At 62.8% G+C, this 55387-nt stretch carries 56 protein-coding genes and 1 tRNA gene (2 of these 57 cut by a window edge); 23 read left to right on the forward strand and 34 right to left on the reverse strand.

Annotated elements, in window-relative coordinates:
* From mmsB to araD, 4 genes are all read left to right on the forward strand, one after another.
* Positions 1–616 carry the 3' portion of a multiple monosaccharide ABC transporter permease gene (gene mmsB / locus ACODR6_RS16445; RefSeq protein ID WP_112719490.1) on the forward strand. Its footprint begins 590 nt before the window's first position, so only the last 616 of its 1206 coding nucleotides appear in the window; its start codon lies off the left edge, out of view; its stop codon occupies positions 614–616.
* 119 nt (positions 617–735) lie between these two features.
* On the forward strand, positions 736–1731 hold the full coding sequence (araD1, locus tag ACODR6_RS16450; protein ID WP_489023039.1) for an AraD1 family protein: 996 nt from the start codon (positions 736–738) through the stop codon (positions 1729–1731).
* Between the two features lie 70 nt (positions 1732–1801).
* Complete coding sequence (locus ACODR6_RS16455; protein WP_199627439.1) at positions 1802–3235, forward strand: aldehyde dehydrogenase family protein; 1434 nt, start codon at positions 1802–1804, stop codon at positions 3233–3235.
* A gap of 63 nt (positions 3236–3298) precedes the next feature.
* Positions 3299–5038, forward strand: coding sequence for an L-arabinonate dehydratase (gene araD, locus ACODR6_RS16460; protein WP_199627441.1), 1740 nt, complete (start codon positions 3299–3301; stop codon positions 5036–5038).
* Between the two features lie 66 nt (positions 5039–5104).
* Here the strand turns inward: araD and ACODR6_RS16465 are convergent, their stop codons facing one another.
* The 7 genes from ACODR6_RS16465 to ACODR6_RS16495 all read right to left on the reverse strand — a co-directional run bounded on the left by ACODR6_RS16465 (position 5105) and on the right by ACODR6_RS16495 (position 13463).
* On the reverse strand, positions 5105–5839 hold the full coding sequence (locus ACODR6_RS16465; RefSeq protein WP_489023042.1) for a TIGR02594 family protein: 735 nt from the start codon (positions 5837–5839) through the stop codon (positions 5105–5107).
* Between the two features lie 65 nt (positions 5840–5904).
* Complete coding sequence (locus ACODR6_RS16470) at positions 5905–8667, reverse strand: adenylate/guanylate cyclase domain-containing protein (RefSeq protein ID WP_199627445.1); 2763 nt, start codon at positions 8665–8667, stop codon at positions 5905–5907.
* Positions 8668–8684: 17 nt separating this feature from the next.
* Positions 8685–9884: a reprolysin-like metallopeptidase gene (locus ACODR6_RS16475; RefSeq protein ID WP_203428338.1), complete on the reverse strand. Its 1200-nt coding sequence runs from the start codon at positions 9882–9884 to the stop codon at positions 8685–8687.
* Between the two features lie 108 nt (positions 9885–9992).
* The gene (locus ACODR6_RS16480) at positions 9993–10151 is read right to left on the reverse strand and encodes a hypothetical protein (RefSeq protein WP_413710009.1); all 159 of its coding nucleotides are present in this window, start codon (positions 10149–10151) and stop codon (positions 9993–9995) included.
* Positions 10152–10269: 118 nt separating this feature from the next.
* The gene (locus ACODR6_RS16485) at positions 10270–11094 is read right to left on the reverse strand and encodes a transglutaminase family protein (protein WP_489023045.1); all 825 of its coding nucleotides are present in this window, start codon (positions 11092–11094) and stop codon (positions 10270–10272) included.
* A 15-nt stretch (positions 11095–11109) separates the two neighbouring features.
* Positions 11110–12054: an alpha-E domain-containing protein gene (locus ACODR6_RS16490; RefSeq protein ID WP_489023046.1), complete on the reverse strand. Its 945-nt coding sequence runs from the start codon at positions 12052–12054 to the stop codon at positions 11110–11112.
* The gene (locus tag ACODR6_RS16495; RefSeq protein ID WP_413710011.1) at positions 12054–13463 is read right to left on the reverse strand and encodes a circularly permuted type 2 ATP-grasp protein; all 1410 of its coding nucleotides are present in this window, start codon (positions 13461–13463) and stop codon (positions 12054–12056) included. Before ACODR6_RS16495 ends, ACODR6_RS16490 begins: the two co-directional genes overlap by 1 nt.
* 287 nt (positions 13464–13750) lie before the next feature.
* Here ACODR6_RS16495 and ACODR6_RS16500 point away from each other — a divergent pair, with 287 nt between their 5' ends.
* A complete protein-coding gene (locus ACODR6_RS16500; protein WP_489023048.1) occupies positions 13751–14491 on the forward strand; it encodes a phosphotransferase family protein in 741 nt (246 codons plus the stop codon).
* Here the strand turns inward: ACODR6_RS16500 and ACODR6_RS16505 are convergent.
* Positions 14488–15723, reverse strand: a complete 1236-nt coding sequence (locus ACODR6_RS16505) for an ROK family transcriptional regulator (RefSeq protein WP_112719500.1) — start codon at positions 15721–15723, stop codon at positions 14488–14490. The two genes, ACODR6_RS16500 and ACODR6_RS16505, sit on opposite strands and share 4 nt — an antisense overlap.
* A 224-nt stretch (positions 15724–15947) precedes the next feature.
* Here ACODR6_RS16505 and xylF point away from each other — a divergent pair, with 224 nt between their 5' ends.
* The 8 genes from xylF (at position 15948) to ACODR6_RS16545 (ending at position 24555) form a co-directional block, all read left to right on the forward strand.
* Positions 15948–16988, forward strand: a complete 1041-nt coding sequence (xylF, locus tag ACODR6_RS16510; RefSeq protein WP_112719501.1) for a D-xylose ABC transporter substrate-binding protein — start codon at positions 15948–15950, stop codon at positions 16986–16988.
* Between the two features lie 248 nt (positions 16989–17236).
* Positions 17237–18547 carry a sugar ABC transporter permease gene (locus ACODR6_RS16515; RefSeq protein WP_112719502.1) on the forward strand — a complete coding sequence of 437 codons (1311 nt, stop codon included), beginning with the start codon at positions 17237–17239 and terminating at the stop codon, positions 18545–18547.
* 14 nt (positions 18548–18561) lie between these two features.
* A complete protein-coding gene (locus ACODR6_RS16520; RefSeq protein ID WP_112719503.1) occupies positions 18562–19344 on the forward strand; it encodes an ATP-binding cassette domain-containing protein in 783 nt (260 codons plus the stop codon).
* Positions 19345–19515: 171 nt separating this feature from the next.
* Positions 19516–19592, forward strand: a tRNA-Arg gene (locus tag ACODR6_RS16525).
* Positions 19593–19709: 117 nt separating this feature from the next.
* Positions 19710–20444 carry a helix-turn-helix transcriptional regulator gene (locus tag ACODR6_RS16530; RefSeq protein ID WP_203428262.1) on the forward strand — a complete coding sequence of 245 codons (735 nt, stop codon included), beginning with the start codon at positions 19710–19712 and terminating at the stop codon, positions 20442–20444.
* A gap of 347 nt (positions 20445–20791) precedes the next feature.
* Positions 20792–21292, forward strand: coding sequence for a putative pterin-binding protein (locus tag ACODR6_RS16535; protein ID WP_203428261.1), 501 nt, complete (start codon positions 20792–20794; stop codon positions 21290–21292).
* A complete protein-coding gene (locus ACODR6_RS16540) occupies positions 21292–23487 on the forward strand; it encodes an ATP-binding protein (protein WP_489023052.1) in 2196 nt (731 codons plus the stop codon). Before ACODR6_RS16535 ends, ACODR6_RS16540 begins: the two co-directional genes overlap by 1 nt.
* A 9-nt stretch (positions 23488–23496) precedes the next feature.
* A complete protein-coding gene (locus ACODR6_RS16545; protein ID WP_489023053.1) occupies positions 23497–24555 on the forward strand; it encodes an HD domain-containing phosphohydrolase in 1059 nt (352 codons plus the stop codon).
* Between the two features lie 88 nt (positions 24556–24643).
* On the opposite strand, the gene ACODR6_RS16550 is transcribed toward ACODR6_RS16545, so the two are convergent.
* Both ACODR6_RS16550 and ACODR6_RS16555 read right to left on the reverse strand, forming a co-directional pair.
* Positions 24644–25336: a hypothetical protein gene (locus tag ACODR6_RS16550; RefSeq protein ID WP_489023055.1), complete on the reverse strand. Its 693-nt coding sequence runs from the start codon at positions 25334–25336 to the stop codon at positions 24644–24646.
* 74 nt (positions 25337–25410) lie between these two features.
* Positions 25411–25626 (reverse strand): DUF6719 family protein, encoded by a 216-nt coding sequence (locus ACODR6_RS16555; RefSeq protein ID WP_112719081.1) that lies wholly within the window; start codon positions 25624–25626, stop codon positions 25411–25413.
* A gap of 259 nt (positions 25627–25885) precedes the next feature.
* On the opposite strand from ACODR6_RS16555, the gene ACODR6_RS16560 reads away from it, so the two are divergent.
* On the forward strand, positions 25886–26995 hold the full coding sequence (locus tag ACODR6_RS16560) for a helix-turn-helix transcriptional regulator (protein ID WP_489023057.1): 1110 nt from the start codon (positions 25886–25888) through the stop codon (positions 26993–26995).
* 23 nt (positions 26996–27018) lie between these two features.
* Here ACODR6_RS16560 and ACODR6_RS16565 read toward each other — a convergent pair whose 3' ends face one another.
* The 3 genes from ACODR6_RS16565 to ACODR6_RS16575 all read right to left on the reverse strand — a co-directional run bounded on the left by ACODR6_RS16565 (position 27019) and on the right by ACODR6_RS16575 (position 28650).
* Positions 27019–27768 (reverse strand): hypothetical protein, encoded by a 750-nt coding sequence (locus ACODR6_RS16565; RefSeq protein WP_489023059.1) that lies wholly within the window; start codon positions 27766–27768, stop codon positions 27019–27021.
* 196 nt (positions 27769–27964) lie between these two features.
* Entirely contained in the window at positions 27965–28153 is a 189-nt protein-coding gene (locus ACODR6_RS16570; protein WP_112719079.1) for a hypothetical protein, read from the reverse strand.
* 104 nt (positions 28154–28257) lie between these two features.
* Positions 28258–28650, reverse strand: a complete 393-nt coding sequence (locus ACODR6_RS16575) for a FliM/FliN family flagellar motor switch protein (protein ID WP_203428256.1) — start codon at positions 28648–28650, stop codon at positions 28258–28260.
* 387 nt (positions 28651–29037) lie between these two features.
* Between ACODR6_RS16575 and ACODR6_RS16580 the strand changes: the two genes are divergently transcribed.
* Complete coding sequence (locus ACODR6_RS16580; RefSeq protein ID WP_112719077.1) at positions 29038–29472, forward strand: hypothetical protein; 435 nt, start codon at positions 29038–29040, stop codon at positions 29470–29472.
* A gap of 34 nt (positions 29473–29506) precedes the next feature.
* Here the strand turns inward: ACODR6_RS16580 and ACODR6_RS16585 are convergent, their stop codons facing one another.
* The 9 genes from ACODR6_RS16585 to ACODR6_RS16625 all read right to left on the reverse strand — a co-directional run bounded on the left by ACODR6_RS16585 (position 29507) and on the right by ACODR6_RS16625 (position 34660).
* Positions 29507–29713: a hypothetical protein gene (locus ACODR6_RS16585; RefSeq protein WP_413710019.1), complete on the reverse strand. Its 207-nt coding sequence runs from the start codon at positions 29711–29713 to the stop codon at positions 29507–29509.
* 47 nt (positions 29714–29760) lie between these two features.
* Positions 29761–30003 (reverse strand): 30S ribosomal protein S21, encoded by a 243-nt coding sequence (gene rpsU / locus ACODR6_RS16590; RefSeq protein WP_489023062.1) that lies wholly within the window; start codon positions 30001–30003, stop codon positions 29761–29763.
* Positions 30004–30031: 28 nt separating this feature from the next.
* Positions 30032–30322: a cold-shock protein gene (locus tag ACODR6_RS16595; protein WP_489023064.1), complete on the reverse strand. Its 291-nt coding sequence runs from the start codon at positions 30320–30322 to the stop codon at positions 30032–30034.
* 110 nt (positions 30323–30432) lie between these two features.
* Entirely contained in the window at positions 30433–30642 is a 210-nt protein-coding gene (locus tag ACODR6_RS16600) for a cold-shock protein (protein ID WP_112719073.1), read from the reverse strand.
* 310 nt (positions 30643–30952) lie between these two features.
* Entirely contained in the window at positions 30953–31627 is a 675-nt protein-coding gene (locus tag ACODR6_RS16605) for a cupin domain-containing protein (protein WP_489023066.1), read from the reverse strand.
* A gap of 2 nt (positions 31628–31629) precedes the next feature.
* On the reverse strand, positions 31630–32373 hold the full coding sequence (locus tag ACODR6_RS16610) for a glucose 1-dehydrogenase (protein ID WP_489023068.1): 744 nt from the start codon (positions 32371–32373) through the stop codon (positions 31630–31632).
* A gap of 2 nt (positions 32374–32375) precedes the next feature.
* Entirely contained in the window at positions 32376–33488 is a 1113-nt protein-coding gene (locus ACODR6_RS16615; protein ID WP_489023070.1) for a flavin monoamine oxidase family protein, read from the reverse strand.
* 51 nt (positions 33489–33539) lie between these two features.
* Positions 33540–33881, reverse strand: coding sequence for a carboxymuconolactone decarboxylase family protein (locus tag ACODR6_RS16620; protein ID WP_130277686.1), 342 nt, complete (start codon positions 33879–33881; stop codon positions 33540–33542).
* An 11-nt stretch (positions 33882–33892) separates the two neighbouring features.
* Positions 33893–34660 (reverse strand): SDR family NAD(P)-dependent oxidoreductase, encoded by a 768-nt coding sequence (locus ACODR6_RS16625; protein ID WP_489023073.1) that lies wholly within the window; start codon positions 34658–34660, stop codon positions 33893–33895.
* A 102-nt stretch (positions 34661–34762) separates the two neighbouring features.
* Here ACODR6_RS16625 and ACODR6_RS16630 point away from each other — a divergent pair, with 102 nt between their 5' ends.
* The gene (locus ACODR6_RS16630; protein ID WP_489023074.1) at positions 34763–35266 is read left to right on the forward strand and encodes a TetR/AcrR family transcriptional regulator; all 504 of its coding nucleotides are present in this window, start codon (positions 34763–34765) and stop codon (positions 35264–35266) included.
* A 4-nt stretch (positions 35267–35270) separates the two neighbouring features.
* Here the strand turns inward: ACODR6_RS16630 and ACODR6_RS16635 are convergent, their stop codons facing one another.
* Positions 35271–36047 (reverse strand): class I SAM-dependent methyltransferase, encoded by a 777-nt coding sequence (locus ACODR6_RS16635; RefSeq protein WP_489023076.1) that lies wholly within the window; start codon positions 36045–36047, stop codon positions 35271–35273.
* Between the two features lie 183 nt (positions 36048–36230).
* Here ACODR6_RS16635 and ACODR6_RS16640 point away from each other — a divergent pair, with 183 nt between their 5' ends.
* Positions 36231–37115: a LysR family transcriptional regulator gene (locus ACODR6_RS16640; RefSeq protein ID WP_489023078.1), complete on the forward strand. Its 885-nt coding sequence runs from the start codon at positions 36231–36233 to the stop codon at positions 37113–37115.
* A gap of 111 nt (positions 37116–37226) precedes the next feature.
* Entirely contained in the window at positions 37227–38207 is a 981-nt protein-coding gene (locus ACODR6_RS16645) for a flagellin N-terminal helical domain-containing protein (protein ID WP_112719065.1), read from the forward strand.
* Between the two features lie 12 nt (positions 38208–38219).
* On the opposite strand, the gene ACODR6_RS16650 is transcribed toward ACODR6_RS16645, so the two are convergent.
* The 10 genes from ACODR6_RS16650 to ACODR6_RS16695 form a co-directional block, all read right to left on the reverse strand.
* Positions 38220–39722 carry an ethanolamine ammonia-lyase reactivating factor EutA gene (locus ACODR6_RS16650; protein ID WP_489023080.1) on the reverse strand — a complete coding sequence of 501 codons (1503 nt, stop codon included), beginning with the start codon at positions 39720–39722 and terminating at the stop codon, positions 38220–38222.
* Positions 39723–39724: 2 nt separating this feature from the next.
* Complete coding sequence (locus tag ACODR6_RS16655; protein WP_489023082.1) at positions 39725–40963, reverse strand: cupin domain-containing protein; 1239 nt, start codon at positions 40961–40963, stop codon at positions 39725–39727.
* Positions 40964–41067: 104 nt separating this feature from the next.
* Positions 41068–42573: an ethanolamine ammonia-lyase reactivating factor EutA gene (locus ACODR6_RS16660; RefSeq protein WP_489023083.1), complete on the reverse strand. Its 1506-nt coding sequence runs from the start codon at positions 42571–42573 to the stop codon at positions 41068–41070.
* Positions 42574–42639: 66 nt separating this feature from the next.
* The gene (locus ACODR6_RS16665) at positions 42640–43860 is read right to left on the reverse strand and encodes a cupin domain-containing protein (RefSeq protein WP_489023085.1); all 1221 of its coding nucleotides are present in this window, start codon (positions 43858–43860) and stop codon (positions 42640–42642) included.
* A 118-nt stretch (positions 43861–43978) separates the two neighbouring features.
* Positions 43979–44836 carry an NAD(P)-dependent oxidoreductase gene (locus ACODR6_RS16670; RefSeq protein WP_489023086.1) on the reverse strand — a complete coding sequence of 286 codons (858 nt, stop codon included), beginning with the start codon at positions 44834–44836 and terminating at the stop codon, positions 43979–43981.
* Between the two features lie 34 nt (positions 44837–44870).
* Positions 44871–46652, reverse strand: coding sequence for a thiamine pyrophosphate-binding protein (locus ACODR6_RS16675; protein ID WP_489023088.1), 1782 nt, complete (start codon positions 46650–46652; stop codon positions 44871–44873).
* 86 nt (positions 46653–46738) lie between these two features.
* Positions 46739–47737, reverse strand: a complete 999-nt coding sequence (locus tag ACODR6_RS16680; RefSeq protein ID WP_489023090.1) for a Bug family tripartite tricarboxylate transporter substrate binding protein — start codon at positions 47735–47737, stop codon at positions 46739–46741.
* Positions 47652–48782 (reverse strand): Bug family tripartite tricarboxylate transporter substrate binding protein, encoded by a 1131-nt coding sequence (locus ACODR6_RS16685; protein WP_489023092.1) that lies wholly within the window; start codon positions 48780–48782, stop codon positions 47652–47654. The genes ACODR6_RS16680 and ACODR6_RS16685 overlap by 86 nt, the downstream gene beginning before the upstream one ends.
* 62 nt (positions 48783–48844) lie before the next feature.
* The gene (locus ACODR6_RS16690) at positions 48845–49399 is read right to left on the reverse strand and encodes a tripartite tricarboxylate transporter TctB family protein (RefSeq protein WP_489023094.1); all 555 of its coding nucleotides are present in this window, start codon (positions 49397–49399) and stop codon (positions 48845–48847) included.
* Positions 49396–50907 carry a tripartite tricarboxylate transporter permease gene (locus ACODR6_RS16695; RefSeq protein ID WP_148195401.1) on the reverse strand — a complete coding sequence of 504 codons (1512 nt, stop codon included), beginning with the start codon at positions 50905–50907 and terminating at the stop codon, positions 49396–49398. Before ACODR6_RS16695 ends, ACODR6_RS16690 begins: the two co-directional genes overlap by 4 nt.
* 544 nt (positions 50908–51451) lie before the next feature.
* Here ACODR6_RS16695 and ACODR6_RS16700 point away from each other — a divergent pair.
* The 4 genes from ACODR6_RS16700 to ACODR6_RS16715 all read left to right on the forward strand — a co-directional run bounded on the left by ACODR6_RS16700 (position 51452) and on the right by ACODR6_RS16715 (position 54639).
* Entirely contained in the window at positions 51452–52033 is a 582-nt protein-coding gene (locus tag ACODR6_RS16700) for a chromate transporter (RefSeq protein WP_489023096.1), read from the forward strand.
* Complete coding sequence (locus ACODR6_RS16705; protein ID WP_489023098.1) at positions 52026–52565, forward strand: chromate transporter; 540 nt, start codon at positions 52026–52028, stop codon at positions 52563–52565. Before ACODR6_RS16700 ends, ACODR6_RS16705 begins: the two co-directional genes overlap by 8 nt.
* 116 nt (positions 52566–52681) lie before the next feature.
* Positions 52682–53551, forward strand: a complete 870-nt coding sequence (locus ACODR6_RS16710) for a substrate-binding domain-containing protein (RefSeq protein ID WP_489023100.1) — start codon at positions 52682–52684, stop codon at positions 53549–53551.
* A gap of 47 nt (positions 53552–53598) precedes the next feature.
* The gene (locus ACODR6_RS16715; RefSeq protein WP_489023102.1) at positions 53599–54639 is read left to right on the forward strand and encodes an amidohydrolase family protein; all 1041 of its coding nucleotides are present in this window, start codon (positions 53599–53601) and stop codon (positions 54637–54639) included.
* 11 nt (positions 54640–54650) lie between these two features.
* On the opposite strand, the gene ACODR6_RS16720 is transcribed toward ACODR6_RS16715, so the two are convergent.
* The gene (locus tag ACODR6_RS16720) at positions 54651–54947 is read right to left on the reverse strand and encodes a hypothetical protein (RefSeq protein ID WP_489023104.1); all 297 of its coding nucleotides are present in this window, start codon (positions 54945–54947) and stop codon (positions 54651–54653) included.
* A gap of 155 nt (positions 54948–55102) precedes the next feature.
* Between ACODR6_RS16720 and ACODR6_RS16725 the strand changes: the two genes are divergently transcribed.
* Positions 55103–55387: the 5' portion of a zinc-dependent alcohol dehydrogenase gene (locus tag ACODR6_RS16725; protein WP_112540626.1), read on the forward strand. 825 nt of this gene lie beyond the right edge of the window; only the first 285 of its 1110 coding nucleotides appear in the window; its start codon is at positions 55103–55105; its stop codon lies beyond the right edge, outside the window.

Raw genomic sequence — 55387 nt, forward strand, 5'->3', positions numbered from 1 at the left:
CCCGGCCGTTCTCTTCTACCTCGCCTGGCGCCGCCGCAAGGTCAATGAAAGCCACGGCATCGATGTCGAGCCCTTCGGCTTCTTCATCGCCCAGAACGCCATCATCACGCTCGCGATCCTCGCGCTCGGCTGGCAGCTGTCGACCTATCGCGGTCTGCCGAACGTTCTCGTCGTCATGCTGGTGCTGATCGCGATCTACACCTTCGTCACCCGCCGCACGACCATCGGCCGCCGCGTTTACGCCATGGGCGGCAACGAGAAGGCCACGAAGCTCTCCGGTATCAACACCGAACGCCTGAGCTTCTACACCTTCGTCAACATGGGTGCGCTTGCAGGTCTCGCCGGCATCATCGTCGCGCTGCGCCTCAACTCGGCAACCCCGAAGGCCGGTGTCGGCTTCGAACTGGACGTTATCGCCGCCTGCTTCATCGGCGGTGCATCGGCTTCCGGCGGCGTCGGCAAGATCACCGGCGCGGTCATCGGCGCCTTCATCATGGGCGTCATGAACAACGGCATGTCGATCATCGGCCTCGGCATCGACTACCAGCAGATGGTCAAGGGCGCAGTCCTTTTGGCCGCCGTCTTCTTCGACGTCTATAACAAGAACAAGGGCTGAGCGCTTCGGCGCCAGCTCCATGCATTCGCATTCGCAGTCATGAAAACGAATAATTCCGGCTCCCTCTGGAGCCGGAGAGGCGGAGCATTATCCGCAGCTACCCAAAGAGGATGAAGACCGTGCTTATTTCGCAGATCAAGGGTTCGAACGGAGAGATCATCGTCGCCGTGCGCGAGCCGGGCGGTACAGCGAAGGCCGTGAAGAATGCAGGCAGCGTCTATGCGCTTGCCATGGAAGCCGCAAACAAGGGCAAGTCCCTCGTCTCGGTCATCGAGGCGCACGGCTACGGCGACGCCGTCGATCTCGAAAAGGCATATGCGGATGGCAGCTTCCTGCCGCCGATCACTCATCCCGATGCAGCCCACCTGCACCTGACCGGCACCGGCCTGACGCATCTCGGCTCTGCCGCCACCCGCGACAGCATGCACAAGAAGACCACCGAAGCCGCCGAGGAAACCCTCACGGACTCGATGAAGATGTTCAAGATGGGCCTTGAGAACGGCAAGCCGAAGGCCGGCGAAAAGGGCGTCCAGCCCGAGTGGTTCTACAAGGGCAACGGTTACGGTGCGGCAGCTCCCGGCGCCCCCCTCGTCTCCCCCTCCTTCGCGCTCGACGGCGGTGAAGAACCCGAGATGGCCGGCATCTATGTCATCGCCGAAGACGGTTCGCCGTTCCGCATCGGCTTTGCACTGTCGAACGAATTCTCCGATCACGTCACCGAGCGGATCAACTATCTCTACCTCGCCCATTCCAAGCTGCGCCCTGCAAGCTTCGGCCCGGAAATCCGCATCGGCGCAGCACCCGAGGACATCCGCGGCACCTCGCGCATCAAGCGCGGCGGCAAGGTGATCTTCGAAAAGCCCTTCCTGTCGGGTGAAGCGAACATGTCGCACACCTTCGCCAATCTCGAATACCACCATTTCAAGTACGGCCTGTTCCGCGTGCCCGGCGACGTCCATGTCCACATGTTCGGCACCGCGACACTGTCCTTCGCCGATGGCATCAAGACCGAGGAAGGCGACGTCTTCGAAATCGAAGTCGCGGACTTCGGCCTGGCGCTGCGCAATCCGCTGAAGATCGACGCCGAAGAAGAAATCATCGTCAAGCAGCTCTAATTTCGCTTCATCCGGCCGCCAGACGGCCGGAGCAAAAAATTTGTAAAAGGTAGAGGAGGCTTCCAGGCCCATGACCATTTATCAGAACCTGATCGCCGGCGAATGGGTCGGCACCAATGCGACGAAGAACATCAACCCGTCGGATACCAACGAAGTCGTTGGCCTCTATGCCGACGGTTCGGCCGAAGACACCAAGAACGCCATCGCTGCCGCCAAGGCCGCCTTCCCGGCCTGGTCGCGCTCCGGCATCTGGGAACGCCACGTCATCCTGAAGAAGGCTGGCGACGAGATCATGGCCCGCAAGGACGAGCTCGGCGCTCTGCTGGCACGCGAAGAAGGCAAGACGCTTCCGGAAGCCATCGGCGAAACCATCCGCGCCTCGCAGATCTTCGAATTCTTCGCAGGCGAAGCGCTCCGTCTCGCCGGTGAGACGATGCCGTCGGTCCGCCCGAATATCGGCGTCGAAATCACCCGTGACCCGCTCGGCGTCATCGGCATCATCACCCCCTGGAACTTCCCGATCGCCATCCCGGCCTGGAAGATCGCCCCGGCTCTCTGCTACGGCAACACCATCGTCTTCAAGCCGGCCGAACTCGTTCCCGCCTGCTCCTGGGCGATCGTCGACATCCTGCACCGCGCGGGCCTGCCGAAGGGCGTTCTGAACCTCGTCATGGGCAAGGGCTCGGTCGTCGGTCAGGCCATGCTCGACAGCCCGGATATCGCCGGCATCACCTTCACCGGCTCCACCGGCACCGGCAAACGCGTCGCCACCTCCTCCATCGAGCATAACCGCAAGTTCCAGCTGGAAATGGGCGGCAAGAACCCGATGGTCGTCCTCGATGACGCCGACCTCACCGTTGCCGTCGAAGCAGCCGCAAACTCCGGCTTCTTCTCCACCGGCCAGCGCTGCACGGCATCGTCGCGCCTGATCGTCACCGAAGGCATCCACGACAAGTTCGTCGCGGCACTGACCGAAAAGCTGAAGACCGTCGTTGTCGACAACGCAATGAAGGCTGGCACTCATATCGGCCCGGTCGTCGACGAGCGCCAGTTGAAGACCGACACCGACTATATCGAGATCGGCAAGAAGGAAGGCGCCAAGCTCGCCTTCGGCGGCGAGCTCTTGACCCGCGACACCCCCGGCTTCTACCTGCAGCCGACGCTCTTCACCGAGGCCACCAACCAGATGCGCATCTCGCGCGAAGAGATCTTCGGCCCGGTCGTCTCGGTCATCCGCGTCAAGGATTATGAAGAAGCGCTGGCGACCGCCAACGACACGCCCTTCGGCCTGTCCTCCGGCATCGCCACCACCAGCCTCAAGCACGCGACGCATTTCAAGCGCAATGCAGAAGCCGGCATGGTGATGGTCAACCTGCCGACCGCCGGCGTCGACTTCCACGTTCCCTTCGGCGGCCGCAAGGGCTCGTCCTACGGCCCGCGCGAGCAGGGCAAGTACGCCGCCGAATTCTACACAACGGTCAAGACCAGCTACACGCTGGCTTGACGACCAACTGGTGATCCGGGCCGTCGCGAGGGCGGCTCGGCATTCCTCAAAAGGCAAGAGACAATGTTCAAGAAAGCGGAATGGCCCCGCAAGCTGCGGTCGCAGGAATGGTACGGCGGCACCAGCCGTGACGTGATCTATCACCGCGGCTGGATGAAGAACCAGGGACATCCCCACGACCTGTTCGACGGACGCCCTGTCATCGGCATCCTCAACACCTGGTCCGACATGACGCCGTGCAACGGCCATCTGCGCGAACTCGCCGAAAAGGTGAAGGCCGGCGTCTGGGAAGCCGGCGGTTTCCCGATGGAAGTGCCCGTCTTCTCGGCCTCGGAAAACACCTTCCGCCCGACGGCGATGATGTACCGCAACCTCGCGGCACTCGCCGTCGAAGAAGCGATCCGCGGTCAGCCGATGGATGGCTGCGTGCTGCTCGTCGGCTGTGACAAGACCACGCCCTCGCTGATCATGGGCGCCGCTTCCGTCGACCTCCCCTCGATCGTCGTCACCGGCGGCCCGATGCTGAACGGCTATTTCCGCGGCGAGCGCGTCGGCTCAGGCACGCATCTCTGGAAGTTCTCCGAAATGGTGAAGGCCGGCGAGATGACGCAGGCCGAATTCCTCGAGGCCGAAGCCTCGATGAGCCGTTCGTCGGGCACCTGCAACACGATGGGCACCGCCTCGACCATGGCCTCCATGGCCGAAGCGCTCGGCATGGCTCTCTCCGGCAATGCCGCGATCCCGGGCGTCGATAGCCGCCGCAAGGTGATGGCGCAGCTGACCGGCCGCCGCATCGTGCAGATGGTCAAGGACGACCTGAAGCCCTCCGACATCATGACCAAGCAGGCCTTCGAAAACGCCATCCGCACCAACGCGGCGATCGGCGGTTCGACCAATGCCGTCATCCACCTTCTCGCCATGGCCGGCCGCGTCGGCATCGACCTGACGCTCGACGACTGGGACCGTTGCGGCCGCGACGTTCCGACGATCGTCAACCTGATGCCGTCGGGCAAGTACCTGATGGAAGAGTTCTTCTATGCCGGCGGCTTGCCCGTCGTGCTGAAGCGCCTCGGCGAAGCCGGCCTCCTGCACAAGGATGCGCTGACCGTATCAGGCGAGAGCGTCTGGGAAGAGGTCAAGGACGTCGTCAACTGGAACGAGGATGTCATCCTCCCGGCTGAAAAGGCCCTGACGCAATCCGGCGGCATCGTCGTCGTTCGCGGCAACCTCGCCCCGAAGGGCGCCGTCCTGAAGCCGTCGGCCGCCTCCCCGCATCTGATGGTCCACCGCGGCCGCGCCGTCGTCTTCGAAGACATCGACGACTACAAGGCGAAGATCAACGACGACAATCTCGACATCGACGAGACCTGCGTCATGGTCATGAAGAACTGTGGTCCGAAGGGCTATCCTGGCATGGCCGAAGTCGGCAACATGGGTCTGCCGCCGAAGGTGCTCAAGAAGGGCATCACCGACATGGTGCGTATCTCGGACGCCCGCATGTCCGGCACCGCCTATGGCACCGTCGTCCTCCACACCTCGCCGGAAGCCGCTGTCGGCGGTCCGCTGGCCGTGGTCAAGAATGGCGACTTCATCGAGCTCGACGTTCCGAACCGCCGCCTGCACCTCGACATCTCCGAAGAGGAACTGGCAAAGCGCCTCGCCGAGTGGAAGCCGCACCACGACCTGCCGACCTCCGGCTACGCCTGGCTGCACCAGCAGCACGTCCAGGGCGCCGATACCGGCGCCGACCTCGACTTCCTGAAGGGATGTCGCGGTAGCGCAGTGGGCAAGGACAGCCACTGAGAAGTGCGAAACTCGAATGCGAAAGGCGGCCCTTGGGTCGCCTTTTTGCTTTCGTGGGTGCTGTGATCAGCAGCTCGGCCGCGGCGACACCGCCGGACGGAAGGCCGAGATCCGGTGAAAGGAATGGAGCGCCAGCCCGGAACCGGGGAACGGCACATCACGGATATTGATCGAGGAATGGCCGTGAATATCGGTCTGATTGCCGCCGATGACCCGGTAATTGCTACCGCTCCTGCCGAGATAGAGGGCAACATGGCCGCGGCAGCCTGTGTTGCCCCGCTTGAAGACGACGACGTCGCCGACCGAAGGACTGCGCGTCAGCCCGCCCGCCTTGCGGAAACTGCCGGAGACCGTGCTGCGCGTGCCGCCGTCATAGCCGCAGCGCTCCAGACACCAGTTCAGAAAGGCCGCACACCACGGCGTCCGGTCGCCGCTATGGCCGTCATCCGTGGCCCGGTAGAACTCGACGATCACAGGGTTCCAGCGGCTCGCCCATCCCGCATTATAGGCCTCGCCGTCGCGGTTCACGTCGCGAAGACCGGCGAAGTAGCGCATGACTGCCAGCGGCGTCGAACGCGGCGCGGCGTTGATGATCCGCCGTGCCGTCGCCTCCTCGGAGCCTGACGGCGGCAAGCGGCCGCGCAGGTAAAGGCTGGACGGCAGCGGCCCGGTGAAATCGGCGCCGTAGACTTTCGGACCTGCATTCGCAGGCGCCTCTGCCAGCATATCGGCTGCAAAGACGTTGCCGCCGATCGATACCGCGCAGGTCGCTGCGGCAAGGAATTCCCGTCTGCTGATCATCACAAGCCCTCCCTCCGTGATCGCACGCGACAGTCAGGTCAGGCCGGGCTGCATGCCGGCCGGTCCTAGGATTTCAACGCAAACTCCACCACCTCGGCCTCCGGCAGTGCCGCCCCCTCCGCCTTGAGCTCCGTCAGCCGGATCGGAGCCATGGTTTCCAGGATGGCGCAAAGCCGCTCGTAGCCGACCCTCTCGGTGATCTCCCGGCTTGCCGTATCCAGCACATAGAAATGCTCGCTATAGCCGAGCAGCACCGCGGCACGGTCGAGATCGCCCTCGATGCCGACGATCAGCGCCAGATGCTCGACCATGCGCGTGATCGCCGCCGGCCAGCCGAGCGAGCGCGCCTTCAGGAGCCCGTTGAACGCCGTGAGCCGCGCCTCCGTCAGCCGATCGGAAGCCAGCAGATAGGCCGTCAGGTTGCCGAAGCCGAGCGCCAGCTGGCGCCTGTTGCAATCCTCGTGGTCGATCATCTGGCGCGCGGTGCTGATCGCCGCCGCGACATGGCCCTCGGCGAACTCGAGCTCGGCAAGCGCGATCATCGCATTGACGATGCCCTGCGTGTCGCCCAGCAGGCGGGCCACCACGGAAGAGCGGTCGATCAGCGTGCGCGCCTCCGCAAAATGACCTTCGAAATAAGCCGCTACAGCGCGAGAACGCAGACAGGCCGCCAAGGGTTTTGTCGGCGGCAGGGTCGCGAGCAGCTCCAACGCTTCCTGGAGATAGCGCAGCGCTTCCTCACGCTGGCTGGGCGTCAACAGCGCCGCCCCTGCCCGCGCCAGCGCCTCGCCCGAGCCCAACTGATCACCAAGATTACGGAAATGCGCGGCCGCCTTGATCGCAGCATCGAATGTCGACTTGTCGCCATGCGAACTCACCGACGTCCGCCCCAGCCAGAGCCGCGCCGCGACATCCTCGGCGGTGTCGTCGGGAAGCGAGCCGACGGAGAGCGAGAACCATCGCTCCCGCTCCGGCAGCAGCGAAAGCTCGTCCCATATCCGCAGGCTGACGCTGGTCAGTTCCCGGCCGATATCGGCGTCCCCTTCCGGCCCGAAAGCCCATTCCAGCGAGGCGCGCAGATTGTCGATCTCCGACTGATAGGACGTCATCCATGGCTCGGTCGGCATGGACGGCCAGACGCGGCTCGCCTGCGCGTAGAATTGCGTCATGTACTCGGCAAGACGCCGCCTGCGGCCCCGCTCGCCGAGTTCGAAGAGCTTTGCGAAGGCATATTGGCGCGTGGTTTCCAGCAGCGAATAGCGGGTGTTCTCCGTCGAGAAATCGGCAGCGACGAGGGACTTGTCGGCAAGCGAGGTGATGAGCTGCAGCACATCGTCGTCGTCGATCGGATCGCCGGAGACGACCGCCGCCGCCGATTCCACCGTCCAGCCGCCGACGAAAACAGACAAACGCCGCAGCAGGGTCTGCTCCTGTTCGCTGAGCAGATTGTAGCTCCACTCGAACAAGGTCTGCAGCGTGCGGTGGCGCGGCGGGGCTCCGCGCGTTCCCTGCGCCAGCGACCGGAACCGGTCACGCAGGCCTGCCGCCAGCGCTTCCGGGCGCATGATCCGAAGCCTGGGTACCGCAAGCTCGATCGCCAGCGGAATGCCATCCACCTGATGACAGATGCTGATCACCGCCTCCAGATTGGCCTCTGTCAGCACGAAGTCTCCGGCAGCCGCCGCCGCGCGTTCGACGAACAGCCGCACCGAGGGAAACGCCATCGCCTCGTCGACCGTGCTTCCTTCCGGTGGCGGCACGGCGAGGCTTGGAACGCGAAACAGGTTTTCGCCCGAGACACCCAACGGCTCCCGCGATGTCGCGAGGACCGACATTGAAGGACAGCCGGAGAGAATGGCATCGACAGCATCCGCCGAGGCATCGACGAGATGCTCGCAATTGTCGATGATCAGCAGCGCCTGCTTTTCGCGCATGAAGCCGACGGCGCTCGCAACGGCCGTCCGGTTATGCTGGACGGCGACGCCGATCGTCCCGCAGATCTGCTCGGCCACCAGCTGCGGATCCTCCAGCCGTCCAAGCTCCACGAACCAGACGCCATCGGGATAGGCTTCCACCAGCCGCGCGCCGAGATCGATCGCAAGCCGCGTCTTGCCCGCCCCGCCGGACCCGATCAGGGTCAGCAGCCTCGCCCGCTCCAGCCGGCCGATCAGCTCGGCGGCCTCCGCCTCACGCCCGATTAACGATGTCAGCGGCCGCGGCAGGCGATCAGCCCGGGCGCCGAGCGAGCGCAGCGGCGGAAAGGCCTCGTTGATACCTTCGGCAACCAGCTGGAAGACCTGCTCCGGCTCCTGCAGATCCCGGAAGCGGTGGCGGCCGAGATCGAAGAGGTTGGACCCTTCGGGCAATCTCCCCTGCAACAGGTCGGCAACGGTGCCCGACACCAGCACCTGCCCGCCATAGGCGACGAGCAGCAGCCGCGAGGCGCGATTGATGCCGGGACCGAAGCAATCCTCGCCGCGCACCTCGACCGGTCCGGCATGCACGGCCATGCGCACATTCATGCCTTCGATCGCCCCGAAATCCTGCGCATTCAGCGCCCGCTGCGCCTGGAGGGCGGCAGAGACGGCGGCGGCCGGCGCGGAGAAGACGGCATGGAAGGAATCGCCGACCGTCTTGAACACGTGGCCGCCATGCGAAAGGATTGCCTCGCGCAGGATCGCGTCGTGCCGTTCGAGCGCCTCCCCCATCGCATCGGGGAATTCCTCCCAGCGATAGGTCGATCCCTCGACATCCGTCAGCAGGAACACAAGCACGCCTGATGTCAGCGGGCTGCCCGCCGGTTGCTGTGGCGACATTTCAAACGCCATTGCCCATCCTTCCGTCTCTAGCGGAATGCCGCGGCCCGGCCGGCCGTCGCATTCAGCAGCCGGACCACATCGGCGCGGCGCGCATTGCCCCAGTCCGGCGGACGCGACCATTGCGGCTGCCGCACGCAGGTGACGCGCCGGCATGGATAGGCCATGACGCTCTGCTTGCGCTGCGGCTCGTTCCGGTAGCCATGACCATAGGCAAACGGACAGCCGCTGCTGTCCTCGACATTGTGGCAGGCGCCAAGCAGGTGGCCGATCTCATGGGCAAACGACAGGTTCTTGATCGAACAGTCGAAATAGTTCGACGCAAAGGCCGAGGCCGCATTGGCATAGACCTGCTGCGACCAGCCGCATTCGCCTCTGTCGGTGGTGATCAGGAGCACGAGATCGGCCTTGGTCCGGTCCCGTATCGCATGGATGCCGTCCATGTAGCCGTCCCGCCGCGCCGTCAGGCGGGCCGTGTCCCGCTTCTGCGAGCCGGTCTCGGTATATTGCACGACCTGCGCATCGGCCAATTCGACCCTGGCATTCACCGAGGACTTGGCGAAAGCCGTATTCGTCTCGTTGACCGCCTGCTTGGCAAACAGCGCGATATTGCTGATCTGCGCCTTCGCCTTCGGCGTGAAGAAAACCAGCACGCGGATCGTCGCCACCGCCCTGTCGGCCTTGCGCAATTCGCGGCCCGGCATCTCGCGCTTCTCGCCGCGCCGCTGCAGCCGCCGCTCCGTGTGATCGGGCGGCAATCGATCGGTGGCGACCTTGATCATCACATGCGCGCCGCCGCCGATCGGCTCGATGCTGTAGAGCTCCTCATTGGTCCGGATCGTCGCCGAGACCTCGTTGCCGTCGACGGTGACGACGGCATTGGCAGGACTTTCCGCATTGCTGCGGTTCGCCGCTTTCTCTTCGCCCGACCAGACGAAATCGCGCGCCGTGGCCGCGACCTTGTCGTTGCCGCTCAACGAAAGCGACCGGCCCTCGCCGAGATCGAAGGTAACGTCGCCGCCCTTTTTCAACTGTTCCGGATCAACCTCAGCGAGCCTTGCCCATTCCGTCGTCGGTAGCGACTTGATCGCCTTCAGCTCGTTGTTTTCCTCGGTGCTGAGTGTGGTCGCCTCCGGCAGCAGCCGCACGAAGCTCTGCGCCTGCGCATATCCGGCAGCGCCGGCAACCAGTATGAATGCAATGATCTGTACGATTTTCCGCTCAAACATGGTGCGATCCCCCAGATGAAACAGGCGTGGCAACCGGCTGAAAAACCGGACACGCATTTCAGGAACGGCAAGATCAAGCCGTTGAATTATCGCATGTTGGCACTGTGATTAGCGCGGCCGGTCAGTCCCGCCGCTATCCGCGATGTCGCCGGGCCGACAACTTCGGTCAAAGACCCGGACAGGCATGGCGCAGGCGCGCAAAGCACCCGCACAGATCTTCTGCGGATTTTCGGAATATTGATCGGCAAAGGCCTGCATTGCTGACATGGATACTCTCCCCATGGTCAGTTGCCCACTGCATTCCTAGGTTGATTGTAGCACAGGTGCGCGATATTACAGTAGACTATATTGCGATTAATATATTTTGATCGCTATCCGTGTGACATCAGCTCTGGTTTTGGCTTTGTGCCTGCCCCTGATCTTCGACTTTCACCACCACCGACAGCTTCTCGCCCGGCGTGCCGATGCGCATGCCCGAGACGGGTGCGGCGTCGCGGTAGCAGAGACCGGAGGCGGTGCGGACGTAGCGGGCGTCGGGGCAGATCTTGTTGGCGGGGTCGAAGCCAACCCAGCCGAGGCCGGGGACATGCGCCTCGCCCCAGGCATGCGTTGCCGCCTGATCGACCTTCTCTTCCATCATCAGATAGCCCGAGACGTAACGTGCCGGGATCTGCATGGCGCGGGCGGCGGAGACGAAGATATGGGCGTGGTCCTGGCAGACCCCACTCTTCTTCTCCATCGCCTGCTCGGCGGTGGTCTCCGTGTCGCTGGTACCCGGCTTGTAATCGACGGTCTCGTGGATCGCCGCCATCAGCGCGTGCATGCGAGCGAGATCGTTGTCGCCGCTGACGGTCTTGATGAGCTCCTTGATCAGCTTGCCGGGCTTGGTGCGCGGCGTGTCGCGCAGGAAGAGCCAGAGAGGGCAGAAGCCGGTATGCGGACCAGTGACGCCGTTGCGGTCCTCGGTCTCGACCTCGCCTTCGGCGACGATGCGCGTCACCTGCTGCTCGCCTTCCAGCGAGACGAGATTGACGTGATTGCCGAACTGGTCGTCATACTCGACCTCGGGCGTCGCGCCCTCGACATGCAGCGACCAGTTGGCGACCACCTGGCCGAAGCCGCTCGGCGGCGTCAGGCGCAGGCGCTGCAGCGAAAACTGCGCCGGCTCGTCATAGCGGTATTCGGTGATGTGGCTGATCTTCAATCTCATCTCTTCATCCGCTGCTTATACGTAGAACCGGTAGCCGTTGGTGATCTCGACGCTGAGCGTGTTGTTGCGGTTGACGAATTCCTCCAGGAATTCGTGCAGCCCCTGATCGATCACGTCCTTGATCGCCCGCGCATGCAGCGACGCGCGGATCGCATCCGCCGTGTCATGCGCCGAAAGCCGCTCGCCGCCGTAGCTGCGCGAGATATAGCCGAGATTGCTGACGATCTTCTCGTAGCAATAGGCAAGCGAGCGCGGCATCTGACCATTGAGGATCAGGAAGTCGGCGATATTCGCCGCCCGGTACTCGTCGTCATAGGCCCAGCTGTAGGAACGGTGCGCCGATACCGAGCGCAGGATCGATTCCCACTGCACGTTGTCGACCGACGATCCGACTTGCGAGACCGATGGCAGCAGCACGTAATATTTCACGTCGAGAATACGCGCCGTATTGTCGGCCCGCTCGATGAAGGTGCCGATGCGGGCGAAGTTGTAGAGCTCGTTGCGCAACATCGAGCCGTGGAAGGCGCCACGGATCAGCCCCGCCCGCCGCTTGATGACGTCGATGACCTCAGGCAGCTCCGCCGCCTTCAGCCGCTTCGAAAGCAGCGCCTTCAGCTCGATCCAGCATTCGTTGGTCGCTTCCCAGGTCTCGCGCGTCAGCGCCGTGCGCACCATGCGGGCATTGTTGCGGCCGTTGTCGATGCAAGACATGACGCTCGACGGGTTGGAAAGATCGCGCAGCAGGTAGTCGATCGCATCGGCGCTCGTCAGCTTCTGATGGCCCTCGTCATAGGCCTCGCGCACGCCGGCGCTCTGCAGCACGCCATCCCAGTTATCGTCCCCCGTCCCGCTGCGTGTCAGTGACATGCGCAGGCCGGCATCGACGAGACGCGCGATGTTTTCGGCGCGCTCGATATAACGGAACATCCAGTAGAGTCCGTTCGCAGTTCTTCCGAGCATCAGTCCTCCAATACCCAGGTGTCTTTGGTGCCGCCGCCCTGGCTGGAATTGACCACCAGCGAGCCCTGCTTCAGCGCCACGCGGGTCAGCCCGCCCGGAATGATCTGTACCTTGTCGGAAACCAGCACATAGGGGCGCAGGTCGACATGGCGCGGCGCAATCCCCTTGTTGACGAGGATCGGCACGGTCGAGAGCGACAGCGTCGGCTGGGCGATATAATTGTTCGGCCGCGCCTTCAGCTTCTCGGCGAAATCCGCCCTCTCCTTCTTGGAGGCCGTCGGCCCCACCAGCATGCCGTAGCCACCGGAGCCGTGAACCTCCTTGATGACGAGCTCCTCGATATGCTCGAGCACATATTTCAGGCTCGACGGTTCCGAACAGCGCCAGGTCGGCACGTTCTCCAGGATCGACTTGCGGCCGGTATAAAATTCGACGATCTCGGGCATATAGGAATAGATCGCCTTGTCGTCGCAGATGCCGGTGCCCGGCGCATTGGCGATGGTGATATTGCCCGAGCGATAGACGTCCATGATCCCGGGAATGCCGAGCGCCGAATCCGGACGGAAGGTCAGCGGATCGAGGAAATCGTCGTCGACGCGGCGGTAGAGAACGTCGATCGCCTCATAGCCGCGGGTGGTGCGCATCTTCACCTTGCCGTCGATGACGCGCAGATCCGAGCCCTCGACCAGCTCGACGCCCATCGTGTCGGCCAGGAACGAATGCTCGTAGTAGGCGGAGTTGTAGATGCCGGGTGTCAGGACGGCGACGCGCGGCTTGCCCTTGCAGCCGGGAGGCGCAAGCGAAGCCAGCGACTGGCGCAGCAGATAGGGATAGTCCTCGACGCGCTGCACCTTGTTCTCGTGGAACAGCTCCGGGAACATCTGCATCATCGTTTCCCGGTTCTCCAGCATGTAGGAGACGCCGGAAGGCGTGCGGGCATTGTCCTCGAGCACGTAGAACTGGTCCTCGCCGGTGCGCACGATGTCGGTACCGACGATATGGGTATAGACGCCGCCCGGCGGCCGGAAGCCGATCATTTCCGAGAGGAAGGCGACGTTGTTCTCGATCAGCTCGCGCGGAATGCGCCCTGCCCGGATGATTTCCTGCTTGTGGTAGATATCGTCGAGAAAAGCATTCAGCGCGATGACGCGCTGCTCGATACCCTGGGCGAGCTTGCGCCACTCACGGCCGGAGATGATGCGCGGGATGATGTCGAAGGGGATGAGCTTTTCGGAGGAATCCGCATGCCCGTAGACCGCAAAGGTGATGCCGGTTTTCCGGAAGATGTTTTCCGCGTCGCGGGATTTTCCAATCAGATGCGCCCTGTCCTGGGCATTGTACCACTCGAAATATTTCTCATATGGCTGACGCGGACTTTCGCCCCCGGTGATCATTTCATCAAATGCCAAAGGTGTGGCTCCCCTTTTTTGTTCATTTGAATACAACGCAAATAGCAATGCAAGAACCATGCACAGTTCGCAGGGAAGATTTGTAAAATCGTCTGCAACGCCGAAAAGCGCCGAAAAACTGGGCATTTAAGCAAGGATGGCACGAAGCGCGAAAGTTTCAATCGCCAGGGCCAGCACAAAATATAAGCAATTGATGATTTTACGCCCTGGCGCCCGATTCAATTCGCGGCAGCGAGCAGGAAGCATTTGCGCCTATGCTGAATGAGCAGAACGATCCGGAGCCGGACATGAACGAGATTGGCGCCTTATTGGGATCAGGCAAGGAAGCCGATGTCCATGCCTATGGTGATCATGCCCTGAAGCTCTACAAATCGCCGGGCGTAAAAACGCCGGCCTTTCGCGAGGCCGCAAATCTCGCGGTCGTCGAACGCCTCGGCCTCCCCGCGCCCCATGTCCACGCTGCCGGCAGATATGACGGGCGCTGGGGTATCGTGATGGACCGCGCAACGGGCGCATCCTTTGGCACCCGGATCAAGGCGGAGGGCCTTCAGCCGGTCCTGGCAGAAATGGTGCAGCTGCAACTTCGCCTGCACGCCGTGCCGGGGACCGGGCTCGCATCGCTGAAAGACAGACTGACAGCGAACATCCGGAAGGCGCCGGAGATTGGAAGCGCGCTGCGGGAAACACTGCTGCGGCAGCTTGCGGCTCGTTCAGAACAGGACCGCGTCTGCCATGGCGATTTCCATCCGTGGAATATCCACGGCGCCGGGGACCAGGCGATCATCCTCGACTGGCTCGATGCCTGCTGCGGAGATCCGCTCGCCGACGCCTGCCGCAGCTATCTGCTCATGCTGCATGCGATGCCGGAGGCGGCCCGCATCTATCTCGAAATCTATGCCGGTCAGAGCGGCCATCCTGCCGATGAGATACTCGCCTGGCTGCCGCTCGTTGCCGCAGCACGTCTCACGGAAGGTGTCGACAGGGAACGCGATCAGCTCCTGCTGCTTGCGGCCAGTAGGAGCGCTTAAGCCGAACGCTCCAGCCCCACCTGGCTGCCGCCACCGAGAATATCTTCGTCGAGCAGCGCCAGCGCCCGGTTCAGGTGTCCCTCGAAGACGAGGTTCTGCTCGTCGGCGACGACGCGCAGTTCCGGCATGCCTTCCAGGCGCACCAGATGCGATTGGCCGAGCCCCTCCTCGATCCCCTGCCGCAGCAGATCGTAATAGCGCGTGCCGGGACCGGTGATCGCCACCGGCATGCGTTCGGTCATGCTGAGCATGCGCGACAACCCGTTGCCGAGCGCCAGCCCCGCCTGGCGGAAGGCGAAGGCAGACATGCGGTGACCCTGACGGGCGCGGGCCGCGATCTTGTCGAGTTCGCTGACGGGGACGAATTTGGCAGGGATGGTATCGAGCGGCACTTCGAAAGCGGTTCTGAGGATCGCATAGAAGCCGGCATAGGCCTCGATGCATCCCTTGGTCCCGCATCGACAAAGCCCGCCATTTGGCGTGTGCAGCATATGGCCGAAATTCGGCGCCGAGGTCTCGTGGCCGCCATTCGCCCCGCGCCGGACGATGCCGAGCCCGATGCTGTGGCCGAGCGACAGCGCTGCCAGCGAGCGGAAATCGGCGCCCTTCACATTCTCCTCATGGGCGCCGAGTGCGGCGGCGACCAGCAGCGTTTCATTGTCGAGAATGACGCGCGCCTGCCATTCCGGCCGCAGCAGCGATTCGAAATCGATCCGGTCCGTGCCGAAGATCGGCGACCAGAGCAGCACGGGTTCGGCGGCATTGACGAGCCCCTTGCTGCTGATCGAGATCAACAGCACCCGCTCCTGCGAAATGCGCGAGCGCTGTAGGATGCGCTCCAGCCCCTCCTTGACCGCGGCGGCGAAGGCGGGCGCCCCCGCCGGATCGTGCGAGCGCCCCTCGCTGAACCGGTCGATCAGCTTGCCGGCATAATCGACCAGCGAATATTGCACGGCGTCCGAGGAGATGATGACGACGATCAGATAGCCGCAGTCGCGCCGCGGCCGGAACAGCACGCGCGGACGCCCGCGCCCGCTCGCCGCCTGCTGTTCGGAGCGCTCGATGATCTCGGATTTTTCGAGATCGGCGGTGATCGCCGAGACGGTGGCGGAGGAGAGCTGCGTGTAATCGGAAATCTCGGTATGCGCGAGCGCGCCGTGGCGGCGAAGGGCCGCGAGAACAAGCCCGCTATTCCTTTGCCGCACAGACTCTGTGCTCGATTTGGTCAGCATGAATGCCGCCCTTCCCCCGCTTCCGCCCTCGTTTCACAAGCCATCTCCAACAACTTCTGAGTGTCGGACGATTCTGCCGGTAGTGGCCTGTTGACAGTTGAAAAAATCTCTGACACTAAATTTCTCGACTGTCGAGAAAATAATTAGTTTTCTGGACAGCGATCCGCGGCGGCCGGAGGAAACCACTGGCTGGGGCTGGCCGCTCATCACTTGGGAGGATAGTTATGAAATCTATTATGAAGCTGATGGCGGGCGCCGCCATCCTCGTTTCCATGCAGACGGCTGCAATGGCCGCCGACCTCGTCGTTGGCGTGTCCTGGTCGAACTTCCAGGAAGAGCGTTGGAAGACCGACGAAGCTGCAATCAAGAAGGCACTCGAAGCCGCTGGCGCGAAGTACATCTCCGCTGACGCGCAGTCTTCGGCCGCCAAGCAGCTGACCGACGTCGAATCGCTGATCTCGCAGGGCGCAAACGCCCTCATCGTTCTGGCTCAGGACTCCGACGCAATCGGCCCGGCCATCGAAAAGGCTGCTGCTGAAGGCATTCCGGTCGTCGGCTACGACCGCCTGATCGAAAATCCTGCTGCCTTCTACATCACCTTCGACAACAAGGAAGTCGGCCGCCTCCAGGCTGAAGGCGTCTTCAAGGTCAAGCCGGAAGGCAACTACGTCTTCATCAAGGGCTCGTCTTCCGACCCGAATGCTGACTTCCTCTTCTCGGGCCAGATGGAAGTTCTGAAGGCTGCAATCGACGCCGGCAAGATCAAGAATGTCGGCGAAGCCTACACCGACGGCTGGCTGCCGCAGAACGCGCAGCGCAACATGGAACAGTTCCTGACCGCCAATAACAACAAGGTCGACGCAGTCGTTGCTTCCAACGACGGTACGGCTGGCGGCGCAGTGGCTGCTCTCGACGCACAAGGCATGGCTGGCTCCGTTCCGGTTTCCGGTCAGGACGCCGACAAGGCCGCTCTGAACCGCATCGCGCTCGGCACCCAGACGGTTTCCGTCTGGAAGGACTCGCGTGAACTCGGCAAGCGCGCTGCTGAAATCGCCCTGCAGCTCGCAGGCGGCACCACCATGGACAAGGTCGACGGTGTCACCACCTTCGACGGCGGTCCGAAGAAGGTGAAGATGCAGTCGATCTTCCTGAAGCCGCTCGCCATCACCAAGGAAAACCTGAACGTCGTCATCGACGCCGGCTGGATTTCCAAGGCTGAAGCTTGCCAGGGCGTCAAGGCCGGCAGCGTCAAGGCCTGCGACTAATCCTCGACGGGCAACCGACATGCCGGCGCCGCAGCGGCCACGTTGCGGCGCCGGATGCGGATGAGCACAGGAACATGGCTCTCCGCCTCGCCAGCACCGCGAACGCTTTTCATTCCCTGCCAAAATAGCGCCGTGCCTTGAACGCCTATTTCGGAAGCCTCGCGATGATCGATTTGAAGAACAGGGCAGCGAACCGGATTTTTCGGGCATCCGGCCTGCGCCCAAACAATGGGGGAAACGGCAAACCCATGGCAGACCTCACCCAATCGTCATCCAGCAACCCGCGCACGGCTGACGCTAACGCTTTCACGCGCTTCCTGCGCGCCACCGAGATCGACACGCGTCTGCTCGGCATGGTCGCGGCGCTGCTGGTCATCTGGATCGGCTTCCACCTCTATACGGGCGGGCTGTTCCTCACCCCCCGCAACCTCTGGAACCTCTCGGTCCAGACGACCGAGATCGCGGTTCTCGCGACGGGCATGGTGCTCGTCATCGTCACCCGCAATATCGACCTGTCGATCGGCTCGATGCTCGGCCTCGTTGCCATGATCATGGGCGTCGTCCAGGCGAAATTCCTGCCGCAATATCTCGGCTTCGACAATTCCTGGACATGGGTGATCACGCTTGCCGCCGGCCTCATCGCCGGCACGCTGATCGGCCTCTTCCAGGGCGTCATCATCGCCTTCATGGGCGTGCCCTCCTTCATCGTCACGCTCGGCGGCTTCCTCGCCTGGCGCGGCCTTGCCTGGTACGTCACCTCGGGCCAGACGGTCGCGCCGCTCGACACCACCTTCCGCATCATGGGCGGCGGTGCCGAAGGCGCCGTCGGCGCCACCTGGAGCTGGATCATCGGGCTTGTCGCCTGCGTGCTGATCGTTCTCGGCATCATCGGCTCGCGCCACCAGCGCAAGCGCTTCAACTTCCCGCGCCGTCCGCTCTGGGCCGAATATTTCCTGGCCGTGCTCGGCTGCGCCCTCGTGCTCGGCGCCATCTGGGTCTCGACCATCTATTACTGGCCGGTCGCCATCGCCAAGAAATATGCCGAAGCCAACGCCATCGCCTGGCCCGAAACCGGTCTGTTCATCTCCTACGGCATCGCCGTACCGGTGCTGATCGCCGTTCTCGTCGGCATCGTCATGACCTTCATCGCCACCCGCCTGCGCTTCGGCCGCTATGTCTTCGCCATCGGCGGCAACCCTGAGGCGGCCGAGCTTGCCGGCATCAAGACCCGCTGGGTCACCGTCAAGATCTTCGCGCTGATGGGCTTCCTCGCAGCCGTCGCCGCGGCGATCTCGACCGCCCGCCTCAACGCGGCCGCCAACTCGCAGGGCACGACCTACGAGCTCTACACGATCGCCGCAGCCGTCATCGGCGGCACGTCGCTCGCAGGCGGTACCGGCACGATCGCCGGCGCCATGCTCGGCGCGCTCGTCATGCAATCGCTGCAGTCGGGCATGGGCCTCGCCAATGTGGATACCCCCATCCAGAACGTTGTGGTCGGAGCCGTCCTCGTCGTTGCCGTCTGGCTCGACACGGTCTATCGCTCGCGTGCCAAGTAAGAGGAGTACGATCCATGACTGAACAACGCACTCCCCTTGTGGAACTCAAGAATATCTCGATCTCCTTCGGCGGTATTCACGCGGTCGACAATGCCTCCGTCGATCTCTATCCCGGCGAAGTCGTCGCCCTTCTCGGCCATAACGGCGCCGGCAAGTCGACGCTGATCAAGATCCTGTCCGGCGCCTACAAGCGCGACAGCGGCGAGATTCTGATCAACGGAGAACCTGTCGATATCCGCAATCCGCGCGATGCCAAGAAATACGGCATCGAGACGATCTACCAGACGCTCGCCGTCGCCGATAATGTCGACGCCGCCGCCAACCTCTATCTCGGCCGCGAAATCCGCACCAAGTGGGGCACGCTGGATGACGTCGCCATGGAGGCCTCGGCCCGCGAGGTGATGGGCCGCCTCAACCCCAACTTCCGCCGCTTCAAGGAGCCGGTGAAAGCGCTTTCGGGCGGCCAGCGCCAATCGGTGGCGATCGCCCGCGCCATCCTGTTCAACGCCCGCATCCTGATCATGGACGAGCCGACGGCAGCGCTCGGGCCCCAGGAAACGGCGCAGGTCGGCGAGCTGATCAAGCAGCTGAAAAAGGAAGGCATCGGCATTTTCCTGATCAGCCACGACATCCACGACGTCTTCGACCTCGCCGACCGCGTCTCCGTCATGAAGAACGGCCAGGTGGTGGGCCACGCCCGCACCGAAGACGTCACCAAGGACGAAGTGCTCGGCATGATCATCCTCGGCAAGGTGCCCCCCAAAGCCATCCCCGGCCCCGGCGCCATGCAGGTCTGAGGCATCACGACAACAGAAAAGCCCGCCGCCCCAGACAGCGGCGGGCTTTTCATCCGAATTCCGGTGACACCACCAGCCATTCCGCCGATTTCGCCATTTGGCGATTGAAGAGCGCCGAAAGCTAGGCTAAGAACCACCACATCGGACAGGCGATTCAAACCGCCACGGCATGCACCCGTAGCTCAGCTGGATAGAGTGTTGGATTCCGATTCCAAAGGTCACAGGTTCGAATCCTGTCGGGTGCGCCATATCTTCCAGAAACTTCCGGCTACCGCGCACGCACCGCACGTCCGCCGTTGTTAAGCTTCAGTTAATACTCAAAAGCCATAACTGGGATCGACCCCGCAACTATCGAGTGCTTCGCAATGCCCGTGAGCGCCCTCTCCGTTCTCTCGCCAGATGCGCTGGACGACTATATCGATCTGAGGTCTGTGCCCAAGCATCGGTCTTTTGGCCAGAACGACACGATCGACAGGCTGCGCAAGGCCGTTCCCTTCGACTTCATTTTCATCTCCGGTCTCGATGTGGATCACTATCGCTTCGGACAGGGGTTCTCCATCGATACCGATTTGCCGCCCGCCTTCATCGAGGCCTATATGGGCGACAAGATCCCGCAGATCGATCCTTTTGTGCTTGCGGCAAAGTCATCGACGAAGGTGGTCGTCGAGAGCGAGGTCTACGCACATTGCGAGGTCCCGCAGCGGCTTCTTTACCTGCAGCGAACGTTCGGCGTGCACAATCGCACGATCGTACCGATTTTCCGCGATGACACCGTATACGGAGCCGTCGGCTACACGCGCCAGACGCCCTTCGATGACGACGAGCTCGGTTTTCTCGAATTTGTCTCCGAAGCGGTCCATACGGCATTTACCAAGCCATTGATGGAGCGCTATGCCGCAGAGCAGATGCGCCTTTCCAAGGGAGAGATGGCATGCCTCTCCCAGGCGAGCCTTGGCTTGACGAGCGAAGGCATCGGCAGGGCGACCGGTTATCAGCTGGAGACCGTCAACAGCTATATAAAGTCTGCCGCCAAGAAGCTCGGTGCCGCCAACAGGACGCAGGCCATTGCCGAAGCGATCCGGCGCCGACTTATTGCCTGATGCATTTCCACAATTCATAGGCTGCCAAACGGTCCATACGGCCCGCGTGGGAGAGCGCTATCCGGCGCTCACACTTTTCGTTCACCTTAAGGCTGAGCCTATTCTTAACGATGTTTTTCCTTCGCACCCCAGAAATGGGGTCCTGTTTAGACTTTGCTTTATCAGATTTACGAAATGTGAGGGAATGACCCCTAGTTTTGGGGTGTCCGGGCATCACTGCCTAGGCCGACATGATGTCGGCTATGTCCTGCTACGCATCGCGTGGGTTGCAGCCATCGGACGCCGCCTTTCAGGCATGCCGTCGTGACATCCAGCGCCAAAAGCCGCTGATTTTTCAAGGTGTTTACATGCGTCAGCTTCTCACTTCGGTGGCATTCGCCGCCGTCGCCCTCCTTCCTATGCCTTCATTCGCGCTGGATGCTCCCAAGGGGGATGTCATCCTGACGATCACCGGAAAGCTCGATCATCCCAATGTCGATGGTACCGCGCAGTTCGACCTGCAGATGCTAGAGGCGCTGCAAGGCCGCTCGGGCAGCATGGAGACGCCCTGGACAACCGGCAAGGTCGAATTCTCGGGGCCGCTTTTCCGCGCAGTCCTCGACGCCGCAGGTGCGCATGGCTCCGATCTCAAGCTGGTGGCGCTGAACGACTACGCTGCAGACGTACCTTTTGACGATGCCACGAAGCTCGACACGATGCTGGCGACGCGCATGGACGGCCAGGTCATGTCCGTTCGTGACAAGGGGCCCGTCTTCCTGGTCTATCCCTTCGACAAGGACGGCTCGCTCTATAACGAGAAATACTTCTCGCGTTCAGTGTGGCAGATCAAGGCAATCGAGGTGAAGTGATGCCCGACGGCGCCCGCGCAAACGGTGACGTGATCAGGAAGGTCAGCAAGGCGACGGCACTGCTCCAGGCCTTCGCGACCGTTCTTTTGATCGGGCTCATCTATCTGATGTCGGGTATCTATCAACGATACGAAGCTCTTCAGGATGGCGTGCGCGAGAACGCGCTCTGGTCGGTCTATCAGCTCGACCGGGAAGCACGCCGCCTGAATGAGGAAGCGGACATCATGCTTGCAACCGACGACTTTTCGTTGGAAGCCGCCAAGGCACTTTCCACCCGATACGACATTCTATACTCGCGCATGAGCATCCTGAAGCGGGCGAATTTTGACCTGCGGCTTTCAGAGGACCCTCAACTTGAGGAGATCGTCAAGAAAATCGAGCCGCTGGTCATGTCCGAAGCGTCATGGTTCGACGCCTTGGCAAAAGGAGCCGACGTCGACAGGGACCGGCTCCAGCATTTTGCCGACGACATGGCGCCGCTTGTGAAGAACACGGAAGCGCTGCTCACCCAGGTCAACAACAAGGTGAGCACCGACCGTGCCGAGGCACGAGACGCGCTGCAAATGCTGCAGCTCAAGACCGGCGGGCTGACCGTGGTGCTTGCCGCCAGTGTCGGCTTTCTCGTGTTCAGCCTTCGGCGCCAGCTCAAGTCGGTTCGCTCGGCAGGCCTTGTTTTCGAGGGATTGGTGCGGGAGCTGCGTGAGGCCTATTCCAGCGCTGAAGCCGGCAATCGCGCCAAATCGCAGTTCATGGCGACCATGGGTCATGAAGTCCGCACGCCGCTGAATGCGATTCTCGGCACTGCCGAACTGCTGGAGCTTGGCGGCCTTCCGGAGCGGACCAAGGCCGGCGTGCAGACGATCCGCCGGTCTGGCGAAGCCCTGCTTGAGATCCTGAACGAGATCCTTGATTTCGCCAAGATGGAAAGCGGCCGCATCGATGTCAGTCTGGCACCGGCAAACATTGTCGAGGTGATTACGAGCGCAGTTGAGATGATGCAGGATCGCGCTGCCGAAAACGGCGATACGCTTGTTGCCGACATCGACGATTTCGACGAAGCGGACTTGATCGTGACCGATGCCACGCGCATTCGTCAGGTCGTGCTCAATCTGCTCAGCAACGCGGTCAAGTTTACCTCCGGCGGCGCCGTCGTCCTCAAGATGACCAAGGGCATGGCGGATGGCGCACCGGTGATCCGGCTCGCTGTCAGCGATACAGGAATCGGCATCGATGCGGCAGGACAGGAAAAGCTCTTCAAGCCATTCTCCCAGGTCGACGCGACAATCGGCCGGAAATACGGGGGGACCGGCCTCGGGCTGACGATCTGCAAGGAAATCATCGACGCTTTGGGCGGCACCATAGGGGTCACGAGCGTCCGCAATGAAGGCAGCACCTTCTGGTTCGAAATCCCCGCAGAACCGGTCGCCCGGACCCCGGAACGGGCGAACGCCAGCCGGCCATGCAGCATCGGCATCGATGATCTGCCACGCCTGAGGGTTCTGCTTGTCGAGGACAACGCCGTCAACCAGCAGGTCGCCGCCGGATTTCTTCGCCATCTGCACCAGGATTTCGTCGTTGCAAACGATGGCCTCGAAGCCGTGAAGGCAATGTCGGAACAGGCATTCGATCTCGTGCTGATGGATATGCAGATGCCGAACATGGACGGCATCGAAGCGACGCTGCAGATCAGGCAGATGAGCGCTCCGGCCTGCACCGTTCCGATTGTCGCCATGACGGCGAATGCGTCTGATGACGATCGCCGCCTCTGCGTGGAAGCCGGGATGTCGGACTTTCAATCAAAGCCGCTGACACTGGCGCAGCTCGCGGCGGTGATAGCACAGCAGAAGACGGGCGATGTGGCGGCGCTACGTCCCCCCGTGGACGATGCGAGCGACATCAACCTGCGGCAGAAAGAGCTGACGGATGTCCTCGGAGAAGACGGCTTTGCCGAACTTCTGGACAGCTTCTTTTCGGATGCGGCTTCCATTCTCGGCGAACTGTCGCTCGCCCTGAAGGATGGCGATGCCAGGTCTCTGGACCGCATGCTTCACAGCCTGAAGGGCGCAGCCAGCAATGTCGGCCTTCAGGACATCGCCGACCGTGCCCAGCGGCTGCGGGAAGTCCCAGTTGATACGAATGAGCTGCTCGACATCAAGCGGGCGGTAGACACACGGCGGCAATCCTATGCCGCATAAGGAGCAATGATGCGGATCCTTCTTGTCGACGACAATCAAACCAATCTTATGCTGCTGACAAAACTGGTTGCGAAGCTTCCATCCTGCGAACCGGTACCGTTTCTGGACCCTTCCGATGTCCTCGCAGCAATGCCGAAGCTGGAATACGATATCGCGGTAATCGACTATCAGATGCCGGGCTACAACGGCGTTGAGCTGTTGCGCGAGATCGAGATGTTCGAGCGCTACAAGGGCAAGCCCGTGGTCATGATCACGGCCGATACCGACATGGCGACCCGCATGGCCTGTCTCGATGCCGGTTCGATCGATTTCCTGAACAAGCCGGTCAACCCGCTCGAATTCCAGGCGCGAATGAAAAACCTCATCGCCCTTGTCGATGCGCGCAACAAGCTGGCCGACAAGGCGGAATGGCTGCGCGAAGAGGTCGAGAAGGCAACCTGCGAAATCCGTGAGCGCGAGGAGGAGATCATTGATCGCCTTTCGATCGCGGCCAGCTTCAAGGATGCAGAGACAGGTCTTCACACGAAGCGCGTCGGCGAATATTCGCAGCTCATCGCTCGCGCGCTCGGCCTTCCTGCCGAAGAATGCTCCGACATCCGCCTTGCTGCCCCCATGCACGATATCGGCAAGGTCGGCATCCCGGATGCGGTTCTGTTGAAAAAGGGTAAGCTCACAGAGCAGGAGTTCGCGGCCATGCAGAAGCACACGCTTCTCGGCTGCGACATCCTGCGCGAGTCAAAATCCAGCCTTCTGCAACTGGCTGCAACCATCGCCGCAAGCCATCACGAAAGGTGGGACGGTCAAGGCTATCCGCGCCGCCTCGCCGGCCGCGAAATTCCGATATCGGGACGAATCGTGGCTGTCGCCGACAATTTCGATGCGCTGACATCCGCACGGCCCTACAAGGAAGCATGGCCGGTGAGCCAGGCCGTCGACCATATCCGCGAGAAATCAGGCACGCAGTTCGATCCGCAATGCGTTCGCGCCTTTGAAGAGGCGTTGCCCGCCATTCTATCCGCCCGTGAGGCGTTGCAGGATAGCTCGTCCGTCTTTCAGATGACGGCCTGACGCCTGCTCCGGCGAGCCTTTGCTCCGCGCAAAATCAAAAACGGCGCCCTACTCCCGGCGCCGCTTCCATCTCATCCCTCACCAAACCTCAAACATCGCACCGGAACACCGCCACGTCCGTGTGGTTCCCGGCAAGCTCGATCGTTCTGAACCGCCCGGTCTTCCGCAGCGTCTCCGAGAGGCGCTCGTGGAAGAACACCAGGTAGTTGCTGTCGACGTGGCCGTGGCGCACTTCGTAGCCGGAGATGATCAGGCGCTTGGCGGTGCGCGATGCGGCGAATTCGACGAGTGCGCGATAGACCTCCGGGTCGCCCTGGTGGATCAGCACTTCCATGCAGATCACCACGTCGTGCAGCGGTATGGTGTCGGCATGGCGCTTGAGGTCGAAGACCTGGAAGCCCCATTCCGGCTTTGAAGCCTTGGCGATGTCGATCGCTTCCTGCGAGCGGTCGGGCTCGGCATAGCCGTGGTGGCCGGGAACATGGCCGTAGTAATTGTAGTTCGAGCTCAGGGGCTCGTAGGCAAGGTTGCCGGCGGTGATCGTCAGCCACATCGCCACCTGATCGACATTTTCCGACCGGCCGGCGCGCTGCAGCGGTTCCGGGTTGGCAAGCAGCCACAGCGCCCATTTGCGCCACTCGGTACGCACGGTAGCAAGAAGCGGCTTCGGAATGACATAGACGCCGCCGTTGCAATTGCCCCGGAAGGTTTCGTCACGGTGATCGGCCCACATATCGAGGAAGAAGCGGCCGCCGTTCATCAGGCATTCTGGCCGAAGCATCTGGGCAAGATCTGATCCTCAACGCAGCGGGGAAATCCGGCCCGCCGGACCTCCCCGCGTTTAGTTCGCCGCGCTCAGCCCTGCGGCATCGGCACGCATTCCTTGATGCGCGGATTTCCGGGCGTCGAGCCGGTCACCTGCTTCACCTGTCCGGCCGGGCAGGTGCCGTCGTCGACAAGCACCTTCTTGCCGGTCGCCAGCGTGCCCTTTGCGGGCTCCTGCTTCAGGATTGTCTGGCAGCTGGCCAGCCCGACGGCCAGAAGAACCGTCAGCAGATATCTGAGTTTCATGTTGTCCCCTTTCCCGATGGTCGGCGGGAACCGCAGCCGGATCCGATGTCCGGCCGTCAACCCCGCCCGTCTCAGGATTTACAACCCCTTCCCCCGCCCGGCATGCTCCACCTGGAGTATAGAGAAACCGCCTCCTGCGGCTGCCACGCCTGCTACCCGGGCGGACATATGAGCATCGCCTTTAGGAGGACTGTTCAACGGCCTTGCGATCTGCGACAACCGAGGCGTGTTCTTTTCTTGATCAAATCCGGGATGGGAAATGCAGCAGTCCGCCGACGTGTCCGTTCAGTTGATCGACATGATTTACGCAAGCCTGTTCGGCGAATGCGGCTGGCAGGATTTTCTCGATGCGGTGGCCAAGACCTCGCCGGATGGCAAGGCCGCGCTGCATTATCACGACCTCGCCTCCCCGGTTGCCCATGTGCCCTATATGTCGGGTTTCTCGGCGGGCGAGGTCGAGACGTTCAGCAGCCACTTCGCATCGGTAAACCCCTGGATTCCGCGCATGGGGCTTGTCCCGGTCGGCCGCGGCCTGTGCGGCGACGAAATCTTCACGCGCAACAATCTGGTGAGAACCGAATTCTACAACGACTGGCTCAAGCGGCAGGCCGGTTGCGAAACCAGCATCGGCGTCTCGATCATTCGCGAGAAGGCCCGCACCTTCATCCTCTCGACTGCAACGTCATCGGCGGATCCCGAGCGCAACAGGGAAGCGGCCGAGCGCTACACCGTGCTCGCACCCCATCTCCGACGAGCCTTCGATTTCATCCGCAAGCGCGATCTTTTCGCCCCCGACAATCAATCGCTGAAGACCCTGTTCGACAGTATCGGCGCCGGGCTGTTCTATGTCTCGGAAAAGAAGAGATTACGCTGGTCGAACAACACGGCGGCGCAAATCCTCGCCGCCGGTTTTCCGCTTCACATGACGACCGGCGGGCGGCTCGATATCCGCTGTCAGAAATCAGCAGCCGCCTTCGAGCGCCTGGCGTCTCGGAACGACGGGCAGTGCGAGCCCTATACGGCGATCGTCCAGGCGGATGGCGCAGACAGCAGTTACCGGCTGACGATGGTGCGGATTCAGTCCAGTGCCTTCACCGAGTTCATGGAGGGACCGACCGTCGCGATCATTGCCGAGCCGATGGTCGCCGCGCCGCTGAAGGACAGGCGCAGCGCCCTGATGGAAACGTCGAAGCTGACCGTCACCGAGATAAAGGTGGCGCTCAGCGTCGCCTCCGGTAACACCCCGCGCGAAGTCGCGACAGCCTGCCAGATGCATTACGAAACGGTCCGCACCCACCTGCGCAGCATCTATTCCAAGCTCGGGGTCAATTCGCAGGTGGCGCTGGCGGCGCTTCTGCTCGGAAGCTGAAGGCCGCCCTCGCCTGAAGAACCTTACTGCGCCGTCACGACCGGCTCGACCACCGGCTCTGCCGGCGTTACCGGATCCGTCACCACCACCGGATCCGCCACCGGATCAGCCGGCGTCACCGTCTCCGTCGGCGTCACCACCTCGGTCTTTTCCAGTGTTCCCCGGATCTGGTCGATCTTGCCGTCGGCTTCTCCGACGCCGAGGATCGTCTTGGCCTTGTCGAGCGCGGCAGGGGTGATCGTGCCGGCATTGGTTGCCGAGGCGAGCGCTGCTTCGAGGGCGGCGTCGCCGAGTTCGGGGTCGTCGGCGGCCGGGAATGCGCCGTTGTCGAGCTCATATTGCGCATAGGCCGTGGCATAGGCGGCGATCGCCTTCATCTTCGGGTCCGACGTGTGCAGATAGGCCTTGTAGCTGCGCTTCAGCGAGTTCAGCCCGGCAAGCTGGGAGGCCGTGGCCGTCTTGGTTCCGGTCACGTCCGTATCTTCGGTCGCGTCGGTGTCGTCGGTCACGCCCTTGCTCTTGGCCGCCTGCGACTTGCCTTTCGAGCCGCTCTGCGACGATGCGCCGTGCGAGCCGCTGTTTCCGTGGCTGCCGCTATTGCCTCCACCATTGCCGCCGCCGTTACCGTTGCCGCCGCCATGGCCGCCACCATTACCACCTCCATTGCCGCCGCCCTTGGCGAAGGCGACGGTGTCGAAGCCGATCATGCCGGCAGAGCTCGCCGCCGCGGCCAGGGAAAGAGCGGCAACGGATGCCAGAATTCGAATGCGCATGGTGATCCTCCTGAATCTCGCGTCGAACCTTTGTTCGAGTCGAGCGGAGGTTAGCGCCGGCCGGGACGCCGCACATCGGCCCAAGGTCCGGGGTGGTGCAGATCGGCAGAGCTGCGCTTCGGCTAAGGTTTACGCCTGGTTTACAGGGATGGCGGAGCGCGATCGCGCGCCCCGCGCCGCCATGCGGTCCTCGCCCTCACCCCATTCGCATCCTCCGGCTTCCGGCCCGGCGAAACACCGCGGCCTGGTTCTGCCTTACGGTCTCCACCTCCGCCAATGCCGCCTCAATCAGCGATTTCGCCGAAAACAACTCCGGCTTGTCGCGCAGCATTTCCAGCACCGTCTTCAGATGGCTTTCAGTCATAATGCAGGCTCTCATCGTCATGATGTCTCCTTGCAGCCTCCTTCTTGCCGGATGCCCCCGCTATCCCGTCCGGCATGCATTCCAGGCCTCATGGCCCATTCCTTCGCCCCCATGCGAAATGAAAATCAGCCGGCGATGCGGATCATCCGCACGCCGATGACATTGTCGTCGGCATCTGCGACGATCTCTCCGTGGCCGATCAGCCGGCCGTTGACGAGCAGTTCGACCGGACCGCCGAAGCGGCTGTCGAGCCTGAAGCTGTGGCCGGGATCGACCCGCATCAGCTCGGCAACGGAAACGCGCGCGCGACCGATCACCACCTCGATCTCGACAGGGATATCGTCGACCTTCTTCCTGAGATCAGGACCGGCAGCCGCGAGAACCTCGGGCGGCACCGCCGAGAACAGCAGGTTTGCCTCATGTTGACGCAACCGCTCCGTAACGGGATCGTTCTTCTCCGCTCCGCCATCGGCGGGAGCCTCGCCAAACGGCGGCAAATCATCGGAAATATTAGACATAAAGCACCATCTTAAGGAAAACGCGTCCGGTTGGCCGTTCGGCTCGCGATGATTTTAGGACGGGCGGATGGCGCGCCGCAGCCAAAAACGATTTTCCGCCAGACATCAGCGTTAACAGATGGTTGCGGTCCACAATGAACCGCCCGGAAGCTTGCCATATCGAAACAGAATGAGGGCCGAAGGCAGCGATCCGGCATCGCCGGCTATGCCCTGACGGTCCCGGCCGCGCGAATCTCTGCCCGACTCACTTCGTGATTGCGAGGCGCGCCAGTCACACCAAATGCCATCAACATCTTTGCGAGGCGCCACACGCATTGCGCGTTGCCTTTTTCGGGGACGGGAGCTACATGGTTAAGAATTCGTTAATTTCTTTTCAGCAGCCATTTCATGTTGAGCTCCAGCACTCACCGCAATTACCTGTCGCGGCTGGCCTTCGCCGGGGATAATCCCGAGCCGGTCTTTACCAGGGTCAATCTCGTCGCCCGGGCGCTCTGCCCGGTCAAAGGCGTAAAATCCTTTGCCGCCCATCAGGTGCGCATCGTCAGCATCAGCGAGACCGCAGCGGTGCTGCAGGCGCGCAATATCGAGCTGCTGACCGATCACTTCTATCTCTGCCTTGGAAAGTTCGAGATCTTCCTGACCTGCGCCCGCGTGCGCGCGCAGGAAGGCAGCCTCTTCGTGCGCTTCTCGAAGCCCGAGGAGACGAGCTTCATCCGGGCGCTTTCAGAGATCACCTTCCCGATGACAACATTGGAGAAGCTGCGCGGCCATTCGGTCCGCGCCATAGAGGCGCGCATCAGGCAGCCGGAGACGGCCGCCTGATCATTGCGCGTAAGCGCCGCTTGGGCGCCGAGACCTAGGCCTTCTTGGCGCCGCGCGCCTTCTTGGCCGGCTCTTCGGGAGCGGGCTGCGCCAGTCGCAGTGCCCGCAGCCGTTCCGTTTTCTTCTGCCGGTCGAGGAGCTCGCTGGCCATGATTTCCTTGGCCATCGAGTTTGTCTGCTCGGCCTTAGCCTGCGCCGAAAGCTTCTCGGGCTTGAAGAGATTGTCTTTCGTCTTGCTCATGCTTCCTCCCTTTCGGCGGAACGCCAGTGCCGGAACGCTGACTGATGTCAGCGGCTGCGAGCCACGACTTTCTTCTTCGGGCCGGGCAGCAGGCCTTCGCGCTGCGCCTGCTTGCGGGCGAGCTTGCGGACCCGGCGAACGGCTTCGCCCTTCTCGCGGGCGCGCTTTTCGGACGGCTTTTCATAGGCGCCGCGCGCCTTCATTTCGCGGAAGATGCCTTCGCGCTGCATCTTCTTCTTGAGCACACGAAGAGCCTGATCGACGTTGTTATCGCGGACGAGTACCTGCAAGACGTCTCCTTAATCGGCCTTAAGGCCGTCATTTCCTGATCCGGATCGCATTCGCGTTGATCCAGCTTGATGTCGCGGCTTCCGCACCGGCCTGTGTTTCAACAGGGGGAAGCGACGATGGCGAGGCCAGAACGTCGATATCGTCCTGGCGGATGCTCCGCTCGTAATTCTCGTTCTGGAACCTGACACGGTAATGAACGAGGCCCTGCGCGGCAGGCAGGACGGAGACGATGCGCCCGGCGCCAAAGGCCTGCCCACCGGCGAATATCCCCGGCTTCAGGACAATGTTATCGCCCGGCTGATAGCGGCGGGTTGCCATGCCATTCTCCGAATGAAGTGAAAAAACAAAAGGCCGGGACTGCTCCCGACCTTCCTCCGTCATCGTCTCAGCGCGCCAGTACATCCGTGGTCGCGCGAGGCGCTGACAAATTATGCAGCCTGCAGGTTATCTGCCGAGCTCTTGCCCGAGCGGCGGTCCTGCACGATTTCGTAGCTGATCTTCTGTCCGTCTGCGAGCGAGCGCATGCCTGCGCGTTCAACTGCAGAAATATGGACGAAAACATCGGCGCCGCCGTTGTCAGGCTGAATGAAGCCGAAACCCTTGGTGGCGTTGAACCACTTGACTGTACCTGTATTCATAACGATTTCCTTTCAAAGCAACCGTGTGTTTTTCCCGCGATACCCTGCGGAATGAGATCGATTATTTGGAGGGAAATCTGAAGAGGCGAAAGCGCTCTCGGACGACGTCACAAGCAATGGTCGATAACGCCAATATAATGTCAATTTAATATTTGGCAACGGCAAGACCCAAGAAACTTGCCGCCGCTTAAAATTATATCCCGTAATTCGTTGTTTTCGTTCGATTTCATTTCCGGAAAGGCAGCAGCGATAAAACAGACTTCTATCGCCCGCCCGGTCCCGGGCAGCACCCGGGACCATCGGATTGCAATCAAAACGCGCAGACATCCGCGTGCATGAGCGGCCCGCGCTTCATCCAGACCTGCGCGCCATCGGCGCCGGCTTCTGCGGCAAGCGCAGTACCTGCCGGAAGGCGGCCCCAGGCGAGGCGTTCCAGCCGCTCGCCATCGACAGTCAGCGACCCCTTCAGCACCAGGAATTCCAGCCCTTCGGCATTGTCGACGGTCACAGCCGCCCCTGCCCGCCACTCTTCGAGGCGCACCTGCTCACGGCCGTCGTCGAAGAGGATGAGAGCGCTCTCGGCGCCGGGGCGCGGCGTATCCTTGCGGCCCTCGCCCGGGCGGCGCACCGTCTGGTCGCGGTCTTCGGCGCGGAATTGCCATAGCCGCACGAAGATCGAGCAGCCGCCTGCCGAGGCCGGCATATGCGAGGTGCCCGGCGGGTTGCGGATGTAGGATCCGGCCGGATAGTCGCCATGCTCGTCCTGGAAGATGCCGTCGAGCACCACGAATTCCTCGCCGCCGGTATGGGTATGCGGCGGAAAGGCACTGCCCGCGGCATAGCGGACGATCGAGGTGGCGCGCGCCTTCTCTTCGCCGATGCGGAACAGCATCTTGCGGTCGACGCCGGGCGCCGGGCTCGGGATCCAGTCGAGTGCGGCCGAATGCACGGTTACAGGTTTCGTCAGGTCGTCATTGATACGCATGGTCAAAGCTCCGCCAATCCGCCATCGAGAAGTATTTCGGTTCCGAGCATGAAGCTCGATTGGTCGCTGGCGAGAAACGCCACCGCGGCTGCGATCTCCTCCGGGCGCCCCATGCGCCCGGCCGGCACGCGGGCGCCGACCCGCTCGGTATAGGCCTTGTAGTCGTCGGCTGTCTGCCCGGCGCTGTGATGGATCGGCGTATCGGTCGGCCCGGGGCTGACGCAGTTGACGCGGATCTTGCGCTCGGTGAGTTCGGCCGAGAGCGTGCGGGCAAAGGAGCGGACAGCCGCCTTCGAGGCCGAGAGCGCGGCGCGCCCCGGCGTGCCCACCTTGTTCAGCCACGACGTGTTGAGGATGATCGAACCGCCGTCGGCCATGACGGGCAGCACGCTCTGCACGGTGAAGAACACGCCCTTGACGTTGATGTCCATCAGCCGGTCGAAGGCCTCCTCTTCGGTCGTCGCAATCGGCGTGCCATAGGCGACGCCGGCATTGGCGAAGAGAATGTCGATCGTGCCGAAGGCGTCGGCCGCCTGTTTGGCCATCGCCTTCAGGTCGGCAAGCGAGCGCACATCGGCGCGGATCGCCACGGTCTCGCCGCCGAGTTCACGCCGCGCCGCTTCAAGCTTGGCCTCGTCGGTGCCCGATATGGCGACACGCGCGCCATCGGCGATCAGGCGGCGCGCCGCCGCAAGGCCGATGCCGCTGGAGCCGCCGGTGATCAGTGCAGTCTTTCCTGTCAGCATGTCTACCTCCTGTTCGCAGCCGCGCGCCGCGATCCGATGATTGCAGAAACGGTCCGTTCGGCCGCGTCGACCGCGCCCGAGAGATAGCCGGGATCCGTCTGGCTGGTTTCGCTTCCGGCAAGCGAGATGAAGGGCTGCCATGCGCCGTCCACCCAGGGCCTGCGGTCGGGCGACGGATGGGCGCCGCCGGTGCGGTCGGCCTTCGTGGCGGTCGCCGGATCGGCAGCCCAATCCTTGAACAACGTCGCCCGCGGCTGCAGCGCCTTTTCGCCGAAGAGGCGGCCGAGCTGCTGGACGCAGGCATGCGTCAGCAGGTCTTCGCCGATCGACTGGCGCTCGTCGGCGCCGACGCCGAGGAAGCCGAAGAGAGCGGCGGAGCCCGTCGCGGTCGTCGCATCATGGATCTCGACCAGCGGCCCGACCATACTCTGCGCCGTTCCCGACAGGCCTTCCTGGCGCCAGAATGGGCGGTCGTAAAGCGCGAAGAATTTCGCATGCGGCGCCATCCAGGTCGCCGTCTGGCGCCAGCGCGAGGCCATGGCGGTCGAAACCGGCGGCGAGAAGGAAATGGTCGCCTCAAGCAGGCGCGGCGGCAGGGCAAAGATCACATGCCCGGCCTGAACACTCTCCTGTCCGCCGGTAGAATTCGAAACCGTCAGCGTCACGCCATCGGCGCCAAGCGCGGCGGCGGTGACCTTGCGGCTCAGGAAGATGCAATTCTCCGGCAGTTCCGCCGTCAGCGCCCGCACCAGCGCATTGGTGCCGCCGGTCAGCCGCATCGATTGCGGCTCCTGCCGGTAGCCCTGGTAACGCTGCACCGGCTCGCGCGACATGCGCTCGAACACCACGTCGCCGTCGCTCGCCTGCGCGAAGGCCGGCAGCTCAAGCTCGGCAACAAGCGCGCCGATGGCCGGCTGCATCTGCGGCCAGAACCAGGAAGGGCCGAGATCGAAGCCGTCGGCCGAAACGCTGCCCGTCTCGTCGACGGAGAAGATCCGCCCGCCCAGCCGGTCGCGGGCTTCGAACAGCAGGAAGTCGATATTGGCTGCGTGAAGCAGCCTTGCGGCATGAAGTCCGGCAAGGCCGCCGCCGATGATCGCAACAGATGTCTGCATTGTCATTCCTGAAGGTTGAAAGGGGCCGGCATTGCGGCCGGCCCCTCGATGTCACTTGTTCGGAAGGGCCGCGACGGCGTCGAGAACCCGGGCGGAATAGGTCAGAGCGGCACCGGCATTGAGCGCGATCGCGACGCCGAGCGCCTCGGCGATCTCTTCCTCGGTCGCCCCGTGCTCGATCGCCGCCTTGCCGTGAACGGCGATGCAGCCGTCGCAGCGGGTGGTGACGGCAACGGCGAGCGCGATCAGTTCGCGCATCTTCGGGCCGAGGTGGTTTGCCTTTTCGCCGGCGCGATCGAGCGAGACCACGCCACGCAGCGTATCCGGCGTCAGCTTGCCGAGTTCACCGACGCGGCCGAGCAGTTCGTCGCGATATCCGTTCCAATCCATCATCTGCATCATCCTTACTGGCGGCCGGCGGTGACGCCGCCATCAACCGGGAGAACCGTGCCGGTGATCCACGAAGCCTGCTCGGAAGCGAGGAAGAGGATCGCCTCGGCGACATCCTTCGGCTGGCCATTGCGGCCGAGCGGATGGAAGGCGTCGAAGGTCGGCAGCACTTCCTTGACCTGCTCTGCAGACAGGAAGGTGTTGTAGACGGGGGTTTCGACGACGGCAGGAGCAACCGCGTTGATGCGGATGTTATAAGGTGCAAGCTCGATCGCCAGGTTGCGGACCATGGCGTGAACGCCGGCATTGGCAGCCGAGTAGGCGGCCGACGGCGTGGCGCCGATCGCCTGGATCGCCCACATCGAGCCGGTCTGGACGATGACGCCGCCCTTGTCCTTCATCACCTTGGCAGCAGCCTGCGCGGTGAAGAACTTGCCCTTCAGGATCGTGTCCAGATACCAGTCGTAATCGCCTTCAGTCAGCTCCAGGAATGGCTTGGGATTGAAGACGCCGGCATTGTTGACGAGGATGTCGAGCGTGCCGAATGCCTTGACGGCGGCCTCGACCAGGGCTGCGCCCGTTGCCGGATTGGCGATGTCACCGGCGGAAACGATGACCTTCTTACCGGAAGGATCGATTTCCTTGGCTGCAGCCTGCAGCTTGGCGAGATCGCGGCCGTTGATGGCGACCGAAGCCCCCTCGGCGACGAAGCGGGCCGCCACTTCCTTGCCAATTCCCGAACCGCCGCCAGTGATCGCGACTACTTTACCTTCAAAGCGCATGACTATCTCCTTATCTATCTATCAGTAGATAGGCAACACCACCTAGCGCTTGCTTTAACAGATTTCAAGACCTATCTATCAATAGATAGAGAGAAGGTGACAATGTCGGAAAAAGTGCAGGCAATCATGGACGCCGCGGAGCGCATGATCAGACAGGGTGGCTATAACGGATTCAGTTTCCGCGAGATTGCCGCCGAAGTCGGCATCAAGAGCGCCAGCGTCCACTACCATTTCCCTACTAAGGAGGCGCTCGCCGCCGCTGTCGCTCATCGCTACACGGACCGGTTCGGCGATGCTGTCGAGGCGGAAAAGTTGTCGGGCCTGAATACGGTCGCCGCCTGGCGCCGCGTCTTCCAGCGTTCCTTTGCCGAAGATGGCCGCATGTGCCTCTGCGGCGCGCTGGGCGCTGCCTCGCGCGATCTGCCGGATGAGGTTGCGGCGGAAGCGAAACGCTTCTTCGAAGTCGGCATCGAAAGGTTGATGGCGTCGGGCATGACGCGCGAGGAAGCGCTGAAGGTGCTCGCCACGCTCGAAGGCGCCATGCTGATGTCCTCGGCGCTCGGCGATGCGAGCTCCTTCGACGACGCGACGAAGGAACTCGCCTAAGTCTTTAGGGCATGGAAACGATCAGCCGCAGCGAACCCTCGAAGAAGGGCTGCGTGCGCAACGCTCCGTATCGCTTGTCCCAGCTGCCATCCTTCAGATCACGGCCGAGCTCCTCGACGAAACGCTCGCCGATGGAGGGATCGACGAAGCTCCAGGCGGAATTCGCACGGCGCGCGCCGGGATCGAGCAGCCGCTCCGGGCGGCCGTAATAGCCTTCGCTGAAACCATCGGTGCAATGCAGCGGGATCGGCACCGGCCGGATCTCGACTGTGCCGCCGAGCGCTTCTGAGATCGACGCCAGCGACGGGTAACGGCTGGCTTCGACGGCGATCATCTCCGGCGCATAGGCCTGCAGCCACGAGCGATGCAGCTCGTCCGGATCGCAGCTCAGCACCGCGACCGGCCCGCGCGTGACACGGCGCATCTCCGCAAGACCCGCCTTCAGATCCGGCCACTGGTGAACCGAGAAGGTCGTCATGCTGGCGTCGAAACTCTTGTCGTCGAAGGGCAGCTTTTCCGCCACCGCGTCGATCGCGACCGGAAGATGGGCCGGGCGCTGCGCCCGCATCGAGGCCGACGGCTCGACCGCCGTCACCACCCGGTCCGTCGGCTCGTAGGAACCGGCACCGGCGCCGACATTCAGCACGGTCTTGGCATCGCCGAGCGCGCTCCAGATGAAGGCGGCGATATGCGGATCCGGCTGGCGGTACTGCGTGTAATTGGTGCCGATCACGCCGTAATTGGCGTCGCCCGCACTTCCATCCGTATGTCTGTTGCTCATGCTTTCAAATCCCTTGGTGGGCAAAGCTCCGCCCTCCCCGAATGCCGCGGCATTTCGGAACTATTGTGCGCTTTGCGGCCTTGCCTTAATGTTGCAACCAGAGAAAACACCATAATCTCCAGCCTGAAAACCGATAAGCTCGAACAGAGTTTGTTCCCAAAACGCACATAGCTGAAGTGTGACATGGCAAGACGCCTTCCTTCCCTCAACGCGCTTCGCGCCTTCGAAGCCGCCGGCCGCCACGGGCGCATGACGCTTGCCGCCGACGAACTGAACGTCACCCACAGCGCCATCAGCCGCCACATCCAGCATCTCGAAGAGGTTCTCGGCGTCTCGCTCTTCGAGGGACCGAAGAACCGGCTGCGCCTGACCGAAGCGGGCCAGACGCTGCTGCCCGGCCTCGTTGCCGCCTTCGACCAGATCGACATGTCGGTCCGTTCGGTCGCCGATACCGTCGACGGCGCGCTGGATGTCTCCTGCCCCGGCACCTTCACCATGCGCTGGCTGATCCCCCGGCTCTACCGCTTCCAGGCCGAACATCCTGACATCGACGTGCGGCTGACCGCTTCGTCCCGCCCCGTCGATTTCTCCCGCGACGGCTTCGACGTGGCGATCCGCGTCGGTACCGCGCCCTGGCCCGACGGCGCCGACGTCATCCCGCTCTTTCCGGAGCAGACCGGCCCCGTCGTCGCCCCATCGCTCGCCTCCACTGTCAGCGGCCTGCCCGTCCTGCACACCAAGACCAGGCTCCGCGCCTGGGGCGACTGGCTCACCCGCTCCGGCATCGCCATCGAGGGCGGGCCGCGCGTCGAATACGAGCATTTCTATTTCATGCTGGAAGCAGCCGGCGCCGGCCTCGGCGTCTGTGTCGCGCCCTGGCCCTATGTCACCGGCGATATCCGCGACAACAGGCTCGCCGCCCCCTTCGGCTTCATCGACAGCGGCCACGAATATGTGGCGCTCCGCCGCGCCAGGCGGAACCGCAAATCGGTGATCTTCTGCGAATGGCTGCGCGCCGAAGCCGAGGACTTTGTCTCCACACATCCGGTGCCAAGACGCGAGGTGTGAAATCTGAAATTGCAGCGGTAACCAACTGTTAAGCATAACAAACTGATAAGAACCGCACTTCGGTGCATGACGCATCTCCCTCCCCCACAATTCATTTTCTACGGGTTTCGGATGTCGTCGATCATCACGAACAACGCGGCTATTGCTGCGCTCCAATCCCTGCGCTCTGTGAACGCCTCGCTTTCAGGAACGCAGCAGCACGTCTCCACCGGCCTTCGCATCGAAAAGGCTTCCGACAACGCCGCCTATTGGGCGATCGCGACGACGATGCGCTCCGACAGCAAGGCTCTGTCGGCGGTTCAGGACGCCCTCGGCCTCAGCGGTGCGGTTCTAGATACGACCTACACGGCGATCGCTTCGTCGATCGACCTGATGTCGGAAGTGAAGGCCAAGCTGGTTGCCGCCTATGAAGACGGCGTCGACAAGACGAAGATCAACGAAGACCTGACGCAGCTGAAGCAGCAGCTGCAGTCGACGTCCGATTCCGCCTCGTTCAACGGCCAGAACTGGCTCTCGTGGAACACCGGCGCCGACTCCGCCGACAAAAGCATCCCGGCCTATTTCATCCGCAACAGCGACGGCACCGTCAGGGTCGGAACGGTCTCATATCCGATCAATACGCCGCTGCCCCGGACCTCCACCGACGTCCAGTATTTCGTCGATAACGGCGGTTCGGGCGAATACGGCATCCTCTCGACCGAAGCCTTCGCGGTCGAGGTCGGCTCGGCCAAGAATTACGTCATGCTGAAGGGCGCCACCGCCCCGGCAACGGCCGTCGATATCGCCATCGACAATTCGACGACGGATGACGAGCTCGACGACATGCTGGCGACGGTGGAAGGCATGACCAAGCAGATGACGGCGGTGGCCTCGACCATCGGCTCGCTCAGCAAGGGCGTCGAGATGTCGATGGATTTCGCCCATGACCTCTCCGATTCCGTCGACAGCGGCGTCGGCCGGCTGGTCGATGCCGATATGGAAGACGAATCCTCGAAGCTGACGGCGCAGCAGACGCAGCAGCAACTGGCGATCCAGTCGCTGTCGATCGCCAACAGCGCCCCACAGAACCTGCTGAGCCTGTTCAGGAACTGATCCGGCTCAGCCCTAGGCCTGCCCGCCGCCGAGCTTCTTGTCGGGGAACACCAGCGACTTGATGACGACAGGCACCGCGCCTGAGGTCTCCAGCATGGCGCCGATATCGATGAAGTCGAATTCGTCGAGCTTGATGCCGTCGATCGAGACCAGCGAGGCAATGCCGGCCTCCAGCTTGCAATGCATGCCGACGAGGCCGCCGACATCGCCGTTGCCGACGAGGATCAGCGGGTGGCCGTTGGCAAGCACCGGTGCCAAGCCCTCGATCACCCCGCGGCAGAAGCCATCGAGGCGGCGATAGCTGGCAGAACCGTCCCAGTCGTAGCAGACCGCCACCGGGCTTTCGCCACCGCCGAGATCGAGACGCGACAGCGATTCCGCGATGCGGGCAGCGACCTCCACCGGATCGATCTTGTCGCCGAAATCGATCGCCGGCTTGATGACCGGGATATTGCGCACCGGCAGCAGCTGCAGCGGATGCACGAAGATCGTGCTGCCGCTGACCTGCACCGTATATTGCGAGGCGCCGACGACCGTGGCGCGGATGCCCTGCTCCGGCTTTTCGAGGCGCGGCGACCAGCGTTCCAGTCGCTCGCGCAGGATCTCGGCCAGCAGCGGCCCGAGATCGCTGAAAGCTTCCGGCTTTTCGGCATAGAGGAATTCCGAGACGCCGCCGGATACGGTGACGACATCCGGCAGGACGGGCGGCAGCGGCGGCAGGCGGTGGAGACCGGCGGTCTCGCTGCTGATATCGCCACCCTGCATCGCCTCGAACAGCTGTTCGACCATCGCCGATGCCAGCTTGCGCGCATCGGCTTCGCTCAGTATTTCGCCGAGCGCCACGTCGACGCCGGCCTTGCGGCCGAAATAACGGCCGGCTTCCTCGACGCGGGTGATCCTGCGGTTCTCGTCGAAAGCGACGATGCGGGCGCCGATATCGATCGCCGCGATATGCCGGATCGTGCCCGCTGAACAGAAGGCGAGCTTCGAGGTGCCGCCGCCGATATCGACGTTCAGCACGCTCTCGCCGCTGCGCCCCGAAAGCGCCACTGCGCCGGAGCCGAAGGCGGCAAGCGTCGTCTCCAGCCCGTCGCCGGCGCTCACCACCACAAACTTGCCGGTCTCCTCGGAAAACAGCGTGCCGATCGCCCGGGCATTGCTGCGCCGGACGGCAACGCCGGTCAGGATCAGAGCGCCGGTATCGATATCCTCAGGCGTGATGCCTGCCTGCTTGTACTGGTCGGCGAAGAAGGCGCCGAGCGCTTCGGCATCGATCTCGTCATCGCCGCTATAGGGCGTCAGCAGCACGTCCGACTGGTGCAGCAGCGTGCGCTCGACCACCATGTAGCGGGTGTCGAGACGCTCGAGAACGATGCGGGAAAAGGCGAGATGCGAGGTCGAGGAGCCGATATCGATGCCGACGCTGACCAGCACGATCTCGTCCTCGAGCTCCATGCTGCGGCCGACATTCGAAAAGAATATCCGGCCGCCCTGTTCTTCTTCGTCGTCAGCCATGATCAGACGACGGTCGATTTCTTCGTCGTCGTGTCGGCAGGCTTTTCATACCATTCCGGCTTCATGCGAACCTCGACGCCGTTCTTCTTCAGCAGTGCCTCGTATTCCTTGCGGATATACGGATCTTCCATCCAGTAGGGAATGGCCGTGCCGCCTTCGTTGACGTCGATCGCCGTGTAGTCGATGTGCTTCTCGCCGGGCGCGCCGGGATCGCGGCCCGGATTGTGCGGGCCGAACCAGGCCGTCAGACGGAAATCATCCTTGGAGACGCTGAAATGCTGGTGGTACCAGCGCGCGCCGCCCGGAGCCGCCGTCACCATGCCGTAGGGACCGTAATCCAGACGGCGGACGCGGTCGGCATGGCCGGTCGCCCAGGGATTGACGCCGCATTCTTCCGGCCAGGTATAGGTATAGCCCTCGCCCTTCAGGCAGATCAGGATTGCCGCGGACGTATGGGCATGCGCCTTGGAATAGCGGCCGTTCTCATGCTGGCCGATCCAGTAGTAGAAATTGTTGTTGGTCATGAACGGCTCGACGCGGCGATAACCGACCGAGCGGCGGTTATCGAGCGGCAGGTCGCAATTGACGGCATCGGGCAGGAAGTTGGTGCGGCGCATGGCGAGGCCGCGCACCGGATCCGGCTCGATCTCTTCGCGATACTTGTAGAAGTCGTCGGCGCCCGAGAAGCGGTCGCGGAAGACGAAGGGGTTGTTGTAGACGGCGTCGAAATTCTGGATGGCATTGACGACGACGGGCGCCGTCGTGCCGCCGAGCAGCAACGCCGGGCTGTTGGTGGCGTTGACGATGCGGTGCCAGGCATTCATCGGGATCGAGAACATCGATCCTTCCTGCCATTCGAACACATGCTTCTTGCCCTCGCCCTCGAGCCACACCTCGGTCGAGCCGCGGCCTTCCACGACGAGGTAGATTTCCTCGTACATGTGCTTTTCCGGGTTGAGCTCGCCGGCCGCCGGCACCTCGACAAGGTGACAGCCCCATTTGGTCTCGGTGCCGTAAAGCTGGATATAGGTGCCGCGGCCGCCGGTGCGCTTCCAGGGCTTCAGCGGCAGGTTCTTGACGTTGGAGATGCCGAGATCGCGGAAAACAGGAATGCCCTCTTCTTCCATGAACTGGTCATAGGGCGTCGGCTGCTTCTTGAACTCGCCGAAGCCTGCCTTCTTTGTGCCTGCCGGCTCGTGCCAATGCGTGCCTGTGCCGCCGCCAAGGGGATCCTGATGCATGGGTTTCTCCTCCCGATCAGATGTTCCTCTATATAGAACATCGTTCCAATTTAAACTCAACGTACATCCGCCCGCCCTTCAAATCAAGGAGGAACGGCGATGCGTTACGAAAACAAAAGCGACTTGATCACGACGGGCACGACGCCCGGCGGATTGATGAATTCGCCGAGATCGACGAAGTCGAGTTCCTTCAGCTGCACGCCGTCGATCGAGATCAGCTGCGGGCCGATCTTCAGCTCGCGGTCGAGGATGCGGCCGAGCGTCTGGCCGATATCGCCGTCGATCACCAGCACCAGCAATTCGTCGCGATGCCCGTCAGGCGCCGCAAACATCTTGATCGCCTTGGCGAGCTCCAGCAGCCGCGGATAATCGGGCAGACCGGCAAAGGTGAAGGCAAGCGCGATCGGCGCGGCGAGGTCGCTGTCGCGGCGCTCCGCACCCGAAGCGAAAGCCTTGGCGATCGCCTCGGCATCGACATGCTCAGGCACGGCATGGCCGAGATGGACGACCGGAATATTGTGCGACGGCAAGCCGCGGTCGCCGGTGCGATACATCGTCTTGCCGCTCACTTGCACGGTGAATTGCGAGGCGCCGATGACGGTGGCGCGGATACGCTGCCCGGCGTCCACGATCGGCATATCGATGCGCGGCGTCAGCTGCGAGATGATTTCCTTGGCGAGCATCTGCGCGATATCGCCGTGATCGGCCGTTTCATATTCAAAGATATATTCCGAGACGCCGCCGGAGAACGTCACGTAGTCAGGCCGGAAACTGCGGTCCAGCGGCTCGGTCAGCTGCAGCTTTTCGCCGAGCGCATCGAGCGGCGACCCAACGATCTGGTCGACGGCGGCGGACGCCAGCCGCCGGGCGATCGCCTGGCGCACCTCCGGATTTGCCAGCGTTTCAGGATCGGTCGCAAGACCGAGCTCGGCAGCGACGATCAAGGCCGATTCATCGACGCGGGTCCAGGCGCCCGTCTTGTCCTGCGCGACGAGCCGCCCGCCGACGGCAAAGGCCGCGACATCGATGATCTCGCCCTTGCTGATCAGCGCCAGCTTGGTGGTGCCGCCGCCGATATCGACATGCAGCCCGCAGGCATTGCGCTTCTTCGACAGTTCCGTGGCACCCGAACCATGGGCCGCCAGCATGCATTCCAGCTTGTGGCCGGCGGTGGCGCAGACGAAGCGGCCGGATTCGCTGGCGAAGATCTCGTCGATCGCCCGCGCATTCTTCCGCTTGATCGCCTCGCCGGTGAGGATTACCGCGCCGGTATCGATATGGCTGCGCTTGTAGCCCGCATCCTCGTAGCAATGGGCGAAGAAATGCCGGAGCTCATGCGCGTCGATCGTGCCGTCAGGCAGAAACGGTGTCAGCAGGATCGGCGACCGCCAGACCACCTGGCGGTCGATCACCTGGAAGCGGCTGGAGAGCTCCTCCGTCTCGCGGCGCATGACGACGCGGGCAAAGAGCAGATGCGAGGTCGAGCTGCCGATATCGATGCCGACGGTCAGAAGCTCGACGGTTTCCTGCTGCCACAGCCAGTCAGAAATCGCCCGGCGCTCGTCTTCCGAGAGGTCGCCATGTTCGTGATCGAAATCGAGATCGTGCACTTACTCTATTCCCTGTGCATGTCCTGCGCGAGGAAGCCGGTGGCAAGCCACCGGCCGGCCTCAATATCAGCTCGCCGGTCCGGCAAGGATCGGGGTCTTGATGACGCCAGTCAGGCTTTCCTTGTCGAGCGCCATGATAGCCGCCTCGTCGAAGATGTCACCCATGGCCGAGGGAACGCCGGTCTTCTCAAGTTCCTCGAGGAACTTGCGATGGACGCGCGGATCCTGATCCTCATATTCGATCTGGCGTCCGCCATCCTTGACCGAGGTCGCCCCGCCGCCTTCCGCGCTCTTGCGGCGCAGCGAGATGAACGGATAGCGGCGGCTGCCGAGCGAGCAGGCAACGTAGCGCGCCGGCTGGTCGCAGGTGTTGAAATGCTGGTGGTACATCCAGAAGGGCGGCGTATACATGTAGCCGTGGCGCCACGGGATTTCTTTGAACTCGGACTCCCCTTCGTACCACATCAGCGAATAGCCCTCGCCGTCAACGGCATGCACATGCGTGCCGGCCGCATGGCGATGCGCCTTCTTGTAGCGTCCGACCGGCATCTGCGAGACATGCGAATGCATGGTGCCGTCGGCGAGCACGAAGTTGACGTTGAGCGAGCCCTTGCCGCGGCCGTCGAATTCGTAAAGCTTGAAGCTCGTCAGGTCGTGGACGAAGTTGGTTTCCCAGACGTTCTGGATCTTGCGGGCCGATTCCGCGCCGTAGCTGTAGAGGACGCCCTCGCCCTCGAAATGCTTGGCGCCGCCGGTGCGGTCCTCGAAATCGAAGTCGTTTTCGAAGACGAACTTCAGATTGTGGTAGAGGTTGATGGTCAGCGGCGCATGGTTGGTGCAGGAGAGCCGCACGGTTTCCTGGCCGGAACCGTTGTGGAACTGGTACTGGCAGTTCAGCGGGATGGCGAACAGTGCCTTCGGACCCCATTCGAAGGTCCGCGTCTCCCCGCCAGGCAGCCAGACGGTCGTCGAGCCATAGCCGGAGAGGACGTAGAAGAAGGCCTCGTAGAGATGCTTGACCGGCCGCGTCTTCTTGCCCGGCAGCACTTCGATGACATAATTCGCCATGAAGTCGCCCATGCCCTGCGTGTGGGCAAAGCAGCCGCGTGCGTCGTAGCGGTCCCAGGCGCCGGTTTCGAGCGCCAGGAGATCGTGGCCGAGATCGAAATGGATCGGGATCCCCTCGCCCTTCGACCAGTCGCCATAGGGATCGACCAGAAATTTCGAATTGCCCGGATCCTTCACTGCGACGGGATCGGCGACGGTTGGGTTCTGACTGACGGACATAATCTCACTTTCGATGTCTTGTTTCTGTTTCGCCGCTGGAGCCGTCATTTAACGGAGCGGCGGTTCGGCGCATTTGCGGAGGGGGTCCGGGCGCATGCGCGGGCGCAATTCGATGACGTCAGGCAACGCCTCCTTCGGCCGGCGACATCGCCCTGACGGTCCTGCCGAGATAGTTCGCCTCTTCGCCGTAAAGCAGACCCTTCACGTCGTCGGCCTTCAGCGACTTGATGATCTGGTCGACCTGGCCGGCGAGCGGCAGCATCAACCCGGCCTTCTGGGCAAGCTCCAGCGTCACATCCATGTCCTTCTCCTGCCAGGTGAAGCGCGTCGAATCCCAGCGCGCCAGCGTGCCGTTGGTGCCCGGGCATTGCAGCAGGATCTCGCGCATGCGCTGCGCATCGATGCCGTAGCGCTTGGCAATCAGCAGCGTCTCGTAATTGGCGACGCAATGGACCCAGTGCAGCAGGTTGTTGCAGGACTTGGCGATCTGGCCGGAACCGAGCGGGCCGACGCGCACGACGTCGCGGCTGTAGCACATCATCACCGGCCGGATGCGCTCGACATCTTCCTCGCTGCCGCCGCAGAGCGAAAGCAGCGTGCCGGAACGCGCGCCCGATGCGCCATAGACGACGGGCGCATCGACGAGGCCGATACCCTTATCCTTCAGTTTCGGGCCGAGCTGCAGCATCGTCTCCGGGCTGATCGTCGCGGCAACCGCGATGATCGATCCCCTGGCCGCACTTTCGGACAGCGTTTCGCAGACGTCGATCACCTGCTGGTCGGTGGCAACAACGAGGATGAAGGCCTCGGCATCGGAAAGATCGCCAAGGCTGCCGGCGGCCTTGATGCCCTTCTCCGCAGCCGCAGCAAGACGTTCGGCGCTCACGTCGAAGCCCGACACCTCATGTCCGCCGTCGAGCATGTGGCCTGCCATCGCAAGCCCCATCTCTCCCGTACCGACCACTGCAACCTTCATGCCTGCCTCCTCATGCCTGCTGCGCCAGAAGCGCTTATCCTTCGTGCTGCGTCACCACGTCGATCAGCGCGGGAACGCCGCTCTTGACCTTGGCGATCGCCCGTTCGAGTGCCGCGCCGATATCCTCCGCATCCTCGATCGGCCCTTCGGCGTACCAGCCGAGACCGCGCGCGAGCGTTGCGAAATCGGGAGCCGGATCGAAGAGATCCATGCCGATATAGGCGCGCTCCTCCGGCGTCCCACGCTGGCGGGCGACGGTGATCTGATGTTCCCAATCGCTGTAATAGGCGCGGTTGTTATGCATGACGCAGAGGAACGGCACCTTGTGCTTGGCGGCAAACCACAGCGCCCCGACATCGAACATCAGGTCGCCATCCGTCTGGCAGTCGACAACGAGACGGCCGGTGCCCTTGTGGGCAAGCGCGATGCCCGTCGCCATGCCGATCTGCGTACCGGTGCCGAGCGCCTTGCCCGGCCAGCGGTAGGGCTTGTCGAAATCCCAGAGCTTCAGCGCCCAGTCCTCGAAGGCATTGGTCGTCAGCACCCAGTCTTCATGCTGGATCTTGTCCCACACCTCGCAAGCGAGACGGGCGAGCGACACGGGCTTGGAATCCCAGCCGTCGCGCGACTCCTCGCGCCACCTGGCGCGCTGCGCCTTGTGCATCTCGCCGACGGCGGCCGCGCGCTCGGCAATACGTTTGGCAAGCGTGCCGTTGTCCTTGACCCGATCCTTGATCAGCGTCGTCAGCGACGGAATGGCGAGCGCGGTGTCGGCAAGCACTTTCTGCGCCGTCTCCGGGAAGCGCTGGTAATCGGTCGCCCATTTGGAAATCTCGATATCCGCAAAGCCGATATCCAGCCAGTCGCAGCCCTTCGGGAACAGCGGCTTCAGCGTGCGGTTGATGCGGTCGTTGACATGCGTCGGACGTTCCCAGTCGCGGCAGTCGAGCAGCGTGATCAGGTCCGCCTGCTTGAACACGTCCTTGTTCATGCGCATGTCGAGCGGGTGTTCGGTCGGGAAGTTCAGGCGCCATTGCGTATCGACGACAGGCGCGCCGAGCGCTTCGGCAAGGCCGACCATGTCGCTGTAGCCGTTCTTGTCGCGGCCGACGAATTGCGGCAGCAGCACCGGCCACTCGGCGGACACCAGCCGGTCGGCAGCCTCCTCCAGCGCCTTCGGATCGGGCGCGATACGGCTCGGCACCTTGGCGGATTTCGGCGAAGGCAGCGCGATCGGCGCCTCCAGCGGTGCTTCCTGAAGGGCTGCGTCATAGCACATGTAGATCGGGCCGCGCGGCTCGGTCATCATGATCGAATAGGCGCGGGCGAAACTATCGACGACGCCGTCGATACCGCCCGGCTGGTAATCCCATTTCACATAGTCGCGGACCTGGTTGCCCTGCACATTGGCTGTATGGGCCCAGTCGACGCGCGGACGGCGCTTGCCTTCGTCCATCGGGCCGGTGGCGCCGATCAGGAAGACCGGGGCGCGGTCGGTATAGGCGTAATAGACGCCCATCGTGGAATGCAGGAGGCCGACGACATTATGGACGATGACGGCGAGCGGCTCGCCGGTCGCCTTGGCATAACCATGGGCGATCTGCACGGCGATCTTCTCGTGCTGGCAGACCAGCATCGGCGGATTGTTGCCGTTGTGATTGACGAGCGAGTCATGCAGGCCGCGATAGCTGGCGCCCGGATTGAGCGTGATGAAGGGAAAGCCGTACTGCTTGATCAGGTCCGCGATGATATCGGACTGCCAGGCCGAAGGTACGCCGTCCTTCTTCGCCGCCTGATCCAGAGCGGCGTTCGTCACCTTGTTATCCATGCTGTGCCAGCCTTCCGATCCATATTGGAAAATGGCGGGCGGCCGATAGCCGCCCTGCCTTCGTACGGAGACGATCAATCTTCCTTCAGCGATTCCTTCAGGAAGCTGATGACTTCAGGCGTCTGGTTCATCGCGCCCTTGACGAGATTGCCGACGTCATCGCCGATCTTCGGATCGACAGGCACGCCGATTTCCTTGGCCTTGGCGAGGAACTCAGGATCGGAGGTCGCAGCCTGATAGGCATCACGCAGCGCCTTCAGGCGATCTTCCGGAATGCCGGACGGACCAGCGGAAAGACGCGAGATATCGCTCTGCGATTCAACCAGCGCGATAACGCGCTTGGCATCGTCATTGTTGACCAGCGAGGCGAGCTGCGGAATGTCGGTTTCCGAACCACCGATCTGCGCGATCAGCTTGCCGTTACCAGCATCGACGAAGGGCTGGAACGTCGAGCGCGAGCCGATAATGCCCTGCACTTCGCCGCGGCGCATGGCGAGCTGGTCGTCACTGCCGTTATAGCCGGAGACGACCTCGATCTTCAGGCCGAGCGCCTTGACGAGCATGGTCGTCTCGATCGTCGAAGCCGAACCGACGCCAGCCGAAGCGAACTTGATCGGCTCCTTCAGATTGGCGAGATCCTCGTAGCTGTTGATGCCGGAGTCCTTGGACACGACGATGACACGCGGATCGGACGATACCTTGCCGATCCAGGACATCTGGCCGAGATCGAACTTGATGCCCGGATTGCCGGCAAGCTGGCCGTAGATCAGGCCGGTGTTGAAGGTGCCGAAGGTCAGGCCGTCAGGATCGGACGCATAGATGAAGTTGGCGCCGATCAGGTGACCCGCACCCGGCATGTTCTGGACGACGAAGGTCGAACCCGGCAGATGCTTCTGCATGAACTGCGCGACGAGACGGCCGTTGGTGTCATAGCCGCCGCCCGGCGCGGTCGCGACGATATAGTTGACCGTCTTGCCCTTGTAGAAATCAGGACCTTCCTGTGCGGCGGCAGCGCCGGCGCCGAAGACAGTCAGTGCAGCGGCGCCAAGGGCCGCCATACGAAGTGAATGCATGTTCATGTCTCTCCTCCCAGTGAGTTTTGTATGCAGTAGCCGATTGGTCCCGCTTGATGGTCTCGCGAACGAACTCGACGATTTCAGGCGGCTGATCGAGCGCCCGGCCGACCGAAGCCGCCACCGTCTCGCCGACTTCGGGCGTAACGGGCAGTTCCAGCGCCTCGGCGCGCTTCAGAAATTCAGGATCGGACGTTGCCGATGCATAGGCATCGCGTAGCGCCTGCAGGCGATCTTCCGGGATACCGGCCGGTCCGGCAGAAAGCCGCGAGATGCGGGCCTGCGCCGCGATCAGATCGACGACGCGCTTGCCCTGCGGATCGTCGATCATCGACGAAAGCTGCGGCACGTCGGTATCTTCGCCGCCGACCTGGGCGATGAAGCGCCCGGCGCCCTCATCGACGAAGGACTGGAACTCCGAGCGCGAACCAATGACGCCCTGGACTTCGCCGCGGCGCATGGCGAGCTCGTCCTCATTGCCGTTATAGCCGGACACCACCTGGATCGGCAGTTTCAGCGCCCTGGCAAACATCGTCGCCTCGATCATCGAGGCGCTGCCCGTGCCTGCTGTCGCGAACTTGATCGGCTCCTTCAGATCGCGGAGCTGCTCGAAGCTTTCGATGCCCGAAGCCTTGGTCACCAGAATGACGCGCGGATCCGAGGCAACCTTGCCGATCCAGGACATCTTGGTGAGATCGAACTTGATGTTCGGATCGCCGCCGAGCTGGCCGTAGATCAGGCCGGTATTGAAGGTCCCAAGCGTCAGTCCGTCGGGATCGGAACCGTAGAGATAGTTGGTGCCGATCAGATGTCCGGCGCCCGGCATGTTCTGGACCACGAAGGTCGAGCCCGGCAGGTACTTCTGCATATACTGCGCGATCAGCCGGCCGTTGGTATCGTAGACGCCGCCCGGTGCGGTGGCGACGATGTAGGTGATTGTCTTGCCGTCGAAGAAATCCTTGCCCTCTTCGGCAGCGGCCGGAAGAGCCGGCAGCGCCACCATCAGAGTTCCGGCCACCCCGGCCAAACATGCCTTCTCAAACATTCATTCCCCTCCCCCATGGAGGCCGCCTCCTCGCGGCCCCGGCGATAAAGAACGGACGACCGTCAGACCGACCCCATCCCCAGCGCGTGGATGACCCAGCGGGTGACGAAGCCCGGATGCAGTTCGATCCCGAGCAGGCGCCCGAACATCAGATAGAGAGCCAGCGGCGCGGCGATCGACAGGGCGATGGCGAGCTTCCAGCTTGCCTCGCCCTGGCGGCGAAGGAAGGTGAGCAGCATGACGGGAACGCTGACATAGAAGCCGAAGAGCACGATCCCGGCGACGAAGCTCACGAAGTAGCTCCACATCACCATTTCCTGCTTGGCCGTATGCGGGCCGAATTCCGGCAGTTCCTCTTCCGGCTGCGTGCCCTCGGGAACGCTCGCGGCGGCAATCGACTGGCCGACCGATGCGGCGGCCGGTGTGCTTGCCGAGGGCGACCGGAACAGGTCGATCGCCAGCTGCACCAGACAGAGCACGATGCCGGGAATGCCGACGACCAGCGGCATGAAGCGCGCCTTGGCCGGGTAATCGAAGGAGAGCGCCACCATCGATGAGAAGATGACGAGCATCACGAAGGTCAGCGCAGTGCTGAAGCTGATCGTTCTCAAGGTCATGGGCTGACCTCCACATTATGCCGGCGCGCTGCCGGGCGGAAGTTGCGGTAGAAGGCATAGGCCATCAGCGAGACGATCATCGCGATCAGCACCAGCGACAGCGGCCGCAGGAAGAAGCTGTAGCCCCAGAGCTGCAGCGCCTGATTGAGCGAAGCTTCCGCCTTGCCGCCGAGCACCAGGCCGATGACGAAGGGCGCACGCGGCCAGTCGGCACGCAGGAAGCCGTAGCCGATGGCACTGAAGATCACGAGGACGATCAGGTTCTGCCACTGGAAGTCGCTGACGAAGCAGCCGAGGGTGACGAAGACCAGGATGAACGGAACCAGCATGCGGCCGTTGATGAAGGTCAGAACCGCAACCCAGCGACAGATGACGAGCAGCATTGACACGGCGATCAGGTTGCCGACGACCAGAGCCCAGATCAGCGTCCAGACGAGGTCGAGATGCTTGGTGACCATCAGCGCGCCCGGCTGGATGCCGAGGATCAGGAAGGCGCCGAGCAGGACGGCCATGCCGGACGAACCCGGGATGCCGAAGAACAGCGTCGGCAGCAGCGAGCCGCCTTCCTTGCCGTTGCTGGCGGTCTCCGGCGCAATGACGCCTTCGATCGCACCCTTGCCGAAACGCTCCGGATGCTTGGAGCTCTGGACGGCGTGGCCGTAGCAGAGCCAGGCTGCCGTCGAGCCGCCGAGACCCGGGATCATGCCGATCACGGCGCCGATGACGGAGGTTCTGAGAACCAGCCACCAGTGGCGCGGCACTTCGCGAACGCCGGACAACAGCTGGCGGTAGGAGAAGCCCGTATCCATCGGCACGGCCGAGATCGAGCCACCCTTGGTGCTGAGCGAAATCATTTCCGGTACCGCGAACATCGCAAGCACTGCCGTCACCAAGCTGACGCCGTCCCAGAGGAACAGGAAGTCGCCGGAATAGCGTGGCGTGCCGGTGATCGGGTCCATGCCGACGGTCGACAGCATCAGGCCGTAGAAGCCGACGATCAGGCCCTTGACGATGCGGCTGCCGCTCGAAAGGAAGGCGATGAAGCTGATGCCGAGCAGCGCGATCAGGAAGAACTCCGCCGGGCTGAACATCAGGATGACGGGCTCGAGGATCGGGATCATGATCGCGAAGACCACGGCGCCGATAATGCCGCCCACACCCGATGCCGTGATACTGGCACCGAGAGCGCGGGCCGCCTGCCCCTGTTTGGCAAGAGGATAGCCGTCCAGCGTCGTCGCCGCGTCATCGCCGTCGCCGGGGATGCCGAACATGATGCTGGAGATCTGGCCGCTGGTGCCGTTGACGGCGTGCATGGTCAGCAGGAAGACAGCGCCCGCCACCATATCCATGCCGTAGACGAAGGGGATGGCCATGGCGATCGACAGCTTGCCGCCGATACCGGGAGTGACGCCGACCAGCAGTCCGAAGACCACGGCGATCAGCATCAGGCCCATGATATGGGGCGAGCTAACGAGGTTGAACAGCGCCCCGAACATAGTCTCAATCATTGCAGTTTTACTCCTCCCGTCAGCGGAAACGTGAAGCTTTCCGCTGCTCGCCGCACACTCCCCCTTGGTGCGGTTTATCCTTACCCGGCGCCTCAAAGACCCGGCCTCTGAGGATCATTAGGACCCCTGGCCGAAACTTTGTCCAAAGCAAAAATTTATGTGTAGTCCATCACTTTTCTTGCTGGCTGGCAAGAGGCATTCCGTATTGGGGTACGATGTTCCGTTTAGCGGAACGTAAATTAAACCGTTGATATAAATACAGAATATCTGCAATTTTCGCTTATTTTCACGAATTGAAACAGCAAATCATGCCGCCGTGTAGCGATTTTTTGCTGGACTGGGCGATGGCCGGGCAATGACGCGGCGGTCACCGCCTAATAGCCTCAAACGCCTGCGGAAACGCGTCGCGAACGCTGACCGCGATAAGTTTTCCTTAACGTCTTCCTAAGCCGAAATGGCGTGGACTCCGCCGCAAGGCACGGCGCATCCTTGGCTCACGCCGCAGCGGACTCATCGTCCGGCGGCCGATCTCAGGGAGGCGAAATTGGACCAACCGGTCGAAGCACAACTGCGCAGGGAGGAGAAGGTACCGCTCTCCGATCTGCTGATCTCGTTCCTGCGCCTGGGGGCCTCGTCCTTCGGCGGCGGCGTCTCCGGCTGGACCCACCGGGAGATCGTCGAGCGGCGCGGCTGGCTGGACGAGGACAATTTCCTGAAGACGCTGACCATCGCCCAGATCCTGCCCGGCGCCAATCCGGTCAATCTCGCGGTCTATATCGGCCTGAAGCTGAGGGGCTGGACCGGCGCGGCGCTCGCCTTCACCGGCATGCTTGCGCCGGCCTTCACCGTCATCCTGGTCATGAGCTTCTTCTACGAGCAGATCAACGGCTATGAAGCCGCCCATACCGTGCTGCGCGGCCTCGCCTGCGTCGGCATCGCCTCGTCGCTGACCATGGGGGTCAAGACCGGCAAGCGGCTGCGCCGTCATGCGGTGCCGATCCTGATCGCCGTCGCCGTCTTCGTCACCGTCGGCGTGCTGCGCTGGCCGCTGGTGCCCGTCGTCGCCGTCAGCATTCCGCTCAGCATCGTCGCAGCCTTCTTCGTCAAGGAGAAGAAGCATGGATGACGCCAAGCTCCTCAATCTGGTGCTGCTCTGCATACCCTTGTCGCTAGTCTCCTTCGGCGGCGGCCAGTCGATTATCGCCGGGCTGCAGCACCAGACAGTCGACGTGCTCGGGATGCTGACGCCGCGCGCCTTCACCGATTTCTATGCCATCTCGCGCGCCGCCCCCGGCCCCGGCACGCTGATTCTCGCGCTGATCGGCTGGCATCTCGATGGTCTCGTCGGCGCGCTGGTGGCGACGCTGGCGATCTTCCTGCCCTCCTCGCTGCTCGTCTGCATCTGCGGCAGCATCTGGCACAGGCACCGCGCCTCGCCCTGGATCATCGCCGCCGAGCGCGGCCTGGCACCGGTCGCCGCCGGCCTGATCTTCGCCGGCGGCTATACCGTGGCGCAATCGGCGCATCTGAACTGGATCGAAGCCGGAACCGTCGCCGCCGCGATCGGCCTGCTGCTCTTCACCAAGGTCGGCCCCTACCCGATCCTCGCCGCATCGGCTGCCGGATATTACCTGCTGAGCCTCGGCGGCTACGCCTGACAACACCCCTTCCGGAAAAATCGCCTGCAGCGGAATTGACCGGCAGGCATTTCCGGTATTATCTTTAAATAGGAACATCGTTCCACATAAAAGAACATTCAGCTTGGGAGGGCTCGATGCCGGAAAGATTGCAGCTGCGCACGGCGCTCGGGAAGCACGCCCACGTCAAGCCGCTCACCGATGGCCGCGTCTCGTCGTCCCGCATCGCCTTCGATTTTCGCGATTACGAGCCGCTGCCGAAAGGCTTCAGGGCCATGGTCCGCGGCGATGAGCTCGACGTTTCCGAACTCGCCGTCGTCACCCATCTCCTGGCGCATCACTATGCGAAGCCGCTGACCGGCATCGCCATTCCGCTCTGGAGCCGCCTGCCCCACGCCAATCTCGTCTGTCCCGTCGATTCCGAGATCCGCGAGCCGAAGGACCTGAACGGCACGACGGTCGGCGTGCGCGCCTATGCGCAGACGTCGGGCGTCTGGGTGCGCGGCATCGTCAAGGACGATTACGGCGTCGATCTGAACAGCATCACGTGGCTGACGATGGAAGATGCCCATCTCAGCGAATATGCCGACCCTGAGAACACCGTGCGCAATACCAAGCCGACCGGCCTGCGCGACCTGATGATATCCGGCGAGCTCTCGGCCATCATGGGTGAGCGCACCGTCGATCCCTCCGGCATCCGCACCGTCGTTCCGGATGGTGACAAGGCTGCCGAAGCCTGGATCGCCCGCACCGGCATCGTCCCAATCAACCACGTCCTGACGGTTCGCAACGAGCTGCTCGCCGAACACAGATGGCTGGCCGGAGAGCTGATGGAACTCTTCGAGGAGGCCCGGCGCGTCTCGATCGCCGAAGACGGCGCCACACCGCCGCCGGCCTATGGGCTCGAGGAAAACCGCCGCTCGCTGCAGCTTGCTTTCGACTACTCCGCCGACCAGCGGATCACGCCACGGCGCTACGAGGTCGATGAACTGTTCGTCCGCATCTGAGGACGCCGGATCACCGCCCACCTGAATGGCGCAAGGAGGATTGCCCCATGATCATCGACATTCACGGACATTATACGACGGAGCCGCAGGCGCTTCACCAGTTCCGCGACAAGCAGCTGGCGGGCCTTGCCGATGCCATGCGCCGCCCCACCAGCACCGATCTCGGCATCTCCGATGACATGCTGCGCGAATCCGTCGCCCCGCAGCTGAAGCTGCAGAAGGATCGCGGCAGCGACCTGACGATCTTCTCGCCACGCGCCGCCGGCATGGCCCATCACGTCGGCACAGAGGCGACCAGCATACAATGGTCGTCGATGTCGAACGACCTGATCCACCGCATCTGCAAGCTGCTGCCGGACAATTTCGCCGCCGTCGGCCAGCTGCCGCAGCATCCGGGCGCACCGCCGAAGAACTGCATTCCCGAGCTGAAGCGCATCGTCGAGGAGCTTGATTTCGTCGGCGTCAACCTGAACCCGGATCCCTCCGGCGGTTACTGGACCGATCCGCCGCTGACCGACAGGCAGTGGTATCCGCTCTACGAGACGCTCTGCGATCTCGACGTGCCCGCCATGATCCACGTCTCCTCGTCCTGCAATGCCTGCTTCCACCACACCGGCGCGCATTACATCAACGGCGACACGACGGCCTTCATGCAGCTGCTGCAGGGCGATCTGTTCAAGGATTTCCCGACGCTGAAATTCGTCATCCCGCATGGCGGCGGCGCCGTGCCCTTTCATTGGGGGCGCTATCGCGGTCTGGCGCAAGAGATGAAGAAGCCGCTTCTCTCGGAGCATCTGTTGAAGAACGTGTTCTTCGATACCTGCGTCTATCACTATCCGGGCATCGAGCTGATGCAGAAGGTGATCCCGGTCGACAACATCCTGTTCGCCTCCGAAATGCTCGGCGCCGTCAAGGGCATCGATCCCGAGACCGGCCATCACTACGACGATACGAAGCGCTACATCGACAAGCTCGAAGAGCTCGACGAACTCAGCCGCTACAAGATTTTCGAGGGGAATGCCCGCCACGTCTACCCGCGCCTCGACGCGCAGCTGTCGCGCCGCGGCCGCCCCGGTCTGACGCTATGACGGCGGCAGGCTCAGCAGCAGGAAAGATCGCCGCTTTCGGTGATGATTGCGTTCTTCATCCAGTAGGGCGGCAGATCATCGACCGTCACCTCGGCCACCGGCTTGAAAGCCTTGAAGGCGTGCCGCACCTCCGGCGCCGTCCAGAAGGTCACGATCGTCTCAATCGGCGGGCAGCCCGGCAGGCCGCATTCGACCTCCGCGACCATCACCGCGACGTCGTCGGCGAGGCTGAAACGCTCGCGCGTCCAGTCCTTGACGCGGCGGACGGCATCGATCTTTCCGGCGTTGCGGCGTGCGGTCTTCAGCATGGTTTCCGGCTGGGTTTTGCGACGCCGGACGGGCGTCGCCGTGTTCTCAACATAGGGCGCTCCGGCGCCGCTTGTCAAAATGGTTTGTCGAAACTGCGGGCTGACAGCGCGGCTCTTCCGCCGCGCGCCGCTTGCCCGCCTCAAGGGAGTGAAGCATGACTGAGAAGGTTCTCGCCGCGGTCCGCACCGGACCGAGCATCATGGATTTCCGCGAATTTCCGATGCCTGACGTCCCCGAGGACGCAGCGCTTCTGAAGATGGAAGTGGCCGGCATCTGCGGCACCGACGTCAAGCTCTTCAAGACGCCGCCGAACAATGCCCCGACCATCATGGGCCACGAGAATATCGGCTATATCGCCAAGGCCGGCCGCGAGTTCACCCGCCGCAAGGGCTTCAAGGAAGGCGATCTCGTCTTCGTCGAGCACTATGTCATGTGCGGC

The organism is Rhizobium sp. FG96 (assembly GCF_057808655.1).

What these genes read in the sequence shown, in the direction of transcription:
- ACODR6_RS16455 (WP_199627439.1), top strand. Translation starts at nt 1,802, where the DNA reads ATGACCATTTATCAGAACCTGATCGCCGGCGAATGGGTCGGCACCAAT.
- araD (WP_199627441.1), top strand. Translation starts at nt 3,299, where the DNA reads ATGTTCAAGAAAGCGGAATGGCCCCGCAAGCTGCGGTCGCAGGAATGG.
- ACODR6_RS16465 (WP_489023042.1), bottom strand. Translation starts at nt 5,839, where the DNA reads ATGATCAGCAGACGGGAATTCCTTGCCGCAGCGACCTGCGCGGTATCG.
- ACODR6_RS16470 (WP_199627445.1), bottom strand. Translation starts at nt 8,667, where the DNA reads ATGGCGTTTGAAATGTCGCCACAGCAACCGGCGGGCAGCCCGCTGACA.
- ACODR6_RS16475 (WP_203428338.1), bottom strand. Translation starts at nt 9,884, where the DNA reads ATGTTTGAGCGGAAAATCGTACAGATCATTGCATTCATACTGGTTGCC.
- ACODR6_RS16480 (WP_413710009.1), bottom strand. Translation starts at nt 10,151, where the DNA reads ATGTCAGCAATGCAGGCCTTTGCCGATCAATATTCCGAAAATCCGCAG.
- ACODR6_RS16485 (WP_489023045.1), bottom strand. Translation starts at nt 11,094, where the DNA reads ATGAGATTGAAGATCAGCCACATCACCGAATACCGCTATGACGAGCCG.
- ACODR6_RS16490 (WP_489023046.1), bottom strand. Translation starts at nt 12,054, where the DNA reads ATGCTCGGAAGAACTGCGAACGGACTCTACTGGATGTTCCGTTATATC.
- ACODR6_RS16500 (WP_489023048.1), top strand. Translation starts at nt 13,751, where the DNA reads ATGAACGAGATTGGCGCCTTATTGGGATCAGGCAAGGAAGCCGATGTC.
- ACODR6_RS16505 (WP_112719500.1), bottom strand. Translation starts at nt 15,723, where the DNA reads ATGCTGACCAAATCGAGCACAGAGTCTGTGCGGCAAAGGAATAGCGGG.
- xylF (WP_112719501.1), top strand. Translation starts at nt 15,948, where the DNA reads ATGAAATCTATTATGAAGCTGATGGCGGGCGCCGCCATCCTCGTTTCC.
- ACODR6_RS16515 (WP_112719502.1), top strand. Translation starts at nt 17,237, where the DNA reads ATGGCAGACCTCACCCAATCGTCATCCAGCAACCCGCGCACGGCTGAC.
- ACODR6_RS16520 (WP_112719503.1), top strand. Translation starts at nt 18,562, where the DNA reads ATGACTGAACAACGCACTCCCCTTGTGGAACTCAAGAATATCTCGATC.
- ACODR6_RS16530 (WP_203428262.1), top strand. Translation starts at nt 19,710, where the DNA reads ATGCCCGTGAGCGCCCTCTCCGTTCTCTCGCCAGATGCGCTGGACGAC.
- ACODR6_RS16535 (WP_203428261.1), top strand. Translation starts at nt 20,792, where the DNA reads ATGCGTCAGCTTCTCACTTCGGTGGCATTCGCCGCCGTCGCCCTCCTT.
- ACODR6_RS16540 (WP_489023052.1), top strand. Translation starts at nt 21,292, where the DNA reads ATGCCCGACGGCGCCCGCGCAAACGGTGACGTGATCAGGAAGGTCAGC.
- ACODR6_RS16545 (WP_489023053.1), top strand. Translation starts at nt 23,497, where the DNA reads ATGCGGATCCTTCTTGTCGACGACAATCAAACCAATCTTATGCTGCTG.
- ACODR6_RS16550 (WP_489023055.1), bottom strand. Translation starts at nt 25,336, where the DNA reads ATGCTTCGGCCAGAATGCCTGATGAACGGCGGCCGCTTCTTCCTCGAT.
- ACODR6_RS16555 (WP_112719081.1), bottom strand. Translation starts at nt 25,626, where the DNA reads ATGAAACTCAGATATCTGCTGACGGTTCTTCTGGCCGTCGGGCTGGCC.
- ACODR6_RS16560 (WP_489023057.1), top strand. Translation starts at nt 25,886, where the DNA reads ATGCAGCAGTCCGCCGACGTGTCCGTTCAGTTGATCGACATGATTTAC.
- ACODR6_RS16565 (WP_489023059.1), bottom strand. Translation starts at nt 27,768, where the DNA reads ATGCGCATTCGAATTCTGGCATCCGTTGCCGCTCTTTCCCTGGCCGCG.
- ACODR6_RS16570 (WP_112719079.1), bottom strand. Translation starts at nt 28,153, where the DNA reads ATGACGATGAGAGCCTGCATTATGACTGAAAGCCATCTGAAGACGGTG.
- ACODR6_RS16575 (WP_203428256.1), bottom strand. Translation starts at nt 28,650, where the DNA reads ATGTCTAATATTTCCGATGATTTGCCGCCGTTTGGCGAGGCTCCCGCC.
- ACODR6_RS16580 (WP_112719077.1), top strand. Translation starts at nt 29,038, where the DNA reads ATGTTGAGCTCCAGCACTCACCGCAATTACCTGTCGCGGCTGGCCTTC.
- ACODR6_RS16585 (WP_413710019.1), bottom strand. Translation starts at nt 29,713, where the DNA reads ATGAGCAAGACGAAAGACAATCTCTTCAAGCCCGAGAAGCTTTCGGCG.
- ACODR6_RS16595 (WP_489023064.1), bottom strand. Translation starts at nt 30,322, where the DNA reads ATGGCAACCCGCCGCTATCAGCCGGGCGATAACATTGTCCTGAAGCCG.
- ACODR6_RS16600 (WP_112719073.1), bottom strand. Translation starts at nt 30,642, where the DNA reads ATGAATACAGGTACAGTCAAGTGGTTCAACGCCACCAAGGGTTTCGGC.
- ACODR6_RS16605 (WP_489023066.1), bottom strand. Translation starts at nt 31,627, where the DNA reads ATGCGTATCAATGACGACCTGACGAAACCTGTAACCGTGCATTCGGCC.
- ACODR6_RS16610 (WP_489023068.1), bottom strand. Translation starts at nt 32,373, where the DNA reads ATGCTGACAGGAAAGACTGCACTGATCACCGGCGGCTCCAGCGGCATC.
- ACODR6_RS16615 (WP_489023070.1), bottom strand. Translation starts at nt 33,488, where the DNA reads ATGCAGACATCTGTTGCGATCATCGGCGGCGGCCTTGCCGGACTTCAT.
- ACODR6_RS16620 (WP_130277686.1), bottom strand. Translation starts at nt 33,881, where the DNA reads ATGATGGATTGGAACGGATATCGCGACGAACTGCTCGGCCGCGTCGGT.
- ACODR6_RS16625 (WP_489023073.1), bottom strand. Translation starts at nt 34,660, where the DNA reads ATGCGCTTTGAAGGTAAAGTAGTCGCGATCACTGGCGGCGGTTCGGGA.
- ACODR6_RS16630 (WP_489023074.1), top strand. Translation starts at nt 34,763, where the DNA reads ATGTCGGAAAAAGTGCAGGCAATCATGGACGCCGCGGAGCGCATGATC.
- ACODR6_RS16635 (WP_489023076.1), bottom strand. Translation starts at nt 36,047, where the DNA reads ATGAGCAACAGACATACGGATGGAAGTGCGGGCGACGCCAATTACGGC.
- ACODR6_RS16640 (WP_489023078.1), top strand. Translation starts at nt 36,231, where the DNA reads ATGGCAAGACGCCTTCCTTCCCTCAACGCGCTTCGCGCCTTCGAAGCC.
- ACODR6_RS16645 (WP_112719065.1), top strand. Translation starts at nt 37,227, where the DNA reads ATGTCGTCGATCATCACGAACAACGCGGCTATTGCTGCGCTCCAATCC.
- ACODR6_RS16650 (WP_489023080.1), bottom strand. Translation starts at nt 39,722, where the DNA reads ATGGCTGACGACGAAGAAGAACAGGGCGGCCGGATATTCTTTTCGAAT.
- ACODR6_RS16655 (WP_489023082.1), bottom strand. Translation starts at nt 40,963, where the DNA reads ATGCATCAGGATCCCCTTGGCGGCGGCACAGGCACGCATTGGCACGAG.
- ACODR6_RS16665 (WP_489023085.1), bottom strand. Translation starts at nt 43,860, where the DNA reads ATGTCCGTCAGTCAGAACCCAACCGTCGCCGATCCCGTCGCAGTGAAG.
- ACODR6_RS16670 (WP_489023086.1), bottom strand. Translation starts at nt 44,836, where the DNA reads ATGAAGGTTGCAGTGGTCGGTACGGGAGAGATGGGGCTTGCGATGGCA.
- ACODR6_RS16680 (WP_489023090.1), bottom strand. Translation starts at nt 47,737, where the DNA reads ATGCATTCACTTCGTATGGCGGCCCTTGGCGCCGCTGCACTGACTGTC.
- ACODR6_RS16685 (WP_489023092.1), bottom strand. Translation starts at nt 48,782, where the DNA reads ATGTTTGAGAAGGCATGTTTGGCCGGGGTGGCCGGAACTCTGATGGTG.
- ACODR6_RS16690 (WP_489023094.1), bottom strand. Translation starts at nt 49,399, where the DNA reads ATGACCTTGAGAACGATCAGCTTCAGCACTGCGCTGACCTTCGTGATG.
- ACODR6_RS16695 (WP_148195401.1), bottom strand. Translation starts at nt 50,907, where the DNA reads ATGATTGAGACTATGTTCGGGGCGCTGTTCAACCTCGTTAGCTCGCCC.
- ACODR6_RS16705 (WP_489023098.1), top strand. Translation starts at nt 52,026, where the DNA reads ATGGATGACGCCAAGCTCCTCAATCTGGTGCTGCTCTGCATACCCTTG.
- ACODR6_RS16710 (WP_489023100.1), top strand. Translation starts at nt 52,682, where the DNA reads ATGCCGGAAAGATTGCAGCTGCGCACGGCGCTCGGGAAGCACGCCCAC.
- ACODR6_RS16715 (WP_489023102.1), top strand. Translation starts at nt 53,599, where the DNA reads ATGATCATCGACATTCACGGACATTATACGACGGAGCCGCAGGCGCTT.
- ACODR6_RS16720 (WP_489023104.1), bottom strand. Translation starts at nt 54,947, where the DNA reads ATGCTGAAGACCGCACGCCGCAACGCCGGAAAGATCGATGCCGTCCGC.